This window comes from Geothrix fermentans DSM 14018 (assembly GCF_000428885.1).
Lineage (GTDB): Bacteria > Acidobacteriota > Holophagae > Holophagales > Holophagaceae > Geothrix > Geothrix fermentans.
In genome coordinates, this window is the sequence record NZ_AUAU01000019.1 from 1 (window position 1) to 57671 (window position 57671).

General features: G+C 70.1%; 45 protein-coding genes (1 of these 45 running past the window's edge). 25 read left to right on the top strand and 20 right to left on the bottom strand.

Translation table 11 applies throughout. From position 1 onward, the window contains the following. Positions 1–241: 241 nt before the first annotated feature. Positions 242–2242 carry a nucleoside-diphosphate sugar epimerase/dehydratase gene (locus G398_RS17075; RefSeq protein WP_169720630.1) on the top strand — a complete coding sequence of 667 codons (2001 nt, stop codon included), beginning with the start codon at positions 242–244 and terminating at the stop codon, positions 2240–2242. A gap of 6 nt (positions 2243–2248) precedes the next feature. Here the strand turns inward: G398_RS17075 and G398_RS0107835 are convergent, their stop codons facing one another. The 3 genes from G398_RS0107835 to G398_RS17085 form a co-directional block, all read right to left on the bottom strand. Continuing rightward, positions 2249–3010, bottom strand: a complete 762-nt coding sequence (locus G398_RS0107835; RefSeq protein ID WP_026853189.1) for a formyl transferase — start codon at positions 3008–3010, stop codon at positions 2249–2251. A 49-nt stretch (positions 3011–3059) separates the two neighbouring features. Continuing rightward, entirely contained in the window at positions 3060–5618 is a 2559-nt protein-coding gene (locus tag G398_RS19525; RefSeq protein WP_052571670.1) for a right-handed parallel beta-helix repeat-containing protein, read from the bottom strand. 415 nt (positions 5619–6033) lie between these two features. Continuing rightward, positions 6034–7200 (bottom strand): right-handed parallel beta-helix repeat-containing protein, encoded by a 1167-nt coding sequence (locus G398_RS17085; protein ID WP_043484307.1) that lies wholly within the window; start codon positions 7198–7200, stop codon positions 6034–6036. Between the two features lie 123 nt (positions 7201–7323). Here G398_RS17085 and G398_RS0107850 point away from each other — a divergent pair, with 123 nt between their 5' ends. Then, entirely contained in the window at positions 7324–8481 is a 1158-nt protein-coding gene (locus G398_RS0107850) for a DegT/DnrJ/EryC1/StrS family aminotransferase (protein WP_043484310.1), read from the top strand. 1 nt (position 8482) lies between these two features. After that, entirely contained in the window at positions 8483–9079 is a 597-nt protein-coding gene (locus G398_RS0107855) for a sugar transferase (protein ID WP_026853191.1), read from the top strand. Here G398_RS0107855 and G398_RS0107860 read toward each other — a convergent pair. From G398_RS0107860 to G398_RS0107885, 5 genes are all read right to left on the bottom strand, one after another. Further along, complete coding sequence (locus G398_RS0107860) at positions 9076–10098, bottom strand: ATP-grasp domain-containing protein (protein ID WP_026853192.1); 1023 nt, start codon at positions 10096–10098, stop codon at positions 9076–9078. The two genes, G398_RS0107855 and G398_RS0107860, sit on opposite strands and share 4 nt — an antisense overlap. Further along, positions 10095–11438 (bottom strand): O-antigen ligase family protein, encoded by a 1344-nt coding sequence (locus tag G398_RS0107865; RefSeq protein WP_026853193.1) that lies wholly within the window; start codon positions 11436–11438, stop codon positions 10095–10097. The genes G398_RS0107860 and G398_RS0107865 overlap by 4 nt, the downstream gene beginning before the upstream one ends. Beyond that, positions 11435–12607, bottom strand: a complete 1173-nt coding sequence (locus G398_RS19530; RefSeq protein ID WP_052571671.1) for a CapA family protein — start codon at positions 12605–12607, stop codon at positions 11435–11437. The genes G398_RS0107865 and G398_RS19530 overlap by 4 nt, the downstream gene beginning before the upstream one ends. Continuing rightward, entirely contained in the window at positions 12600–13976 is a 1377-nt protein-coding gene (gene murJ / locus G398_RS17095) for a murein biosynthesis integral membrane protein MurJ (RefSeq protein ID WP_052571672.1), read from the bottom strand. The genes G398_RS19530 and murJ overlap by 8 nt, the downstream gene beginning before the upstream one ends. A 110-nt stretch (positions 13977–14086) precedes the next feature. Beyond that, positions 14087–15802, bottom strand: a complete 1716-nt coding sequence (locus tag G398_RS0107885) for an asparagine synthetase B family protein (protein WP_026853195.1) — start codon at positions 15800–15802, stop codon at positions 14087–14089. Between the two features lie 366 nt (positions 15803–16168). Between G398_RS0107885 and G398_RS19535 the strand changes: the two genes are divergently transcribed. From G398_RS19535 to G398_RS0107955, 13 genes are all read left to right on the top strand, one after another. Continuing rightward, entirely contained in the window at positions 16169–16957 is a 789-nt protein-coding gene (locus tag G398_RS19535; RefSeq protein WP_052571673.1) for a DUF2334 domain-containing protein, read from the top strand. Continuing rightward, positions 16954–18906: a DUF2334 domain-containing protein gene (locus G398_RS19540; protein WP_052571674.1), complete on the top strand. Its 1953-nt coding sequence runs from the start codon at positions 16954–16956 to the stop codon at positions 18904–18906. The genes G398_RS19535 and G398_RS19540 overlap by 4 nt, the downstream gene beginning before the upstream one ends. A gap of 59 nt (positions 18907–18965) precedes the next feature. After that, the gene (locus tag G398_RS20290; protein ID WP_084512244.1) at positions 18966–21125 is read left to right on the top strand and encodes a glycosyltransferase; all 2160 of its coding nucleotides are present in this window, start codon (positions 18966–18968) and stop codon (positions 21123–21125) included. Next, complete coding sequence (locus tag G398_RS0107910) at positions 21125–22855, top strand: alpha/beta hydrolase family protein (RefSeq protein WP_026853196.1); 1731 nt, start codon at positions 21125–21127, stop codon at positions 22853–22855. The genes G398_RS20290 and G398_RS0107910 overlap by 1 nt, the downstream gene beginning before the upstream one ends. A gap of 132 nt (positions 22856–22987) precedes the next feature. Continuing rightward, positions 22988–23230: an acyl carrier protein gene (locus tag G398_RS0107915; RefSeq protein WP_026853197.1), complete on the top strand. Its 243-nt coding sequence runs from the start codon at positions 22988–22990 to the stop codon at positions 23228–23230. A gap of 32 nt (positions 23231–23262) precedes the next feature. Then, positions 23263–24453 carry an acyl-CoA dehydrogenase family protein gene (locus G398_RS0107920; RefSeq protein WP_043484317.1) on the top strand — a complete coding sequence of 397 codons (1191 nt, stop codon included), beginning with the start codon at positions 23263–23265 and terminating at the stop codon, positions 24451–24453. Further along, the gene (locus tag G398_RS0107925; RefSeq protein WP_052571675.1) at positions 24450–25379 is read left to right on the top strand and encodes an amino acid--[acyl-carrier-protein] ligase; all 930 of its coding nucleotides are present in this window, start codon (positions 24450–24452) and stop codon (positions 25377–25379) included. Before G398_RS0107920 ends, G398_RS0107925 begins: the two co-directional genes overlap by 4 nt. Before the next feature lie 29 nt (positions 25380–25408). Then, complete coding sequence (locus G398_RS0107930) at positions 25409–26392, top strand: DUF1839 family protein (RefSeq protein WP_026853200.1); 984 nt, start codon at positions 25409–25411, stop codon at positions 26390–26392. Then, positions 26389–28920 carry a glycoside hydrolase family 2 protein gene (locus tag G398_RS17120; RefSeq protein ID WP_052571676.1) on the top strand — a complete coding sequence of 844 codons (2532 nt, stop codon included), beginning with the start codon at positions 26389–26391 and terminating at the stop codon, positions 28918–28920. The genes G398_RS0107930 and G398_RS17120 overlap by 4 nt, the downstream gene beginning before the upstream one ends. Before the next feature lie 148 nt (positions 28921–29068). Continuing rightward, positions 29069–30343 (top strand): nucleotide sugar dehydrogenase, encoded by a 1275-nt coding sequence (locus tag G398_RS0107940; protein WP_026853201.1) that lies wholly within the window; start codon positions 29069–29071, stop codon positions 30341–30343. Beyond that, positions 30343–31374 carry an SDR family oxidoreductase gene (locus tag G398_RS0107945; protein WP_026853202.1) on the top strand — a complete coding sequence of 344 codons (1032 nt, stop codon included), beginning with the start codon at positions 30343–30345 and terminating at the stop codon, positions 31372–31374. The genes G398_RS0107940 and G398_RS0107945 overlap by 1 nt, the downstream gene beginning before the upstream one ends. After that, positions 31374–32543, top strand: coding sequence for a glycosyltransferase family 4 protein (locus G398_RS17125; protein ID WP_043484321.1), 1170 nt, complete (start codon positions 31374–31376; stop codon positions 32541–32543). Before G398_RS0107945 ends, G398_RS17125 begins: the two co-directional genes overlap by 1 nt. Positions 32544–32551: 8 nt before the next feature. Then, positions 32552–33232, top strand: a complete 681-nt coding sequence (locus G398_RS0107955) for a methyltransferase domain-containing protein (protein ID WP_026853203.1) — start codon at positions 32552–32554, stop codon at positions 33230–33232. Between the two features lie 22 nt (positions 33233–33254). On the opposite strand, the gene G398_RS0107960 is transcribed toward G398_RS0107955, so the two are convergent. Genes G398_RS0107960 through G398_RS17130 form a run of 3 tightly spaced genes read right to left on the bottom strand, consistent with a single transcriptional unit; the run spans position 33255 to position 37146 of the window. Then, a complete protein-coding gene (locus G398_RS0107960) occupies positions 33255–35471 on the bottom strand; it encodes a polysaccharide biosynthesis tyrosine autokinase (protein WP_084512247.1) in 2217 nt (738 codons plus the stop codon). Beyond that, positions 35468–35947 (bottom strand): low molecular weight protein-tyrosine-phosphatase, encoded by a 480-nt coding sequence (locus G398_RS0107965; RefSeq protein WP_043484324.1) that lies wholly within the window; start codon positions 35945–35947, stop codon positions 35468–35470. Before G398_RS0107965 ends, G398_RS0107960 begins: the two co-directional genes overlap by 4 nt. Beyond that, positions 35944–37146, bottom strand: a complete 1203-nt coding sequence (locus G398_RS17130; RefSeq protein ID WP_169720631.1) for a polysaccharide biosynthesis/export family protein — start codon at positions 37144–37146, stop codon at positions 35944–35946. The genes G398_RS0107965 and G398_RS17130 overlap by 4 nt, the downstream gene beginning before the upstream one ends. Positions 37147–37263: 117 nt before the next feature. Between G398_RS17130 and G398_RS0107975 the strand changes: the two genes are divergently transcribed. From G398_RS0107975 to G398_RS0107990, 4 genes are all read left to right on the top strand, one after another. Then, positions 37264–38412 (top strand): right-handed parallel beta-helix repeat-containing protein, encoded by a 1149-nt coding sequence (locus G398_RS0107975; RefSeq protein ID WP_084512252.1) that lies wholly within the window; start codon positions 37264–37266, stop codon positions 38410–38412. 10 nt (positions 38413–38422) lie between these two features. Then, on the top strand, positions 38423–39367 hold the full coding sequence (locus tag G398_RS0107980; protein WP_026853207.1) for a GNAT family N-acetyltransferase: 945 nt from the start codon (positions 38423–38425) through the stop codon (positions 39365–39367). A 102-nt stretch (positions 39368–39469) separates the two neighbouring features. Continuing rightward, entirely contained in the window at positions 39470–41404 is a 1935-nt protein-coding gene (locus tag G398_RS0107985; RefSeq protein WP_026853208.1) for a CocE/NonD family hydrolase, read from the top strand. A 60-nt stretch (positions 41405–41464) separates the two neighbouring features. Continuing rightward, a complete protein-coding gene (locus G398_RS0107990) occupies positions 41465–41956 on the top strand; it encodes a hypothetical protein (RefSeq protein WP_026853209.1) in 492 nt (163 codons plus the stop codon). A 6-nt stretch (positions 41957–41962) separates the two neighbouring features. On the opposite strand, the gene cobB is transcribed toward G398_RS0107990, so the two are convergent. Genes cobB through G398_RS0108015 form a run of 5 tightly spaced genes read right to left on the bottom strand, consistent with a single transcriptional unit; the run spans position 41963 to position 46058 of the window. Beyond that, positions 41963–42673, bottom strand: coding sequence for a Sir2 family NAD+-dependent deacetylase (gene cobB / locus G398_RS0107995; protein ID WP_026853210.1), 711 nt, complete (start codon positions 42671–42673; stop codon positions 41963–41965). Between the two features lie 17 nt (positions 42674–42690). Then, positions 42691–44325, bottom strand: a complete 1635-nt coding sequence (locus G398_RS0108000) for an alkaline phosphatase family protein (RefSeq protein WP_026853211.1) — start codon at positions 44323–44325, stop codon at positions 42691–42693. After that, positions 44325–44969 (bottom strand): hypothetical protein, encoded by a 645-nt coding sequence (locus G398_RS0108005; protein ID WP_026853212.1) that lies wholly within the window; start codon positions 44967–44969, stop codon positions 44325–44327. Before G398_RS0108005 ends, G398_RS0108000 begins: the two co-directional genes overlap by 1 nt. Positions 44970–44991: 22 nt before the next feature. Then, on the bottom strand, positions 44992–45525 hold the full coding sequence (gene thpR, locus G398_RS17135) for an RNA 2',3'-cyclic phosphodiesterase (protein WP_052571678.1): 534 nt from the start codon (positions 45523–45525) through the stop codon (positions 44992–44994). Then, complete coding sequence (locus tag G398_RS0108015) at positions 45507–46058, bottom strand: thioredoxin family protein (protein ID WP_026853213.1); 552 nt, start codon at positions 46056–46058, stop codon at positions 45507–45509. The genes thpR and G398_RS0108015 overlap by 19 nt, the downstream gene beginning before the upstream one ends. Positions 46059–46177: 119 nt before the next feature. Between G398_RS0108015 and G398_RS17140 the strand changes: the two genes are divergently transcribed. The 4 genes from G398_RS17140 to G398_RS0108035 all read left to right on the top strand — a co-directional run bounded on the left by G398_RS17140 (position 46178) and on the right by G398_RS0108035 (position 50003). After that, on the top strand, positions 46178–47647 hold the full coding sequence (locus tag G398_RS17140) for a sigma-54 interaction domain-containing protein (protein WP_052571679.1): 1470 nt from the start codon (positions 46178–46180) through the stop codon (positions 47645–47647). Between the two features lie 22 nt (positions 47648–47669). Next, positions 47670–48539: a 50S ribosomal protein L11 methyltransferase gene (locus G398_RS19545; protein WP_052571680.1), complete on the top strand. Its 870-nt coding sequence runs from the start codon at positions 47670–47672 to the stop codon at positions 48537–48539. Positions 48540–48657: 118 nt separating this feature from the next. Then, positions 48658–49449, top strand: coding sequence for a glutamate racemase (gene murI, locus G398_RS0108030; RefSeq protein ID WP_043484328.1), 792 nt, complete (start codon positions 48658–48660; stop codon positions 49447–49449). A gap of 23 nt (positions 49450–49472) precedes the next feature. Then, a complete protein-coding gene (locus G398_RS0108035; RefSeq protein ID WP_026853215.1) occupies positions 49473–50003 on the top strand; it encodes a GNAT family N-acetyltransferase in 531 nt (176 codons plus the stop codon). Here the strand turns inward: G398_RS0108035 and G398_RS0108040 are convergent. Together G398_RS0108040 and G398_RS0108045 are read right to left on the bottom strand one after the other, a co-directional pair. Then, positions 50000–51619 carry a sensor histidine kinase gene (locus tag G398_RS0108040; RefSeq protein ID WP_026853216.1) on the bottom strand — a complete coding sequence of 540 codons (1620 nt, stop codon included), beginning with the start codon at positions 51617–51619 and terminating at the stop codon, positions 50000–50002. The genes G398_RS0108035 and G398_RS0108040 overlap by 4 nt on opposite strands. After that, positions 51616–52527, bottom strand: coding sequence for a CHAD domain-containing protein (locus G398_RS0108045; RefSeq protein ID WP_026853217.1), 912 nt, complete (start codon positions 52525–52527; stop codon positions 51616–51618). Before G398_RS0108045 ends, G398_RS0108040 begins: the two co-directional genes overlap by 4 nt. Before the next feature lie 160 nt (positions 52528–52687). Between G398_RS0108045 and uvrA the strand changes: the two genes are divergently transcribed. After that, complete coding sequence (gene uvrA, locus G398_RS0108050; RefSeq protein WP_026853218.1) at positions 52688–55519, top strand: excinuclease ABC subunit UvrA; 2832 nt, start codon at positions 52688–52690, stop codon at positions 55517–55519. A gap of 64 nt (positions 55520–55583) precedes the next feature. Here the strand turns inward: uvrA and G398_RS0108055 are convergent, their stop codons facing one another. Together G398_RS0108055 and G398_RS0108060 are read right to left on the bottom strand one after the other, a co-directional pair. Continuing rightward, complete coding sequence (locus G398_RS0108055; protein WP_026853219.1) at positions 55584–56654, bottom strand: type I restriction endonuclease; 1071 nt, start codon at positions 56652–56654, stop codon at positions 55584–55586. Positions 56655–56785: 131 nt separating this feature from the next. Beyond that, on the bottom strand, positions 56786–57671 hold the 3' portion of the coding sequence (locus G398_RS0108060) for a ribonuclease D (RefSeq protein ID WP_084512257.1). 86 nt of this gene lie beyond the right edge of the window; the window shows 886 of its 972 coding nt (coding positions 87–972); the start codon falls outside the window, past its right edge; its stop codon occupies positions 56786–56788.

Below are 57671 nucleotides of genomic sequence, written 5' to 3' on the forward strand. Positions count from 1 at the left end.
AGGCCCTCCGGGGGAGGGCCGGGAGCGGGACCGGCAGACCGCGAAGCGGGATGCGGTTCGAGTCTGCTCAGGTGGGTCGGAGCCCCCGGCAGGGCTGCTGATGGGGCTGGAACCCACCCCCGCGTGCGTGCCGAGGCTCAGTGCCGAGAGGCCTTGTCTGGAACTCCATAAACATTTTTTTAAACCTATTGCTTATCTTTCCAGAAGCTGTATTGTTAAATTCCTTCATTCTGAGTACACCATGCATGAGAATACTCAGCCATCTCCTGACATCGAGCCTTTGGGGTCGTCGGAGCTCCTGAAGCGACCGGCAATACGTCAGGCCTGCAAGCTGATCCTGGATGCCGGCGTGGCGGCCCTGGCCTGGGTCGTGGCGGCCAGCCTGGTGCGCCAGAACCTGCCCACGCTCTACGGGACCTTCTCCTGGATGGCCTTCGCCATGGTGGTGAACCTGGCCTTCCGCTACACGGGCCAGCACTTCCGCCTGCTGGCCATCGAGGAGGCCGAGTCCTTCATCTTCGGCACCGTGGTCATGGTGGCGGGGCTCACCCTGGCCTCGGCCTTCGGAGACCGGCTGGGGCTCGACCTCGAGTCGCACAACCTGCTCCTGGTGGCGGGGCTCATCACCTGTCCCCTGTGGCTCACGCTGCGCCTCGTCTTCGTGGCCTACTACCAGCGCCTCTCCCGGCGCCGCTACGCCATGGCCCAGGCCGCGGGCACCGTGGATCCAGGCCGGATGGTGCAGCGGACCCTCATCGTGGGCGCCGGCCGCGCCGGCGCGGCGCTCTGCCAGGAGCTGCGGGCGAACCCCCAGCTCCTCTGCGAGGTGGTGGGCTTCGTGGATGACGCCCTGGAGAAGCAGGGAGTCCGGATCCACGGCATCCCGGTCCTCGGCCACAGCCACCTCCTGCCCGTCTTCCTCAAGGAGCGCCAGGCCACCCAGGTGATCCTGGCCATGCCCCGGGCCCCCGGCACCAAGCTGAAGGAGCTGAGTGACCTCCTCCAGACCGAAGGCGTGCGGGTCAAGACCGTACCGGGCATCTTCAACCTCATCGGGGACCGCCCCTGGAAGCCCGAGCTCCGCGACATCGCCATCGAGGACCTCCTGCGGCGGGAGCCCGTCTCCCTCGACCTCGGCGCCATCAGCCAGGAGGTGGAGGGCTCCGTGGTGCTCATCACCGGCGCGGGCGGCTCCATCGGCAGCGAGCTGGCCCGGCAGGTGGCCCCCTTCCGGCCCGGCCGCCTGGTCCTCCTGGGCCGGGGGGAGAACAGCCTGTGGGAGGTGGAGCGGGAGCTCCACCAGCGCTTCCCGGGACTGAACCTCGCCGTGGAGCTCTGCGACATCCGCAACACACTCCGGCTCCAGCGGGCCTTCGAGGCCTGCAACCCCCAGATCGTCTTCCACGCCGCGGCCCACAAGCACGTGCCCTTCCTGGAACGGAACCCCGAGGAGGCCATCGAGAACAACATCTTCGGCACCCTCAATGTCCTGAGGGCCGCCCTGGCAGCGGACACGCGGATCTTCGTCAACATCTCCACGGACAAGGCCGTGAATCCCACGAACGTGCTGGGCGTGTCCAAGCGGATCGCGGAGTCCCTGGTCCTCCAGGCCGCGGACGAGGCCCCGGAGGGCCGCCGCTTCGTGAGCGTCCGCTTCGGGAATGTGCTCGGCAGCCGCGGCAGCGTCATCCCCCTGTTCCGGGACCAGATCAAGACCGGCGGGCCCATCACGGTGACCCACCCGGACATGACCCGCTACTTCATGACCATCCCCGAGGCCAGCCAGCTCGTGCTCCAGGCCGGCGTCCTCGGCCAGACGGGGAAGACCTTCGTCCTCAACATGGGCGAGCCCGTCAAGATCGTGGACATGGCCATGGACATGGCCCGCCTCTCGGGCCTCTCCCCGGGCATCGACATCGACATCCGCTTCACGGGCGTGCGGCCCGGGGAGAAGCTCTACGAGGAGCTCTTCATGGACGGGGAGCAGGGTGCTTCGGACGCCCAGGCGAAGGTCTTCGAGGCGGTGCAGTACCCCCACGACCCCACGCTCCTGGACCTCTCCCTGCGGCGCCTCCGGGAGGCCATCCACCTTCCGGAGGGCCAGCGCCAGCAGGAGATGCTCCGCTGCTTCAAGGGACTCGTGCCGAGCTACCAGCCCTCCTCCCTGGGCCTGGGCCGCTACGCCGTCGGGGATTCCAGCGCCTCGCCTCCGGTGTCCGTGGAGGTTCCCCTCTTCAACTAGCAGGGGCTACCAGACCCCGGAGGAGAGGCCGGTCCAGAGGTAGCCCCAGAGCGTGGGGTGGTGGTAGAGCTGCGAGGGGAGTCCGGGCTGGAAGGGCCTGAGCGTCCCTTCCAGGGCGTCCCGGATGGCCCGCAGGGCCAGGGGCCGGAAGGCCGCGGCTTGGAGGTAGAAGTAGGTGGAGAAGTTGTCCCGGCGGCTCGGCCTGATGGGGGCCTGGTAGAGCACGTCCCCGGTATCCACGCCCGCATCCACCAGGTGGACCGTCACGCCCGCGTGGCCGGCATCGCCCTGGGCCAGGGCCCAGTAGCCGCCGGCCTGTCCCCGGTACTTGGGGGTGATGCCCCCATGGAGGTTCAGCAGGGGGGCCTGGATGGCCTCCAGGGTCGCGGCCCGGATGATCCGCGTGCCGATGACGAACACCACGTCGGGGCGCAGTCGCGCCAGGAGCTCCCGGCAGGCCGGATCGTTGACGGATCCCACAGGGAGGACCTCGCAACGCGGATTGGGCGCGGGATCGAGTCCGTGCTCCCGGATGATCTCGGCGACCCGGGCCCGGCTCCGCCTCGCGATGGCCCGCTGGAGGAACACGAAGGCGATCTGTCCGGCCCATGTGAATGGCCCGTGCCGCTTGAGGCGGCGACGGGCCAGTTTCCATCGGTGTTCCCTGCCCTCCGTGAGGACGGTGATCGGGCCGAAGTGTTCCACGACGGCGTTGATGACGATCCAGGCGTGGGGTGAACCGTTGGTGAGCGCGACGATCGAAGGCATGTACCGTTCAAGCTAGCACGACGGTCCACCCCGGCCCGGCGGCCGGTTCTCAGGGAGCGATGCCGTTCCCGGAGAGGGTGTTGTTGCTGATGGTGATGCTGGTGTTGTCCACGGAGTAGATCCCGTAGCGGGCGTTGTTCTTGGCGGTGTTGCCCGTGATGACGTTGCCGCCGGTGCTGTAGACCTGGATGCCGTCGGAGCTGTTCTGGGCCACGGTGTTGCCGGAGACGGTGAAGTTGTTGGCCGCGTTCCGGAGCAGGATGCCGAGCCCATTGCTCGAGCTGATGTTGTTGGTGATCGTGTGTCCGGGGGTGTTGGAGGCCTCGATGCCGGCCCGCGGCGAGGTGCTGAGGGTGTTGACGCCGTTCCCCGTGCAGGTGTTGCCGTCCACCACCACGCCCGTGATCCAGGCCTGGCCCGTGTAGGAGAGCGGCACGCCGATCTCGATGCCGAACCCGGAGTTGCCCGTGACGCTGCAGCCGGTGATGAGGACGTTGTTCACGGTCTCGCCGGGGTTGGGCTCGATGTCGATCCCGTCTTCAGGCAGGGTTCCGCTTGTGTTCTTGAAGGTGCTGTTCCTCACCACCATGCCGTTCACGCTGGTGATGGTCAGGCCCTGCCGGCGGTTGTGGTCGGCCGTGACGTTGCAGATGGTGATGGAGGAGCTGCCGGACACGTAGAACCCGTCCCCCCAGCAGTCCCTGGACAGGACGCCGTCCACGACGACCTGGCTGGACCCCTTGATGGAGAGGCCGTGGCCCCATTCGCCGGTGGTGCCGGTGTGGGTGCTGCGCTCCCCGAGGATGGTACCGCCGAGGATGTTCACCTGGCTCACATTGGATACGAGGACGATGGCGTAGTTGGACGCGCCGTTGGTGATGGCCTTCAGGACGGCTCCGGAGGACATGGAGAGCGTCATGTTGCTCTTCAGGTAGACGGAGCTGAGGGCGTTCACCATGTAGGTGCCGTCCGGCACGTAGAGGGTGCCTCCGGTCCCGGCCACGGCATTCACGGCCTTCTGGAGGGCGGCGGTGTCGTCGGTGACGCCATCGCCCTTGGCGCCGTAGAGCGGGTCCTTGGCGTTGACCACCAGGGACGACGCGGGGGCCGGGGCGCAGCTGGCGCTGATGGTCACCGAGGCCGAGGAGCTCTTGGTGGGATCCGCCTGGCTGGTGGCCGCCACGCTGTGGTTGCCGATGACTGCGGGGGCCGTGTAGGTGACGGTGTTCCCCGAGCCGCTGATGAGGCCCACAGTGCTGTTGCCGTTGGCGATGCCGTCCACGGCCCAGGTCACGGCGGTGTTCGTGGCGCCGGACACCGTGGCGGAGAAGGACCGGGAGGCGCCCGGGGCCAGGGTGGCGGTGCCGGGGGTCACGGAGACGCCGACCACGGCTGGAGCCATGACCGTCACCGTGCCGGAACCGCTCTTGGTCGGGTCGGCCTGGCTGGTAGCCGCCACCTTGTGGGTGCCGGAGGTGGCGGGGGCCGTGTAGGTGACAGTGTTCCCAGTGCCGCTGAGGGTGCCCACGGTGCCGTTGCCGCCGGCGATGCCGTCCACGGTCCAGGTCACGGCGGTGTTCGTGGAACCGGACACCGTGGCGGAGAAGGACTGGGAGGCGCCGGTGGCCAGGCTGGCGGTGCCGGGGGTGACGGAGACGCTCACGGTGGGCGTGCTGGTGACCGTCACCGCGGCGCTGGCGCCCTTGGAGGGATCCAATTGGCTGGTGGCCACCACGCTGTGGTTGCCGGATGCGCCGGGGGCCGTGTAGGTGACGGTGTTGCCCGAGCCGCTGATGGTGCCGACGGTGCTGTTGCCGTTGGCGATGCCGTCCACGGTCCAGGTCACGGCGGTGTTCGTGGAGCCGGATACCGTGGCGGAGAAGGACTGGGAAGCGCCGGTGGCCAGGCTGGTGGTGGTCGGGTCCAAGGCCACGCTGACCGGGGCCGGGGCCGTGCTGCCCTGGACCGTGATGGTGGAGGAGTCGCTCTTCGCGCTGTTGGCCTGGCTGGTGGCGGTCAGGGTATGGGTGCCCGAGGTGACTGGAGCGGCGTAGATGATGGTGGTTCCGCTGCCCGTGACGGTGCCCACGGTGTCATTCCCGTTGACCACGCCGTCCACGGTCCAGGTCACGGCGGTGTTCGTGGTGCCGGACACGGTGGCCGTGAAGGACTGGGTGGCCCCGGCGGCGAGGGTGGCCGTGGAGGGGGACAGGACGAGGCTGACCTGCCCGTTCCGGACCCGGATCCGGGTGGAGCCGCTGCCCACCGTCTTGCTGTCGGTGGTCGTGGAGGAGGCCACCAGGAGGTGGGTGCCTTCGGTGGTGGGCGCCGAGTAGGTGACGGTGCTCCCGCTCCCGCTGATGGTGCCGACGGTGGCATTCCCGTTCACCACGTTGTCCACGCTCCAGACCAGGGTGCCGGTGGAGGTGCCGGATCCCTGGGCGGTGATGGTCTGGCTGCCGCCGGGATCCATGTCCGTGGAGGCGGGCGTCACGGTGATGGCCGCCGTGGGGGGTGCGGAGCTGGCCGACGATCCGCCGCCGGACCCGCTGCCGCCGCATGCGATGAAGGAAAGGATGAGTACAGCTACCGCCGCCTGTCGAAACATGGCCACTCCTGCATGGGGTCACGCCCGGGGGAGTCCTCGGGAGTGAAGCCCGGCTTTTTGGTTTCACCGGAATTTCGAGCTTCTGCACACGGTCCGGGCAAACCGGACCTGGCAACGCTGGAACAAGTATCAGGTGGATCCCGACACTTGTAAGGATCCTTGTTTAGACGTTCTTTTCCTGCCCGCACGAGGCTGATGGGCCCTTTGACACGGCTTCGGAAGCCTTAGTCCTTTTGGAAAGGCGCCGGCATTGCTTTAATTTTTTTCACATCGTTTTTATCTAAGACCATGTGAATGGATGTGGTCTTTTTCGGGATTGAATGGGTCATTCAATCCCGGTTTTGGTCGCTTTCCGAGATCGAGTCGCGGGCCTTCCAAGGCCTGGATGCCTCCGCGACCCCTTCCGGCCGGCGCCTCAGCGCCCCGGTCCGTTCCCCGATAGGGTGTTCCGCGAGATGCCCGTCTCATCCGAATCCGGGGAATGGATGCCCCGCCCGCCGTTCCCGGTCACGGTATTGCCGCTGATGACATTGCCCTTGCAGAGGTACTGGACGATGCCGTCCCCGGCGTTGCCCGTGATCGAATTGCCCCGCAGGGTGCTGCGGTCGGCTCCGTTCCGCAGCAGGATGCCCAGGCCGTTCCCGGACACGCGGGTGTCGGTGATCCGCACACCGGCGCAATTGGAGACGGCGATGCCGGCCCTCGGCGAGGGGCTGAGGGTGCGGGCTCCGTTGTCCGTGCTGGCGCAGCGCTCCACCACCACCCGGGAGATCCAGGCCCGGCCCGTGTGGGCCTGGGGCACGCCGATCTCCAGGCCGTAGCCGGCATTGCCCTCGAAGCGGCAGCCCGTGATGAGGACATCCTCCACCAGGTCGCCGGGGTTGGGTTCGATGTCCAGCCCGTCCTCGGGCAGCGTGCCCGCCGTGTTCCGGAAGACGGAGTCCCGCACCACCACGCGCTTTCCGCTGGTGATGGACATGCCCTGCCGCCGGTTGTGGTCCGCCACCACCCCGCAGAAGGTCACGTCCTCGCTGCCGGACACGTAGAAGCCGTCGCCCCAGCAGTCCCGGACGGTCACCCCGGCCACCACCACGCTCCGGGCCTGCGAGAGGGTGAGCCCGTGCCCCCACTCGCCGCCCCGGCCCGTGTGCCCGGCCCGCTCGCCCTGGAGGACGCCGCCGGTGATGGCCACTCGCTCCACCTGCGCGACGCGGAGGATGCTGGAGTGGGCCGAGCCGTTGGGGATGGCTTTCAGGACGGCCCCGGGGGCCAGGGCCAGGGTCATGTCGCTCTTCAGGCGCAGGGAGACCAGGGCGTTCACCAGGTAGACCCCCTTCGGGACGCTCACGGTCCCCCCGGAGCCGGCCACGGCATCCACGGCCCGCTGGAGGGCGAGGGTGTCGTCCGCGAGGCCGTCCCCCCGGGCCCCGATCCTCGGGCTCCGCACATCCACCACCAGGGCGGAGCGGGGGGCCGGCACGCAGGTCCGGGCGGGCGGATCCGGAGGGCGGGCGCCGCCCGGGGCGGCCATGGCCAGGAGGGCCGCGGCCAGCAGCCGGAGCGGGGGCCTGGGGGGTGTCATGGGAGGCCAGGATAGCCCGGCTGTCCCGAAACAACCATGGCCATCGTGATGGTTTTCTGTCCTTGTGCCACAATCATGCCGACAGAATAAATCGATACCATTCTGCGATCAGAAAGGAAATTCATGAGGGAGACCTTCCTGCCTTTCAGCCCGCCCGCCATCGGTGACGAGGAGCGCGCGGAGGTGATGGACACCCTGCGCTCCGACTGGATCACCACGGGCCCCAAGACCAAGGCCTTCGAGGCGAAGCTGAGGGACTACTTCGGCGCGCCCGCGGTGGTGGGGCTCAACTCCTGCACGGCGGGCCTGCATGTGGGTCTCCTGGCCCTGGGCGTGGGGCCCGGGGACGAGGTGCTGGTCCCCTCCATGACCTTCTGCGCCACCGCCAACGTGGTGGAGCATGTGGGGGCGAAGCCAGTCCTGGTGGACGTGTGCCCCGACACGCTGAACCTGGATCCCGAGGCCGCCGCCCGCGCCATCACGCCCCGGACCAGGGCCATCCTCCCGGTCCACTATGCCGGCCATCCCGTGGACCTGGACGCCCTCTTCGCGCTGGCGGAGCGCCACGGCCTCCAGGTGATGGAGGACGCCGCCCACGCCATCTCCGCCCGGTACCGCGGCGCCCTCGTGGGCTCCCGGTCCAACCTGGCGGCCTTCAGCTTCTACGCCACCAAGAACATCACCACCTCCGAGGGCGGCTGCCTCACCGGCGATCCTGAGCTGGTGGAGCGGGCCCGCGTCTTCGGCCACCACGGCATGAACCGGGACGCCTGGAAGCGCTTCGACCGGAGCGGCTCCTGGTACTACGAGGTGGTCCTCCCGGGCTTCAAGTACAACATGACGGACATCCAGGCGGCTCTGGGCCTCCACCAGCTGGACCGGCTGGAGGCCTTCCAGCGGCGGCGGCGGGAGGTGGTGGCGGCCTACGGCGCGCGGCTGGGACGCCTGGGCTGCCTCGAGCTGCCGGTGGAGCGCCCGGAGGTGGAATCCAGCTGGCACCTCTACGTGCTCCGCCTGCGGCCGGACCAGCTCCGCATCGACCGGGGCGCCGTCATCGAGGAGCTCAAGGCCCGCCAGATCGGCACCTCCGTGCACTACCTCCCCGTGCACATGCACCCCTACTACCGGGAGAAGTACGGCTACCAGCCCGGGGACTGCCCCGTGGCCGCGGACGCCTTCGGACGCATGCTGAGCCTCCCCCTCCACCCCGGCCTCACGGACCGCGATGTCGCGGATGTCTGCGGGGCCCTCGAGGACATCCTCCACGCGAACCGCGCCTGACATGATCCGCCTCTTCGACCTCCTGGCCGCAAGCCTCGGCCTGCTGCTGCTGTCCCCGGCGCTGCTCCTCATCGCCGCGGCCATCCGCCTGGCGGACGGCGCCCCCGTCTTCTACCGCCAGGTGCGCGTGGGCCGGCAGGGGCGGCCGTTCCGGATCTGGAAGTTCCGGACCATGGTGGTGGATGCGGATCGCACCGGGAGGTCGCTCACGGTGGGCGGCGACCCGCGGGTGACGCGGACCGGGGCCTGGCTGCGGCGCTGGAAGCTCGACGAGCTGCCCCAGCTGCTGAACGTCATGGCCGGCGACATGGGCCTCGTGGGGCCGCGCCCCGAGGTGCCGCGCTACGTGGACCTCTACACCGAGGCCCAGCGGAGGGTGCTGGAGCTCCGCCCGGGCATCACGGACCTGGCCTCCATCGCCTACCGCAACGAGAGCGACCTGCTGGAGGGCCGCGAGGATCCAGAGGCCCACTACATCGGGACCATCCTCCCGGACAAGATCCGCATCAACCTCGACTACGCAGCCCGGGCGGGCCTCCTGCGGAACCTCAAGGTGATCCTGGCCACGCTGGGATTGTGGCCGGTGGACCGGATCTAGGCCATGGGCCAGCGGGGAATGGCCGTGCCGGCCTCCCGGGCTTCCAGCAGGGCCGAGAGGTGCATGACGCCGATGGGGACGGGCGCCTCCTTCACGTACCCGCCCGGGGTCCGGCGGAAGAGGGTCCGGGTGTAGACCTCGTTCAGCACGAAGGTCATGGAGATCTCCCCGATGACCCAGCCCTTCGGCCCCTTCATGAAGTCGTAGGCCATGGAGGTGAACCCGTGCCGGCGGCTGATCTCCAGGGCGAGGTCGCAGGCCTCCGCGGGCAGGTCCGCGGGCTCCACCATCTCCCACAGCCCGCTGCCGCTGGCGCGGAAGTCGTGGGGCCGGTTCCGCCGGACGAAGACGGAGACGAGGTCCGTCCCCAGGGTCGTGATGCGCCAGTCCGAATCGGTGCGGATGAACTCCTGGAGGTAGGAATACCGGGGGCAGGCGTTCTGGTACCGGTACTTCCGGGCCAGCAGGAAGTCGCCCTTCGCCAGGCGGGGCAGGTAGTGGAACCGCCCCAGGGCCCGCTCCCAGAGGCTCTCCCTCCGGAAGACCCCCTCCAGGAGGCGCAGGGCCTGGGCCCGGCCATCCAGCCGGACCACGCCGGAGGCGGAGGCTCCCATGTGCGTCTTGGCGATGAGCGGGTAGGCGGCGCCCTCCAGGTAGCTCCGCGACTCCTCCTCGCTGAAGCTGACGAAGGTCTCCGGCACGGGATGGCCATGGGCCTTCAGGAAGAAGGTCTCCCGGATCTTGTCGTCGTAGAGCCAGAGCATGAGGGAGTTGGGGAAGCAGGGGATCCCCATGGCCTCGATGAGGGGGATCTTGGTGCGGATCTCGGCCATCTCGCTCGGGTCGCCCATGGTGGGGCGCCACACGAAGGCATCCACGGCCCGGACCGCTTCCATCCACCCCTGGTGGTCCACGGGTACGCTCCGGGCCTCCAGGCCCAGGGCCCCGCAGGCCCGCTCGAACTCCCCCCGCCAGTCCGCGGGCTTCCGCCGCATGCGGTCGCTCAGGCCGATGATCATGCCTCCTCCCCCTCGAAGGGGAGATCCCTGGCCTGGCGTAGCCGGAAGGCGCTGTAGGCCCCCGCCACGAATCCCACGATGAAGTGGAAGTGCCAGTGGAAGGCGATGTTCGCGGTGGTGGTGGCCGTGACGACGCAGGCCAGCGCCAGGGCGAAGGGGAGGCCCCCCTCGGCTTCCCTGATGCGCCAGGACTGGAAGAGGAGGAGGCCGCAGATGGCCAGGAAGGGGACGATGCCGAAGAGGCCCATCTCCACCGCGAACATGGCCAGCTGGTTGTGGGCCACGATGCCGCTCTCCGAATGCGACGTTCCGGAGCGGTGGCCGAGCTCCACCCGGTAGTTCTCGGGCCCCAGGCCGTAGATCGGGGACCGCAGGAACTGGTCCACGAGCACCGGGGCCATGCGCGCGCGGTCCTCGCTGCCGACCCCCTCGACCGACTGGACCGACACGCGCTCGGACCGCTTTCCGAGCACCGACTGGATCAGGCCCCCGCCCAGGAGCGTGCCCACGAGGAGGACCGCCGCCAGGGTGGCGGGCGCGGACCAGCGGGCCCGCCTCGCCTCGATGGCCACCAGGGCCACGACCCCGAAGGCCGCGAAGAGGGCCGCCGTGCGCGATCCGGTCAGGAGGAGGCCCGCCGCGACGAGGCCCCCCTGCCCCACGTAGAGCGTCCGCCGGAACCAGCCGCGTTCCGGCCCGGGCTGGATCACTCCCGCCACGGCGATGACGAAGGCCGTGGCGTAGATGACGCCGAGCACGTTGGCATTCTGCTCGAAGGCGGAGATGCGCTGGGAGCCCAGGGCCTCGACGATGGGGGTGTCCGTTCCGATGCCCGCCAGGTGGAGGAGGCCCGCCAGGGCGCTGCCCGCCAGGAACACGTCGCAGGCCCGGCGCCTGAGCCGGTCCTCCCGCAGGATGGCGGCCAGGATCCAGGCCCAGAACATGGGCCGGATCATGCTCGCCGTGGAATTGGCCATCTGCTCCGGAAGCGTGGAGAGCAGCGATCCGTAGACGTAGCGGGTGCCGAAGAGGACCGTCATCCAGACCAGGATGGGCGTGAAGCCCCGCTTCAGGACCCGTGGCGAGAGCAGGAGGCAGGCCCAGAAGAACAGCCAGGTCACGCTCATGACGGAGTACTGCTGGTTCGTCCTGGGCAGGAACACGTTGGTGAAGGGGACGAGGGCGACGGTGAGCATGGAGCCCCAGGTCACGAAGGCCCAGGTCCCCCGCAGCTCGTAGCTGGAACCACCAACCTTGTGGGGGACCTCATCCAGAACCACCTCCGGCGCCCAGGGCCGGGGCGCCCGCCCGGGGAGATCGGTCGCGCGGGATTCGCTCATCCTCGCCCTCCCTCCCGCGGGTCCGCCCGGTCGATCATACCGTCCAGCGAGGTCCGGAGGGCCTCTCGGTGGCTTTCGCAGCTGACCAGGTTGTGGATCCGCAGCAGGTCGGCCCTGGTCAGGTGCCGGAACAGCCAGCCGCGCCGGTTCAGGCGCTGGAGCCAGCGGCCGAAGCCGAAGAGCCGCGTGAGGAACCCGGCGCGGCGCTCCGCGCAGTAGCTCCGCCACACTTGCCGGTAGCGCGTCAGATCCGCCAGCACCTCCGACTGCTCCCGCAGCAGGGCCAGGGTGGCCTCCGCGCCGGCGCCGGAGGACCGGCGGACGCCGCTTCCGCCAGGCACCTGCTCGATGGGATGCAGGGCCACCTCGGCGGGCTGTCCGGGGCGGAAGGTCAGGACCAGCCCCAGGCCCCGGCTGCCCAGGGGCCCGTGGCCTGCGTAGTCGAAGATGAAGTTGCCCTGCCCGTAGAGGATGGTCCCGCCCTGGTGGACCTCCATGGACCCCACGCAGTGGGAGTGCTGGCAGGCCACCACGTCCGCCCCCTGCTCCACCAGGAAGCGGCAGGCCTCCCGCAGCCAGGGCGCCGGGTATTGGAAGCCCTCCGTGCCCCCGTGCAGGAGGACCACCAGCCGGTCGAAGCGCCCCCGGTGCTCCGCCAGGGTGCGGACCACCCAGATGGGATCCGCCGGGCTGGCCCCGGGGCGCGAGGCTGCGGCCAGGCAGCCCTCGTCCTCGGCCAGGGCCAGGAAGGCCACGCGGAGGCCCTTCAGCTCCACGATGAGGGGCCGGCGGGCCTCCACCAGGGAGGCGCCGGCCCCGAAGGTGGAAAGGCCCGCGGCAGCGCAGGCGGCCAGGGTGCTCTCCAGGCCCGGGACCCCGAAATCCATGATGTGGTTGTTGGCGAGGCCCACGGCCCCGAACCCGCTCCGGCGCAGGGTCTCTGCAGCCCTGGTTACGGACCGGAGGTTGGGGCCGGATTTCGCGGCCGGGACCGGGTGCCCGTCCACCAGCGGGCACTCCAGGTTCGCCACCGCGAAGTCGCAGCTCCGCACCAGGTCCAGCACGTCCCCGAAGATGGGCTCGCCCTGCCCCGCGGCGAAGGGGGCCTCCATGCGGCCGATGGGGCAGATGTCCCCGCCGACGAAGATGCGGACCTCCGGCTCACCCATGGCTGGCCACCCCCTGGCATCGCTTGCGCAGCAGCCACCAGACAGACAGGGACACACAGGTGAACGCGACCATGGACACGCCCAGGGAGGCCGCGGCGATTCCCGGGGCTCCCATGCGCTGCATGAAGACCCAGTCGAGGATGGCGTTGAGGATGGCCTGGAGGACCGCGATGGCCGCCAGCACCTGGTTGGCCCGCATGGCGTTGAGGGCCCGGACCAGCAGGGTGGCGGTGATGGGGATGGGCAGGCGCAGCAGGTAGAACATCTGGATCCGCGACACCAGGCCCGTGTCCTGGGACGAAAAGCGGCCGCGCTCGTAGAGCAGGGTCGTGATGAACGTGGAGCCCAATGCCAGGAGGCAGGCCAGCAGGATGCTCAGGGCCCCCACGAGGAGCAGGTACTTCCAGAGCGTCCGCCGGAACTCCACCCAGTTCTCATCGCTCACGAGCTGGGAGAAGCGGGGCAGCACCGCCGTGCCCAGGGCCCCCATGCCCAGGCCCGCGAAGGCCGTGGGGATCTTCATGCCGTAGCTCAAGGCGCTGTTGCTCCCGGGCCCCAGCATGGAGGCCATGCCCTGGTCCACCAGGGACATGGAGGTGATGAGGAAGGCCCCGCTGATGGTGGCCCCGTACTGGGCCAGGACCGCGCGGACGGACTCTGTGAGGCCGTGCCAGTGGGGCAGGAGCGAGTGGCCCCGGCGGAACAGGGTGTAGCCGATGAGCCCGGCCTCCAGGGCGGCGCCCAGCAGGGTGCCGGCCACCAGGGCCCCCACGCCCCAGAACCGGAAGACGGCCAGCAGGGCTAGGAGGATCGCCAGAGGCTGCAGGGCCGGGGCCAGGGCCACCACCCCGAACTTCTCCTGGGCATTGAGGATGGCGCCCCAGGTCGTGGAGAGCCCTGTCGCCACCACCAGGGGCATGGACCAGTAGACGAGGCGCTGGGCCAGGGCCAGCTTCTCCGGCGCGTAGCCCGAGGCGATGAGGGGCAGCCACCGGGGCGTGCTCAGGGCGATGAGGAGGGCCAGGCTCGCCAGCAGCGCCAGGTTGAGCAGCAGGACCGTGGCGTAGAGGCGCTTCGCGGCCTCGGGGCCCTCCTTGGTCCGGGTGCCGATGTAGGTGGGGATGAGCGCCGCGTTGAGCGAGTTGGAGATGAGGCTCACCACCACCGAGGGTGCCAGGGCGGCCACCACGAAGGCGTCATAGGCGTCGGAGGTCCCGAAGGCCGCGGCGATGGCCGACTCCTTGACCACCGAGATCAGCTTGACGCCGACCGTGAAGACGCCGACGGTGATCACCGCCTTGAGCACTTCCCGGTTGGCCACCGCGAGGGGGAGCCGGGACCAGACACGTCGAAGGGCGACCACCACCATGTCCAGATCGACCCCCTAGAATTGCCATGATGACATCAATGGTGCGTTGGTCGAATGACGGCGTCCATCCCGAATGGAATCCACTTTATTCCCAAGGCCACCGGCACGCCTCACGCCGATTCCCCGCGCAGGCTCCGCGCATCGGCCTGGAGCAGGCGCAGGGTCCGGCCCGCGAGCGCCGCGCGGAGGGCCAGCAGGCGGGCCGGCGTGGGAGGGGCCCCCAGGCGGGCCCGGGCGGCGGACACCCAGGCTCCCGGGAGGATCCGCTTGAGCAGGGCCTTGACGGAGCGGGAGGACTGGGCCGGGAAGGAGCCGGCCTGGAGCCCCCCGACCAGCCGGTCCCGCCAGGATGCGGGCAGCAGGGCGTCCAGGACCGGGCTCTCCAGCTCCTCCCGGAGCCAGCGCACATAGGGCTCCGAGTGGAGGTAGCCGTCCCGGTCGTCGTCGGCGCCCATGGTGGCGTAGGGCAGGGGCGGGCCTTCGGTTTTGGCGATCTCCCGGAAGACGGCCTTGCCGGTGCGGAGGGCGTCGGGCATGCGGCGGACGAAGCTGAGCACCTCGCGGGCCAGGAGGGGGCTGGCGATCTCCACGAAGGGCGCCTTGACGTCGTTGAGGGCGGCGAGGCCCACGGGGATCCGGTAGGCGTGGTAGAGGCGGTCCCGGTAGGCGGCGATGGACTCCCCGGGCCGTGGGGCCAGGGCCTCGGGGAGCGCCTGGCGCCCGTCCGAGAGGGCCTCGGCCTCGGCCTCCCCCAGGAAGTCCCGCAGGAGGACGAGGCCCACGGACCGCCGGGCGTGCTCCATCGTGCGCACGGGGATCCACCCGAAGCCCTCGTCGCCCCGGATCACGCCGTCCAGACCCCGCTCCGCGAAGGAGGCCCACATGGCCAGGCCGTCCAGGTAGGGGAAGAGCTGGTCCGTGGTCCCGCCGCAGGCGGCCAGGAAGCGGTCCGCCACCTCCGCCGGGGGGAGTTCAGCCCGCTCGGTGAGCAGGTACTCATGGGGCAGGCCGAAGTGGGCGGCCAGGCGCTGGGCGATGTAGGCGTCATTCCCGGGCTGGTGCAGGGAGGCCGCCAGGCCCCAGGTCATGGTCTGCGGCCGGAGGCCGGCCTTCACCAGGGTGGCGAGGAGGAAGCGGCAGTCGTAGCCGCCGGACAGGGGGAAGCCCCAGCGGGCCGAAGTGAAGTCGAAGCGGCCGAGCTCGGCGCGCAGGATCTCGCGCAGGGCACCCCTGGCCCCGTCGGGCGTCATGGCCTCCGGGTGGAAGGCCGCGGGTTCCGTGCGCAGATCCAGATGCCACCGCGCGCGATCCAGGACGAGCCGGCTGGCGGGCGGCAGGCGGTGGAGCCGCCGGTCCCAGGCCTCCGAGGGTCCCAGGTTGCCCGAGGAGAGGAACCAGGCGAAGGCCGCCCGGTTGAAGTCCAGGTCCCCCAGCAGGGCCACCAGGGCGCGCTGGGAGGTGGAAGCCAGGAGGTGGGTGTCCGAGAAGGCGTACCAGAGGGTCCTGGAGCCGGCGAAGTCGCTGCAGAGCTCCACCGTGGCGGGCCCGCAACGGACGAGGGCGAAGGTGCCGTCGGGCACGGGGGTGCCCGGCAGGTTCCAGTCGGTCCAGGTGCCCGCGAAGGCTCCGAGGTGGGCGGAGGTCCCGGCCATCGCCGCCGCCGCCGTGGGCCCGGCGAGGCAGACGGCCTCCCGCGCCCCCATCCCCACCCGCGGGGCCCGGTCCGGCAGCCCCGGAGGCGTGATGCGAGCGGCCACGCGGCGCAAGGCGGATTCGGCGAAGGCGTCCTCGGGCCCGCGCCAGCAGGCGAGGATCAGGTGCGACATGGTCCGCTCCTGGGAACGATCCGGGGGCCCGGCGTGGGTGGAGGCGCGGTCATGGGTTCCTGTGGCTGCCGGAGGCGGGTTGGGGCGGGGATGTCGATCCGGGATAGTCCCGATGAATGGCCATCATTCTATCGATTTTTGACATCAGGATGTATGGTAGATGAACCTTGGGAGCGAGTCTCGATTTTGCAGAGGCCGATGCCCGCTTCCCCCACTCCCAGCCCTGGCCAGGCCCCTGCGGACGCGCAAAAGGATCCCTTCCATGCCCACCCGGTGTTCGCCACGCAGAAGGTCGAAGCACCCCATCCGCCCGTGCCTCCGGAGTCCCGGACCGGCCCATCCGCGTCCTTGGTGAGGGCGAAGGCCATGGCCGACAGCCGCTACCTCCTGCGCTTCGACGACATCTGCCCCACCATGAACTGGGCCGTGTGGGAGGCCATCGAAGCCCATCTTGCCGCGTCCCGGGTGAAGCCCATCCTGGCGGTGGTGCCCGACAACCGCGATCCCAAGCTGATGGTGGATCCACCCCGGGCGGACTTCTGGGAACGGGTGCGCCGGTGGCAGGCGCAGGGCTACTGCATCGCGATCCACGGGTACCAGCACCGCTACGTCAACCGGGAGGCGGGGATGCTCGGGCTGAACCCCCAGAGCGAGTTCGCGGGCCTGCCGAGGGAGGAGCAGGAGGACAAGCTGCGGAAGGGCCTCGCCATCTTCGCCGAGCAGGGGGTGCGGGCGGACGCCTGGGTGGCGCCCTCCCACTCCTTCGACCGCGTCACGGTGGAGCTTCTCGCGGGGCTGGGCGTGACGGTGATCAGCGACGGCCTCTGGCCCCGTCCCTTCACCGAGGCCGGCGGCATCACATGGGTGCCCCAGCAGCTCTGGGACTTCCAGCCGAAGCCGGCGGGGGTCTGGACCGTGTGCAACCACCACAACCACTGGACTCCGGAGCGCCTGGAGCGGTTCGCGGCCTCCCTCCGCGCCTACGCCCCCCGCCTGACGGACGTGCCCGCGGTACTCCGCGAGTACACCGGGCGACGGCTCACCTTGGCGGACCGCTGGCGGGGCTTCTCGGAGTTCGTCTGGACCCACCGCATCCTGGGGCCCATCTGGTCGGCCCGGCGCCGCATGCGGGAACGGAGGGCGGTGGCCGGATGAATCGGAAACCCTGCGTCTTCTTCCTGATCAACTCCCTGGCGGCCGGTGGGGCCGAGCGCCAGCTCTCCCAGCTCGTGCGGGGCATGAGCCGGGATCATTTCGACGTCCACCTGGCCGTGTTCTACGACCCTGGGTACCGGAACCGTGGCGAGCTGTGGCCGGAGGTGGAGGCGATGCCGGGAGTGACCCTCCACAGCCTCCACAAGCGGCAGGGGGTCCTGGGCTACCTCACGGCCCTCCCCCGCCTCTTCAACCTGATCTGGCGGATCCAGCCGGACGTCCTCCACGGCTACCTCCAGGGCAACCTCACGCTCCTCCTGCTGGGGTGGCTCCTGCGGAAACCCGTCGTGTGGGGGATCCGCCGGACCAGCCGGGATCTCTCCACGGTCGATCCCACCTCCCGGGCCCTCATGCGGGTGGAGGCGCTGGTCTCCCACTTCACCGATCTGATCATCTTCAACTCCGAGGCGGGCGCCCGGAACTACCGGGCCATGGGCATGCGGGCCCGGCGCATGCAGGTCATCCCCAACGGGTTCGATGTCTCCGTGTTCAGGCCCGACGTGGACCGGGGCCTGGCCCAGCGGCGGGCCTGGGGCGTTCCGGAGGATGTTCCCCTCATCGGCATCGCGGGGCGGCTCGTCCCCGTGAAGGACCACCGGACCTTCCTCCGCATGGCCGCCCGGCTGGCCGGGACCTGGCCCGACGCCCGCTTCGTCTGCATCGGGGGAGGGCCCACGGCCCATGCGGAGAGCCTCCGGGCAGAGGCCCGGTCCCTGGGCCTCGCCGACCGCGTCCTCTGGCCCGGGGGCTGCGGGGACATGCCCGCCGCCTACAACGCCCTTTCCGTGATCGTCCTCTCCTCCACCGACGAGGGCTTCCCCAACGTGCTGGGCGAGGCCATGGCCTGCGGCGTCCCCTGCGTCACCACGCCCGCGGGGGATGCGCCCCTCCTGGTGGGGGACCTGGGGATCGTGTGCCCCTTCGGAGATGACGGGGCCCTGGCCTCGGCGGTGTCCAGCCTCCTGCGAGAGCCGGCGGAGGCCCGGGCGGCCCGGTCCGCCGCGGGCCGGGCCCGCATCGCCGAGCAGTTCAGCCTCCGGGCCCTGGCCCGGAACACCGAAGAGGCCCTGTGCCGCCTCGTGGTCCCCGAGATCCTCCCGGCGGCGCCCGGGGGCCTGGACCCCTGGGAGACCTTCCGGCGGGGGCCCCGCTACCTGATCCGCTTCGACGACATCTGCCCCACCATGGACTGGTCCCTCTGGAACCCCATCGAGGAGGCCCTGGTCGCCCAGGGCGTGAAGCCCATCCTGGCGGTGGTTCCCGACAACCGGGACCCGGCCCTGGTGGCGGGTCCGGCCGCCTCCGATTTCTGGGACCGCGTCCGGGCCTGGCAGGCCCGCGGGTGGGCCATCGGCCTCCACGGCTTCCAGCACCTGGCCGTGAACGCCGAGCCCGGCATCATGGGGTTCCCCACCAAGAGCGAGTTCGCCGGCCTGCCCTACGAGGAGCAGTACCGGAAGCTGAAGCTGGGCATGGAGATCTTCGCCCGGGAGGGGGTGCGGCCGGACGTGTGGGTCGCACCGTCCCATTCCTTCGACCTGGTCACGGTGGTGGCCCTGCGGGATCTGGGCCTCCGGGTCATCAGCGACGGCATGGCCCTGGCGCCCTACATGGACGGGCAGGGGACCCTCTGGATCCCCCAGCAGGTGGCCCTGATGCGGCCCCTGCCCGCGGGAGTGTGGACGTTCTGCTATCACCCCACCTACTTCGCGGAGGGCGGCCTGCCCACCTTCCTGAGGCGGCTGGCGGAGCTGCGGCCCCGGATGATCTCCCTCGAGGAGGCCGTGGCCCTGGGCGATCACCCCCGCTCCATCATGGACGGCCTCCTGGGCCTCTCCCGCCGGGCCATCACCCTCGCCCGCCGGCAGCGCCCGAGGTGGGCGTCGTGATCCGGGCCCTGCTTCCCCGCCCCGTGCGGCCGGTCCCCTCCGCGTCCACCGGAGCCTGAATGTACGACGTCGTGTTCCTCACGGATCAGCTGGGCCGGGGCGGGGCCGAGACCCAGCTGGTCCGGATCGCGACCTCCCTGCGCCAGCGGGGCTGGCGGGTGGCGATCCTCTCCCTCTTCCCCGGGAGCGACTTCGAGCCTGAGCTCCAGGCGGCCGGCATCCCCCACCACTACTGCGAGACCGTCCGCCTCCCCAAGGACCGGCCCCTGATCCCCGTGGCGATCACCTTCCGCCTCATCCGCTACCTGCGGGCCTGGCGGCCCACGACCCTGATCTGCTTCAGCTACCACTCGGACCTGGCCGGCCGCTTCTGCGGGCGGCTGGCGGGGGTCCCGGTCATCCTCGGTTCCCTCCGCACCGCCTTCGCCAAGACTCCGTTCCGGGAGAAGGTCTACCGCTACACGGAGCCCCTGGTCGACCTCACCGTCTCGAACTCCCAGGCCGGCATCGACTACATGGTCTCCCGCCACGCACTCACCTTGAGGAAGACGCACGTGATCCCCAACGGCATGTTCATCTCCGACTTCCCCTCACCCGCCCCCCGCGAGGAGGTGCGGGACGAGCTCGGCGTCTCCCCGGAGGCCTTCCTCTGGATTGCCGTGGGCACCCTGAATCCGGCGAAGGACTACCCCACCCTCCTCGAGGCCGCGGCCCGCTGCGCCCGGGCCGAGCCCCGCTTCCGGCTGCGGATCGCGGGCGGCGGCGAGGCCCTGGAGGATCTCCAGGCCGACGCCGATGGCCGGGGCCTGGCGGGGACCGTGCAGTTCCTCGGGAAGCGCACGGACGTGGCGCGGATCCTGAAGGCGGCGGATGCCTACGTGCTCTCCTCCGCCTGGGAGGGCCTGCCCAATGCGGTGATGGAGGCCATGGCCTCGGGCGTTCCCGTGGTGGCCACGGACGTCGGCGGCGTGGAGGACCTCGTCGAGTCCGGCCGCTCCGGATGGATCGTCCCGCCCCGGGACCCCGCCGCCCTGGCGGAACGGATGCTGAAGGTGATGGCCCTGGATCCGGACTCGCGCACCCGCGTGGGCGCCCTGGGACGGGAGCGCGTGGCCAGCCGCTTCGATCAGGAGCGCATCGCGGACCGCTGGGAGGGGCTGATCCAGCGGACCTCCGCGGCCACGCGGCACTTCCTTCCGAGGCAGGCCCCGGCCTTCATCGTCTCGCTGGATTTCGAGCTGCTTTGGGGCATGTGCGACAAGCAGACCATCGCCTCCTACGGTGACCACGTCCTGGGCGAGCGCGAGGCCATTCCCGCCATGCTCAAGCTCTTCCGCCAGTACGGGATCCGGGCCACCTGGGCCGCGGTGGGCATGTCCCTCTTCGACAACCGTGAGGATCTCCTCCGCCACCTGCCGGACCTGCTCCCCACCTACGAGCGGGAGGACCTGAACCCCTACCGGATCCTGGGCGACATCGGCGACGACGAGCGATCCGACCCCTACCACTACGGGCTCTCCATGGCGCGGCAGATCCTCGACTGCGAAGGCCAGGAGCTCGGCAGCCACACCTTCTCGCACTACTTCTGCCTGGAGAAGGGCCAGACGGAGGCCCAGTTCCGGGCGGACCTCCAGGCCTCCATCGCCTCCATCCAGCGCCTCACGAAGCGCCCTGTGAGCTTCGTGTTCCCGAGGAACCAGTACAACCCCAGTTACCTGCCCGCCTGCGCCGAAGCGGGCTTCACCTGCTTCCGCGGCAACGAGAAGGCCTGGATGTACCGCGAGACCCCGGACGGGGACCAGTCCCTCCCCCTGCGCATGACGCGCCTGCTGGACCACTACGTGAACCTCTCCGGTTCCAACGGCTTCCTGCCGGGCGAGGAGGCGGGCCTGGTCAACTGCCCGTCCAGCCGCTTCCTGCGCCCGGTCCAGCCCTACCTGGAGCGCCTGGAGGGCCTGCGCCTCCGGCGGATCAAGAGCGCCATGGCCGCCGCGGCCCGGGCCGGCGAGAGCTTCCACCTCTGGTGGCATCCCCACAACTTCGGGACCCGCCTCCAGGAGAACCTGGCGAACCTGGAGGAGCTGCTGCGGTTCCACGTGGGGCTCCGGGACCGCTACGGCGTCGTGCCCCTCACCATGGGCGAGGTGGCGGCCCGGACCCGCGCCGGCCTGGCCCCATCGGCCCTCGCCGGAGTTGGGGTCGGGGTGGAGGAACGCTGATGCCGCAGGCCTCCGCAGGGCAGGAGCCCCCGGCCGGGGCCGGAGAGGCGGGGCGGCGGGTCCGCCGGTCCCGCTACTACCTCGGCCCCGCCTTCGTGGTGGAGCACGGTCCCGACCCCGTCGAAGGTCCCGTGCGGGGGATGGGGGTCGTCCTCCTGCCGCCCCTGGGCTACGAGGACACCTGCGCCTACCGTCCCCTCCGCGTCCTTGCGGACGCCCTGGCGCGGGAGGGGCACGTGGTCCTGCGCCTCGACTGGCCCTCGCTGGGTGACAGCGCTTTCGACTCCTTCCAGGTGGACCTCGTGGCGGATGGCGCCGCCCTGGGGGGGGCCGCGGTCCGGTCTCTGCGCGAGCGGGGCTTCGGGCGCATCGCCGGCATCGGCGTGCGGGGCGGGGGCCTCCTCGCCCTGGGCGTCCCGGGCCTGGACGACCTGGCCCTTCTGGGCGTCCCCGCCAGCGGGAAAGCCTTCCTCCGGGAGGAGCGCGCCTTCCACCAGACCGCGGCCAAGGCCTACGGCCAGCGGCCCGGCGATGCCGAACCCCTCCCCGAGGGCGCCGTGGAGGCCGGCGGCTTCATCTACGGCCCCCGCACCGTGGCCGCCCTCCAGCAGCTCGTCGCGGAAGCGAGGGTGCTGGATGGTGGAGCGCGGCGGGTCCTCGTGATCTACCGGGACGGCATCGCCGCCCCGCCCAGCCTCCTGGGGGCCTTCGAGCGGGCCGGAGCCGAGGTCACCGTGTCGTCGGCCCCGGGCCTCGGCGCCATGCTCGAGACCTCGTACCACTCGGAGCTGCGCCCCGAGATCGAGGCGGCCGTGCGGTCCTGGCTGGCCACGGCGGAGTCGGGCTGGGTGGAACCGGCCCCCGCCGCGGGGCGGGAGCAGCTCGAGCTGACGGGCGGAGTCGCCGAGCGCCCCGTGGTGCTCCCCGGCGAGGTGGGGGAGCTGTCGGGGATCCTCTGCGAGCCGCGGGGCGGGGTGGCGCCCGGGGCGGCCTGGACGCTCTTCCTGAATGCCGGGGGCGTCCGGAGGTCCGGCCCGAACCGCCTCTGGACCCGGGCGGCCCGCGCCTTGGCGGCCGCGGGAACGCCCTCCCTGCGCTTCGACGTCCGCGATGTGGGCGACAGCGACGGGACCAGCACCCCCCACCGGGACCTGGAGGCGATGTACAGCGAATCCGCCATCCAGGACGTGGTCCAGGCCTACGACTGGGCCCGGGCCCGGGGGGCGGGGGAGATCGACGCGGTGGGCCTCTGCTCCGGCTCGTTCCTGGGGATCCAGCTCGCCGCGCGCCGCCCGGTGCGGCGGGCCCTGCTCTTCAACGGCCTGGCCTTCGTGTGGAACGACGACGCCCGGGCCTCGGGGGTCACCAGCCACATCGGCGAGTCCCTCTTCGACCTGCGCCGCTGGCGCCGCCTCCTCACGGGCCGCATCAACCCCATGGGCGTGCTCCGGGCCATCGCCGCCAAGGGCTGGATGACCGCCGCCGCCGCGGTCTCGCGCCTCCACCGCCGTCCCCCCGCGGACGAGGTGGATGCCCTGTTCCAGGCCGTCGCAGGGAAGGGAACGCGGCTGCGCCTCGTGTCCAGCGAGGGGGACCCGAGCCTCCCCTACCTGGAGCGCCACCTGCCGCCGGACCACCGCCCCCCCCTGACCGTCCTGCCTGGCGTGGACCACACCATCCGTCCCGTGTGGGCCCATGACCGCGTGGTGGAACTGATCATGGAAAAATAAGTCATTGAATCAAAGATTGAATCGGAAGAATCCCACTAGCCAGAGTCCCCTCACGCGCCTAGACTTCTAACCAAGTCCGTGGATTCGGTATCAATGCATGATTTTTCCACTTCGATCTCATGTGAGTCCTGCATGGTTCAGAACGAAATTCGAGACCTCGTCATCAAGCACGCCCGGCTCTCCGCGGACGTGAGCGTCCTGACCGACCGTTCGGACCTCTACGCGGCCGGGCTCACCTCCCTGACCACGGTGAACCTCATGCTGGCCCTGGAGGATCACTTCGACATCGAATTCCCGGACCGGATGCTGGTCCGGAGGACCTTCGGAAGCATTCAATCCCTCGCCGAGGCGGTCGAGGCCTTGAAGGCGTCGTGATCAGGACCCCCGCCGGACGACAGGAGTGTGGCATGCGCGAACCCGCGTTGCAGCCGGAGCGAGAGAGCCTTTCGACCCTCCTCGGGCGGGTCCATGACCTGGGCCGCGAAGCCATCGCCCCCCACGCGGAGGCAGTGGACCGCGAGGGCCGCTTCCCCGAGGAGGCCTTCCGGGCCCTGAAGGAGGCCCGCCTGCTGAGCTGCTACGTCCCCACGGAGCTGGGGGGCATGGGCCTGAACATCGCGGATCTCTCGAAGCTCTGCGAGGTCCTGGCGGGCTACTGCGGCTCCACCGCCATGATCTTCGCCATGCACCAGATCCAGGTCGCCTGCATCGTGCACCATGCCCTGGGCTCGGCCACCTTCCGGGACTACCTGCGGGACCTGGTGCGCCACCAGTACCTGCTGGCCTCGGCCACCACGGAGCTGGGCATCGGCGGCGACGTCCGGTCCAGCCTCTGTGCCGTGGCCGTGGCGGACGGCCGCTTCACCCTCGAGAAGCAGGCGCCGGTCATCTCCTACGGCGAGGCCGCCGACGCCATCCTCGTCACCTGCCGCAGCTCGCCCGAGGCCGGCCGCAGCGACCAGTCCCACGTCCTGGTCCGCAAGGAGGGCTGCGTGCTCAAGCCCCTCTCCGGCTGGGATACGCTGGGCTTCCGGGGCACCTGCAGCTCGGGCTTCACGCTCACCGCCGAGGGGGCCGCCGGGCAGATCCTGCCGGTGCCCTACGCCGAGATCCACGCGAAGACCATGCATCCTTTCTCCCACATCGTGTGGAGCTCGCTCTGGACGGGCATCGCGGCGGACGCCGTGGCCAGGGCGCGGAGCTTCGTGCGGGCCGAGGCCCGCAAGACTCCGGGCACCCTCCCCCCCTCAGCGCTGCGCCTGGCGGAGGTGGACACGGCCCTCTTCTCCATGCGGGCCGGTGTCCAGCAGGCGGTGGCGGAGTACCTGCAGCTGCTGACTGGGGAGGACCCGGAGGCCTTCGAGTCCAACTACGGGTTCGCCCTGCGCATCAACAACCTCAAGGTGGTCTCGTCCCAGCTCATCATCGACATCGTGGGCCGGGCCATGCTCATCTGCGGCATCAGCGGGTACCGCAACGACTCCAAGTTCTCCCTGTGCCGGCAGCTGCGGGACGCCTACGGCGCCGCGCTGATGGTCAACAACGACCGCATCCTCGGCCAGAGCTCCACCATGCAGATCCTGCAAAGGGAGGGATGACCATGTGCGCTCCCGTCGCCACCGACGCGTACAAGACCTACCTCGACGAGCTGACCCGCGCCGGGCTCCTCATCCCCTCCGGCGTGAAGGGCGTGTACGGCCGGAGCGGCACCTTCGAGCACGTCATCAACCAGTTCGAGGTCTTCGTCACCCGCATGGGCGCGCACCTGGACCCGGAAGTCATGCGCTTCCCCCCCGTCTTCAACCGGGAGCACTACGCCCGGATCAACCACATCCACAACTTCCCGGACCTCATGGGCTCCGTCCACAGCTTCCTGGGCGGGGACCTGGAGCACACGGAGCTGGTGCGGAAGTTCGAGGGCGGCGAGGACTGGAGCCGGGACCTGGACGCCAGCGAGGTCATGCTCATCCCCGCGGCCTGCTATCCGCTGTACCCCACGGCCACGGGCACCCTGCCCCCGCAGGGACGCATCGTGGACCTGAAGTCCTTCGTGTTCCGCCACGAACCCTCGGACGACCCGGCCCGCATGCAGATCTTCCGGCAGCGCGAGTACGTGCGGCTGGGCTCGGCGGACGAGGCCCTGTCCCACCGGGACGCCTGGCTGGAGCGCGGCGCGGAGATGCTGCGCTCCGCGGGCCTGGACGTGGAGCCCGTCGTGGCCAACGACCCCTTCTTCGGCCGGGGCGGGCGCATGATGAAGGCCACCCAGCGGGAGCAGACCCTCAAGTTCGAGCTGGTGGTGCCCATCTGCTCCGAAGAGAAGCCCACGGCCATCACCTCCTGCAACTACCACCTGGACTACTTCGGCCAGGCCTTCGATATCCGCACGGCCGACGGCCAATCCGCCCACTCCGCCTGCATCGGGTTCGGCCTGGAGCGCATCGCGCTGGCCCTCTTCAAGACGCACGGCCTCCGGGTCGACGCCTGGCCCGCCTCGGTGCGCCAGGTCCTGGAGCTCGGCTGAGCGCCGGGTCCGGCCTCCACCCTCCCACCATGGCCCAGATCCTCCCCCTCGATCCCGCCACCTACCGGCGCCACCCCATCCACGGCGAGAACCGCACCTGGGCGGAGACCAACTGCTATTCGGACGTGATCATCGAGCTGCTCCACGGGCTCGGCCACGAGCCCATGGCGGCCCTCCCCTTCACGCTGGCCATCGACTTCGAGGGGGACCAGTGGACCTTCTTCAAGTTCCCGCCTGCGGATCTCTTGGAGCTCTACGGCTTCGACATCCAGGAGCTGGCCCCCTGGCGGCCCCTGGTGGAGCACATCGAGGAGCAGGTGGGCGCCGGCCGGCCGGTGCTGGTGGAACTGGACTCCTACTTCCTGCCTGACACCGCCGGCACCGCCTACCGGCTGGCCCACGTGAAGTCCACGGTGGCCGTCAACGAGATCGACCTCGGGAACCGGCGGCTGGGCTACTTCCACAACCAGGGCTACCACACGCTCGAGGACCGGGATTTCATCGACGTCTTCCAAACGGAGGGGCTGGTCCACGAGCGCATGCTCCCGCCCTACATCGAGTACGTGAAGCGGGCCCCGCGCTTCACCCCGCCCGCGGGCGCCGCCCTGGTCGAAGCCTCCCTGGGCCTGCTCCGGCGGCACCTGGGCCGCATCCCCGAACGGAACCCCTTCCCCGCCTTCAAGGCCAAGTTCCAGCAGGACCTGGATTGGCTGCTGACCGAAGACATCGAGGCCTTTCACGCCTACTCCTTCGTCACCCTCCGCCAGTACGGCGCCTGCTTCGAGCTGGCGGGCACTTGTCTGGGCTGGCTCGCGGCCCAGGGCGTGGATCACCTGGCCCCGGCGCAGGCGGCCTTCGACCAGATCTCGCAGGCCACCAAGGCCTTCCAGTTCCAGCTGGCCCGCTCCATGAGCCGCCGGAAGCCCTTCGACCTTGCCCCCCTGGACGGCATGGCCGAGTCCTGGGCCGGCGCCATGGACCACCTGGATCGCCACTTCGGGGGGACCCGATGATGGAGTCCCACCCAGGGAGGCCGGCGGACCTCCTTCGGATCGAGCCCCTCCGGGCAGGGTGGGAGCTGGCCTCCTGCGCGCCAGGGGCCTGCGGAACACCGGCGGAGGCGCGGGACGCGGGCCTCACCTGGCACCAGGCCTCCGTCCCGGGGACCGTGGCCGGGAGCCTCGGCCTGGACCTGGACACAGGTCTGGACTTGGACGGGCTGGACTGGTGGTACCGCTGCACCTTCCCCGCGCCGCCCCGGGCGGACGGCGAGGTGGTCCGGCTCCGTTTCGAGGGTCTGGCCACCCTGGCAGAGGTCTGGCTGAACGGCACACGACTCCTCGAGTCCCGCAACATGTTCGTGCCCCGGTCCTGCGACGTGCCGGACCTCCTCCGGGAGGGCAACGAGCTGGCGATCCACTTCCGGGCCCTGGAGCCCGAGCTTGCCCTCCGCCGGCCGCGGCCCCGCTGGAAGACGGCCCTGGTGGCCCACCAGGGCCTCCGCTGGTTCCGCACGACGCTCCTGGGGCGCATTCCGGGCTGGACGCCGCCCCTTCCGCCCGTGGGACCCTGGCGCCCCGTCAGCCTGGAGCGGATCCGCCGGGCGGACCTCCTGCGTCTCGACCTCCGGACCCAGGCCGCGGGAACCGAGGGCCGCGCCGCCCTGGAGGCTGAGGTGCGGGTCCTGGACGGGTCCCGGATCACCGGGGCCAGCCTCCGGATCGGCCCCCATGCCTTTCCCCTGGCCGTGGAGGCGGGCCCTGAGAGCTTCCGCATCGCCGGGGAGGCCATCCTGGCCGGGGCCCCCCTCTGGTGGCCGCACACCCACGGCGACCCTGCACGCCTCGAAGGTGTCCTCCACCTGGAGGCGGAGGCCGGTCCCATCGCCTTCGGCTGCGGTCTTCTCGGCTTCAAGTCCGTGGCCGTGGACCGCCGGGAGGGCCGGGTGCAGCTGGTGGTGAACGGCCGGCCCGTGTTCGCCCGGGGCGCCTGCTGGACCCCGATCGATGTCCGCTCACTGGATGGGGCTCCCGGGGAGCTGCGGCGCACCCTGAGCCTGGCCCGCGACGCTGGCATCAACCTGCTGCGGGTGGGCGGCACCATGGCCTATGAGTCGGACGCCTTCTACGGCCTCTGCGACGAGCTCGGGATCCTGGTGTGGCAGGACTTCATGTTCGCCAACATGGACTACCCCTTCGGCGACCCGGACTTCCACGGGGCGGCCGTGGAGGAGGTGGACCACCTGCTGGGCCGCCTCCAGCGCCACCCCTGCCTGGCAGTCTACTGCGGAGGCAGCGAGATCGAGCAGCAGGCGGCCATGCTGGGCTTGCCGGAATCCGAGTGGTCGGGCCCCTTCTTCGCCGAGGAGCTGCCGCGCCTCTGTGCAGAGCGCCACCCCGGCATCCCGTACTTCCCGTCCACGCCCACGGAGGGGGCGCTGCCCTTCCATCCATCTGCGGGCCTCGCCCACTACTACGGCGTGGGCGCCTACCGCCGCCCCCTCACGGACGCGCGGCTGGCCAGGGTCCGCTTCACCCCCGAATGCCTGGGCTTCTCCAACGTGCCCGAGGAGGAGGGTGTGGAGGACGTCTTCGATGGGGCCCGGCCCGTGACCCACCACCCCCGCTGGAAGGCCGGCGTTCCCCGGGACGGTGGCGCCGGCTGGGATTTCGAGGACATCCGCGACCACTACCTGTGGGCCCTCTTCGGCCTCGACCCCGTGGGGCTCCGCAGCCAGGATCCGGAGCGCTACCTGGCGGTCTCCCGCGAGGTCAGCGGCGAGGTCATGAAGGCCGTCTTCGCAGAGTGGCGCCGGCCCGGCAGCGGCTGCGGCGGCGGCCTCGTGTGGTTCCTCAGGGATCTCCGCCCCGGCGCGGGCTGGGGCCTCCTGGACAGCGCCGGCCGGCCCAAGGCCGCCTTGTGGCACCTCCGCCGGGCCTGGGCCCGGCAGGCCCTCCTGCTCACGGACGAGGGCCTGGAGGGCCTGCACGCCCACCTCTTCAACGAGACGGACGCGGTGCTGGAGGCCCGCCTCGATGTGGACCTGTTCCAGGGGGGGCGGATCCCCGTGGGCCATGCGGAGCAGGCGGTGTCGGTTCCCGCCCACGGCGCCCGCAGCCTCTCCGCGGACGCCCTGCTCGGCGGGTTCTCGGACCTGACCTACGCCTACCGCTTCGGCCCGCCCCGGCACGACGTGGTGATCGCCCGGCTGGTGTCCGGGGACGGCGGGACCGTGCTGGCCGAGGACGTCCACTTCCCCCTGGGCTGGAACCTCCCCTTCCAGGACTCCGGTGGGGTCACGGCCGCCCTGGAGCCGGGGACGAAGGGCACCTTCACCCTCCTGCTCCAGTCCCCGGTGTTCCTCCAGTCCGTGGCACTTGCCTCCCGCAGCCACGGACCCGGCGACAACCACTTCCACCTGGCGCCGGGACGGCCGAGGCGGATCCGCTTCACACCCCGGGGGGATCCCTCCGCCCCCTTCCGGGCCGAGCTCACCGCCCTCAACCTCCGCGAGGCCCTGCCGCTCCGTGGGGACCCTTGAGCCGGCGGATACAGGAGACCTGCCCATCCGCATGCTTCTCGAAATTCCCTTAGCTGCAAGCAACTGATTGAGAAATAATCGCCTCGTCGCATCAACCACGGGACGGGCCGTTCGGTCAACCAACGCAAGTCACTGGGAGTGGAACCTCATGCGCATCGCAGTCGTGGGCCTCGGATACGTCGGACTTCCCCTCGCGCTGGAGCTTGCCAAGCAGTTCCCCGGCACGGTGGGCTTCGACATCCACGCGGAGAAGGTCGCAGAGCTGCGCGGCGGCGTGGACCGCACCAAGGAGGTGGACCTTGCGGCCCTGCGCGACACCTCGCTGAAGATGACCTCGAACCCCGAGGACATGCGGGGCTGCGACTTCATCATCGTGGCCGTGCCCACGCCCATCGACGGCTGGAACCGCCCGGACCTCACGCCCATGCTCAAGGCCAGCGAGACCGTGGGCAAGGTGCTGGGCAAGGGCGCCATCGTCGTGTACGAATCGACGGTCTTCCCCGGCGTCACCGAGGAGATCTGCGGGCCCGTCCTCGAGAAGCACTCCGGCCTCCGGAGCGGCGTGGACTTCAAGCTGGGCTACTCGCCGGAGCGCATCAACCCCGGCGACAAGGTCCACACCGTGGATCAGATCGTGAAGGTGGTCTCCGGCCAGGACGAAGCGTCGCTCAAGGTCATCGCCGGAGTCTACGGCGCCGTCATCCGTGCGGGCATCCATGAGGCCAGTTCCATCAAGGTGGCGGAGACGGCCAAGGTCATCGAGAACACCCAGCGCGACATCAACATCGCCCTCATGAACGAGCTGGCCATCATCTGCGAGAAGGTGGGGATCCGCACGGCGGAGGTGCTGGCCGCGGCCCGCACCAAGTGGAACTTCCTCCCCTTCAGCCCGGGCCTGGTGGGCGGACACTGCATCGGTGTCGATCCCTATTACCTCACCACCAAGGCCGAGGAGATGGGCTACCAGCCCCAGGTCATCCTGTCCGGGCGGCGCATCAACGACAGCATGGGCGCCTACGTGGCCCAGAAGCTGGTGAAGCTGCTCATCCAGCAGCAGATCCCCGTGAAGCCCGCGAAGATCGGCATCCTCGGCCTCACGTTCAAGGAGAACGTCCACGACATCCGGAACAGCAAGGTGCCGGACATCGTGGAGGAGCTGCGCCAGTTCGGGGTGGATCCCCTGGTCCACGATCCCCTGGCGGATCCCGAGGGAACCCACGAGGAGTACGGGATCCGCCTCTCCCCCTTCGAAGCCTTCCACGACCTCGACGCCCTGGTCCTCGCCGTGAACCACAAGGCCTTCCTGGCCTCCGGCCCCGGTCCCCTCCGCGCCTGCATGAAGCCTGCCTCCGTCTTCGTGGACGTGAAGTCCTGCTTCAAGCCCGGGGACTTTCCGGAACCCACCGCCTACTGGAGTCTGTGATGAGCCTCTACCAGGCGCTCTGCCAGGACCTCCAGGCCAGCCCGAAACGCTGGCTCGTCACCGGCGTGGCGGGCTTCATCGGCTCGAACCTCCTCCAGAAGCTGCTGGAGCTGGACCAGACCGTGGTGGGCCTGGACAACTTCTCCACGGGGAACCCCGCGAATCTGGAGAGCGTGCGGGAGTGCGTTCCCGCCTCGGCCTGGGAGCGCTTCACCTTCATCGAGGGCGACACCCGGGACCTGGCCACCTGCCAGAGGGCCTGCGCCGGCGCCGAGGTGGTGCTGCACCAGGCCGCCCTGGGCTCCGTGCCCCGCTCCATCAAGGATCCCATCGCCAGCCATCAGTCCAACGTGGACGGCCTGCTCAACATGCTGGTGGCCGCCCGGGATGCGGGCGTGCGGCGCATGGCCTATGCCTCCTCCAGCTCCGTCTACGGGGACGACGCGGGACTCCCCAAGGTCGAAGCCCGCACGGGCCGGCCCCTCTCGCCCTACGCCCTCACCAAGGTCATCGGGGAGCAGTACGCGGCCATCTTCGCGCGCACCTACGGCTTCCGCACCATCGGACTCCGCTACTTCAATGTCTTCGGCCCCCGCCAGAACCCCAACGGACCCTACGCCGCCGTCATGCCCAGGTGGCTCCAGGCCCTGGTGGACGGCGAAACCTGCGCCATCCATGGCGACGGCGAGACCAGCCGGGACTTCTGCTTCGTCGCCAACGCCGTCCAGGCCAACCTCCTGGTGTCCGTGGCCCCGGACTCGGCCCTGGGCGAGGTCTTCAACGTCTCCTACGGCGGCACCACCTCCCTGACCCGCCTCTACTGGATGATCGCGGACCGCTTGGCCCTCGCCCACCCCGGCTTCCAGCGGAAGGACCCCGTCTACGGCCCGCCGCGGGAGGGCGACATCCAGCACTCCCAGGCGGACCTCTCCAAGATCAAGGCCCACTTGGGCTACGCGCCCACCCACTCCGTGGCCCAGGGGCTGGACGAGCTGGTGCCCTGGTTCGCGGCCCGCGCGGTCCGGCTCTGATGCGCGTCGCGGTGCTCGGCGGCGCCGCCAGGGACCTGGTGAACTTCCGGGGCCACCTCATCGGCGAGCTGGTCCGAACGGGACACACGGTCTACGGCATCGCCCCCGGGGGCACGCCCGCCATCCGCGCGGACCTGGAGGCCCTGGGCGCCACCTACGTGCCCATCGCCCTCGACCGCACGGGCCTGAACCCCCTCCGCGACGCCCTCAGCCTGCTTCGGCTCTGGCGCCTGTTCCGCGGGCTCCGCCTCGAGGCCCTCCTGGCCTACGAGGCCAAGGCCGTGACCTTCGGCACCCTGGCGGCCCAGCTCGCGGGGGTGTCCCACCGCTTCGCCATGATCACGGGGCGGGGCACCACCCTTCAGGGCGAGGCCTCGGGCCTGCGCCCCCGCGTGGTCCGGGCGGTGGTCAAGGCCCTCTACCGCCGGGCCCTGCGGCGCTGCCGGGGAGTGCTCTTCCAGAACGAGGATGACCTCGCCTTCTTCCGCGCCGAGAGGCTCCTGGCCATCCGTACGGCCGCGCGGATCGTCAACGGCTCCGGCGTGGACCTGGGCCACTTCGCGCTGGCGCCCCTGCCCGCGGGACCCGCCACCTTCCTCTTCGTGGGCCGCCTCCTGCGTGACAAGGGGCTGTTCGAGTTCGCGGAGGCGAGCCGCCGCCTGGGGGGCCCCGGGGCGCGGTTCCGCATCCTGGGCCCCCTGGACAGCAATCCCAACGCCATCCGGGCGGACCAGGTGGAGGCCTGGGTCCGCGAGGGGGCCGTGGAATACCTGGGCGAGGCCGAGGACGTGCGCCCCAGGCTGGCCGAGGCCCACGTGCTGGTGCTGCCCTCCTACGGCGAGGGGACTCCGCGATCGGTGCTGGAGGCCATGTCCATGGGCAGGGCCGTGGTGACCACCGATGCCCCGGGCTGCCGGGCCACGGTACGGGACGGCCTCAACGGCCTCCTGGTGCCCGTGCGCGACAGCGCCGCCCTCGCCGCCGCCATGGGCCGGCTGGCGGCGGACCGTGACCTGGTGGCCCGCATGGGCGAGGCGGGGCGCCGGATCGCTGAGGAGACCTACGACGTGCGCAAGGTGACGGCGGACATCCTGGCCTTCATGGACCTGCCTCCCGGGCCGCCCGAGGCCCACCGGTCCCCTGCCGCCCTGCCCCTCCCGCATCCCTGAGCCCGTCCATGACGTACCTGGCGTACATCCTCCGGAAGATCGCCCAGAACCCGGGACGGGCGGCGCGGTCCGGCTTGAAGTACGTCACCGAGTACCTCATGGACCGGCGGATCGGAGTCTCCACCTTCCGCCGGGACTTCGTCTCTCCGGCCTCTTCCGGCGGCGACAGCCGGCCCTGCCAGCCCGCCCCCTACGAGGTGCTCAGCGACATTGCCGGCCACCTGCGGGCCACGGGCTTCCCCCTCCGGACCTTCCTGGACGTGGGCTGCGGCGCGGGCCGCCCCCTGGCCTTCTTCTCGAGCCTGGGCTTCGAGCGCATGACGGGTATCGAGATCAATCCCGAGGTCGCGGAGCGGGCGCGGCGGAACATGGCGCGCATCAGGCCGGCCTGGAACCGCGCGGGGCGCATCGAGATCCTCTGCGCCGACGTCCTCACGGCGGACGTGGATTTCACGGGAGCCGTGGTCTACCTGGCCAATCCCTTCGGGCGGGCCACCATGCAGGCCTTCGCCGCGAAGCTCAAGGCCCAGCTCCAGGCGCAGCCGGACCGGGAGATCCTCCTCTACTACGTGCTTCCGCTGCAGGCCGAGGCCCTCGCGGAGGCGTTCCCTCGGGCCCAGCGGCTCCTCGCGGGGGGGCCGCTGGAGGCTTGGCAGTTCTTCCGCCTGGACGCCGCCTCGGGCGGCTAGGATCGCCCGAGGTTGGGATGCCTCACTCGTACCGGTAGTGGTAGGCGTAGCGGTAGTGCGTGTGGTTGCCCCCCATGCGCAGCGGCTGCACGTCATTGAAGACGCAGCCCAGGACGGGGAGCCCCTGGCGGTCCAGGCGCTTCAGGCAGGCCCGCAGCTCCTCCATGGGGTGGAGTCCGTACTTGGCCACCACGAGCACGCCGTCCACCCGCGACCCGACGATGAGCGCGTCCGTGACGGCCAGCACGGGCGGGGCGTCGAGGATCACGTAATCGTAGGCCTTGGCGACCTGGGCGAGGAACGACTCGAAGGCATCCGTCATGAGGAGCTCCGACGGGTTCATGGGGATGGAGCCCGACATCATCAGGTCCAGGCGGGGCACCGCCGTCTTGTGCACCACGCTCTCCCATTCCGCCGTCCGGGCCAGCACGTCGGACAGCCCGCCCGCGCGGTCCCGGGACCAGAACTGCCGGTGCAGGGAGCCTTTGCGGAGGTCCGCATCCACGGCCAGCACCCGGCTTCCGGCCCGCGCCAGCACGGCGGCCAGGTTCCCGCTGACGAAGGACTTGCCGATGCCGGGGGAGGGGCCCGTCACCATGATCGTCTGGCAGGCGGAGCGGCCCTTGGCGAAGTGGAGGCTGGTGCGGAGGCTGCGGAGGCTCTCGGTGGCCAGGTCATCGGGATTGAGGGCCGCCAGCAGGTGGAGGCCGTCCTCCCCGTTCTGGATGGCCTGCCAGTGCGCTTCCTGGGCCTTGCTGTGGGGGATGGTCACCAGCACGGGGATGCCGAGCCGGGCTTCGATGAGGCGGTGGTCCTCCACTCCCGGGCTGAAGGCCTTGCGGAGGATGGCCAGGCCCACGCCCACCAGCACGCCCAGGAAGGTGAAGAGACCCATGAGCAGGGTGCGCCGGGGCGCCACGGGGATGGGATCGGGCGTGGCGGGGTCCACCACGCTGATACCGCCCACCTCGCCCGCGCTGCTGATGCCCAGCTGCTGGATGTTGTTGAGGAGGGCTGTATAGAGCTCCGTGTTGATGGCCACCTCGCGGCTCAGGCGCACCACCTCCTGCTGGGCGCCCGGCAGGGTGCGCACCTTCGCGTCAATGCGGCCGCCCTCCGCCCGGAGCTGCTCGATCTGGCGGTTGAGGGTGGCGACGACGTCCGAGTCCTCGCGGTAGGTGCGGAGGAGGTCCTGCTTCTTCTGCTCCAGGGCCGAGATCTGGGTCCTCAGGTTGGAGCCCTGCTGCAGGTAGGCGTCCGCCTCCCGGGCCACATCCACGGAGCCCGTGCGGCTCCGGAAGCGGTTGAGGCGGTTCTCCGCGTCATCGAGCTTGGCCTTCACCTGGGGGAGCTGCTCCTTGAGGATGGCCAGGGTCTGCGAGGCGCCGGCGTTCTTCCGCTCGATCTTGTGCTGGATGTACTGCTTGATGACCTCGTTGAGGATCGCGGCGCCGGTGGTGGGGCTGGCGCACTTGAGGGTGAGCCCCAGCACGTTGGTGAGCTTGCCCTTCTCGGCCACGTCCAGGCTCCGGCGCAGGCTCTCCAGGGCCTCCGCCTCGACCTGCCGCTCCAGGGTGAACACCTGGCCGGGCTTCGCATGAAGGCTCCGCACCGTCAGCTTCAGGTCGGCGCCGCCGTAGGTCGCGCTCAGCGGCTGGCCCACCTCGCCCGAGCCCAGGGGCGCGCCCTTGGGGGAGTCCAGGCGGAAGGCGTTCCCGGAGAGGGCCGTCAGGCGGAAGACCTGGCCCTTCAGGTGCTCCGGGAGGCTGAAGGCCTCCACCTCGATGCGGGGCGCCTCCGGGTCCTTGCGGGCCAGGGCCTCGCCCACGATGGGGGCCAGCTTGGGCTCTGCCTTGAGATCGAGATTGAGGGCCTCCACGGTCCGGCCGAGCACCAGGCTGCTCTGGAGGATCTCCACCTCGCTTTGCGCCTCGGTGGGCCCCGAGAAGAGGCCCTCCATCTTGGCGAAGGCCGGGTCGGAGGTGGCCGTCCGCTTGGGCTGGACCTGCAGCAGGGCCTGGACCTGGTAGACGGGGGCCATGCGCCAGACGTAAAGGCCGCCCACGCAGAGGAAGAGGATCAGGGAGGCGAAGATGAAGCGCCTTCCCTCCCAGAGGTTGGCGAACCACTCCATGAGCCCCAGCTCCTCGGACTCGTCGGGGCGGCGCAGGGGCCTGAACGGGGGCTCGGTGGAATCCAGCCGGGCGGGGGGGGTTCCGGGGGCAAGCGGAGCGTTCATGCCGACCTTTGCTTGGGCGTCAGATGAGGCGGCCAGTCTGACACGGATTGACGGATGTGCTCGAAGGTGGCGCGGAAGGCCTCGGGGCCCCGCCGGAAGGGATCCTGGATCTCCCGGAGGGCGGGCGGTTGCCAGTGCCCCAGGAGGAAGATCCGGCCGAGCGCGCTGGGACACATCAGCCCGCACCAGGTCTTCTGGGATTCCTCCATGACCAGGATCAGGTCCGCGGCCGTGGCCATGTCGCAGGTCAGCTGGCGGCCGAGGTGGGCGGAGATGTCCAGCCCGGCGCCGGCCATGAGCCGCTGGGCCTCCGGATCCGCCGGCAGGCCCACCAGGGCACTGAGTCCCGCGGATTCCACCTGGATGTCCCGGGGCAGGAGGGCCCGGAGCAGGCCTTCGGCCATGGGCGCCCGGCAGTGGTTCCCCTCGCACAGGACCAGAATGTGGCGGATGGCGCCCGGGGTGCCGTCATTCATGGTTTGGAATTCAGCGAGGATCCCAGGTACTTGACGCTGGTGGCGGTGTTCAGGAGGCCCGTGTAGGTGGGCAGCACCAGGTTCAGCACCTGGGCCCAGCGCACGACGGAGCCCTTGTCCACGTAGACGATGTCGCGGGCCTGGAGGGGGAACCGGTCCGCCAGGATCATGGCGGTGGGGTTCTGGGCGTCCAGGTGGAAGACGTCCACGGCGTTGGTGGCGGCTCCCTGGCGGATCACGTAGATGGAGCGGGCGTCCGCGGTCTGGCCCTGGATGCCGCCCACGTCCTGGATGGCCTTGGCCAGGGAGAGGTTGCCGTGGAGGAGGGGGGTGGTCCCCGGCCTCACGAACTCGCCCATCATGTAGACGGGGGAATCCTGGAGGTTGGGCACGTGCAGGGAGTCCCCGTCCTGCAGGAGGATCTGGCCCACCCGGTTGCCCCGGGCCAGGAGGGCCTGGAAGTTCAGCCGCCAGGTCTGGTCGCCCCGGGAGAGGAGGATGCGGCTGTCATCGGCCGTGGGGAGGAAGCCCCCGGCGCGGTTCACGGCCTCGGTCAGGGTGAAGGGCACGTCCGTGACCGTGTAGACGCCGGCGTTGCGGACCTCGCCTCCCACGTAGACCTTCTGGGAGCGGTAGGCGATCACCTTCACGTCCACCTGGGGGTTCTGGAGCACCTTGGCCAGGAGGGAGGTGAGCTTGTCCCGGACCTGGGTGGCCGTGAGGCCCGCCACATGGAACTTGCCCACGTAGGGGAAGAAGAGGTCGCCCGCCTCGTCCACCACGTTGCCCGCGGCCGTGTCCTGCCGGTACTGCCCGAGGGGGAGGGTGATCTCCGGGTGGTCCCAGACCGTGACGAGGAGGATGTCCTGGGGCCCCACGCGGTAGGGCGAGACGGCCTTCTCCAGGACGCCGGGGGCGGGACCGGCCTCGGGGGCCCGCCGCTCCTGCTCCTGGATGGCGGCAGTGTTCAGGGGCCGGAGGGTGACGTTGAGCCCGTCCATGTGGGTGGACCGGGTGTCGGAGGGATGGACGTTCATCTTCATGCCGGGCGCCCGGCAGGCCGCCAGGAGCAGGGTCGCGGCCAGGGCGAGCCAGCGCTTCGCTTGGGTGGCACGGTGTCCCGCGGGCGCCGTGTCCGGGCCGGTTCGAGGGCGGCTCCAGGCTGGAAACCGGGTCCCGCACGCGTCGGATGGGCACATGGTACTCTCCGTGATGAAGGGACTAGATGTATCGCTATTTCCCACGAGCATGCAAGCAAAATAAGCATTATTTTGACTATAACCAGATGCTAGCATTCGCCAGCCCCAGGACGCCGCATGATCCGGTCACCCCTTCGCCCCAGTCCGCCCCGGGCCCCGCTCGGGTGGGCGGCGGCCGGGCTGGTCCTCCTGCAGGCCTGCGGGTCCGGCGGCTCCCCTGCGCCCTCCGCCCCCCCGCCGCCGGGACCCCCCGTGGCGAACTGCGCCCCCGCCCCCACCTCCACCCGGACCGTCAGCGTGAAGGACGCGCCCTACGGCGCCAAGGGCGACGGCCTCACCGATGACACCGCCGCCCTCCAGAAGGCCCTGGACGCCATGGTCGGCACCGGCGGCACGGTCTCGGTGCCCGCGGGGACCTACCTGGTGGACGCTGTCACCTCGCTGCATCTCAGAAGCGGCCAGACCCTCTCCCTGGCCTCAGGCGCGGTCCTGAAGGCCATCCCCAATGGCTCCTCCAACTACACCATCCTCCGCATCTCCGGTGTCTCGAACGTGAACGTGGTGGGAGGCACGCTGCTGGGCGACCGCGCCGCCCACACGGGCACCAGCGGCGAGCAGGGGATGGGGATGCGGATCACGGGAAGCGCCCAGCGCATCGCCGTGGTGGGCGTCACCGCCCGGGAGTGCTGGGGGGACGGCTTCACCATCGGCGGGGCCAGCGACGTCACCCTCTGCAGCGTCACCGCGGACCACAACCGCCGCCAGGGCCTGTCCATCACCAGCGGGAGCCGCATCGTCGTCAAGGACTCCACCTTCACCAACAGCCGGGGGACGATCCCCGAGGACGGCCTCGACATCGAGCCCAACAGCGGCGAGACGGTGGACACCGTCCTCGTCACGGGCTGTGTCTTCTCGAACAATGCCGGGGACGGCGTCGAGAACGGCGTGCCCACCGCCTACACGGGCCTGGCCTTCATCCGCAACGTGGTGATCGAGGGCAACACCATGAGCGGCAACGGCGTGAACACGCTCCACTCGGGCCCCCGCAGCGGCATCGAGGTGTCGAACACCAGCGGCCACATCCTCCGGAACAACGTCATCCAGGGCAACGCGGGCTATGGCATCTACCTGCGGGATGGGGTCACGGGCACCACCGTAACCCGCAACACGGTGACCCAGAACACCCTGAACGGCATCCTCGAGTACCGCTCCTCGGGCAACACCATCACGGACAACACGCTCTCCGGCAACGGAGTCCCGCCATGAGGAGGTCCCCTTGATCCAGGAGCTGGCCCACGAGGTGCCGCACCGTGCCGTCTCCGGGGCCTCGGCCGTCCTGGGGGGCGGGGGGAACCTCGTGCGGTTCTGGGAGCTGCGGGGCCGGCCCGTGTTCGAGGCGCAGGGCGTGTGGTGGGGCCATCACCGGGGCCCCTTCTACACGAGCCTCCCCTTCCAGCTGCAGGTGGACATCGGTCCCGAGGAGGCCCGGGAGGTCCTCCAGGGGGCGCGGGTCTGGGGCCTGAGCTTCCCCTCCCCCCGGTCCGGTCTGCCGGGCGGACATTACGTCATCCGCCCCCAGGGCTACGACCTGGGCACCATATCCCGCAAGCAGCGCGGCCACGTGACCCGCGGGCTGGAGGACTGTGAGCTGCGGCTCCTCGACGCGGACGAGCTGCTGCGCCTGGGCCTGCCCCTGAACCGGGAGACCCTCACCCGGCAGATGCGGGAGGACGACACCTTCGAGGACCCGGCCAAGTGGAAGGCCTTCGTGAAGGCGGTGGCCCAGTGCCCCGGCATGGTCATCCACGGCGCCTTCGTGGACGGCCGGCTCGCCACCTACCTGATCTCCTGCAGGGACGGCCAGTGGCTGCACCTCATCTACAAGATGTCCACCCGGGCGGAGCAGGACCACTACCCCAACCATGCCCTGGACTTCTCCATCATCCGGGACGCCGCGGCGGATCCGGGCATCCGGTTCATCGGGAACGGGATGACCTCCATCCTGCCCAACGAGGGGCTGGACCGGTACAAGCGCCAGCTCGGCTACCAGCTGGAGCCCCACAACTTGAGCATCCACATCCACCCCTGGCTGGGCCCCCTGCTGAACACCGGGACGGCGCTGGCCTGGGCCCGGAAAGCCCAGGATCTGTTCCCGGACAACGCGCGCCTCGGCTACTACTCGAGGATCCTCGAAGGGGCCCGCCTAAGCCGGCTGCCCTGAGGCCGGTTGCCGCTAGACTGGGGCCCATCCACCCCGCCGCCCCTGCCCCGCCCGCGCCTCTGCGCCGAGGCTTCCGCGTCCCCGGGGCGGCGGGAGGGGCGCATGGCATTCCGATGGATCCTGGGTGTGGTGGCGGCGCTGCTGGCGGCCGGGGGCGGCCTCCGGGCCCAGGGGACCCTCCCGGACGAGCGGCCCGCGGACTTCAAGGTGGCCTCCGGGAGCTGGGACCACGTGCGCCGCGAGGTGATGATCCCCATGCGGGACGGGGTGAAGCTGAAGACCATCATCCTCGTGCCGAAGGGCGCCAGGGACGCCCCGATCCTGCTGACGCGGACGCCCTACAACGCCGCCGAGCAGACGGGCCATGCGGCCAGTCCCCGCCTGGGCGCCGTGCTCCAGGGCTACGACAATGTGGCCGACCTCATCGTCGAGGGCGGCTACATCCGCGTGATCCAGGACATCCGCGGGAAGTACGGCTCCGAGGGCGGCTACGTCATGAACCGGCCCCTGCGGGGCCCCCTCAACCCCAGCGCCGTGGACCACAGCACGGACACCTGGGACACCCTCGACTGGCTGGTGAAGCATGTGCCCGAGAGCAACGGCCGCGTGGGCATCCTGGGCATCTCCTACGACGGCTTCCTGCCCCTCATGGCCCTGGCGGATCCGCACCCGGCCCTGAAGGCGGCGGTGCCCATGAACCCCATGGTGGACGGCTGGCGGGGGGACGACTGGTTCCACCACGGGGCCTTCCGGGCCCAGAACCTGAGCTACATCTACGAGCAGCAGGCCACCCGGGCCAACGAGGCCAAGTGGTGGACGGGCTTCCACGACGACTACGACCTGTTCCTCAAGGCGGGCTCCACCGGGACCCTGGCGGCCAGCCGGGGCATGGAGCAGCTGGGCTTCTGGCGCAAGATCACCGAACACCCCGCCTACGACGCCTTTTGGCGGGAGCAGGCCATGGACAAGATCCTCGCCGGCCGGGCCGGGAAGGGGCCGCTGAAGGTGCCCACGCTGCTGGTGCACAGCCTCTACGACGCCGAGGACATCTACGGCGCCCTGGCGGTGTGGAGGGCCCTGAAGCCCAAGGACACCGGGGGCGACCGCCTGTTCCTGGCCATGGGCCCCTGGAGCCACGGCGGCGAGATCGGCGAGGGCAGCTCCCTCGGGCCCCTGCGCTTCGGCCAGGACACGGCCCTGCAGTTCCGCCGCGAGATCCTGAAGCCCTTCCTCGACCAGCACCTGAAGGGGGCCGCCAAGGCCGACCTGCCACCGGTGAGCGCCTTCGAGACGGGCACCAACACCTGGAAGAGGCTCCCGGCCTGGCCCCTGGCCGGGGAGGGTTCGGCCGTCCGCGCCACACCCTTCTACCTGGGGGCGGGACTGACGGTGTCCACCGCCGCTCCCATGGCCGGAGGAGCGCCCTTCGAGGAGTACGTCTCGGATCCGGCCAAGCCCGTGCCCTTCCGCGCCCGGCCCATCCAGGCCGTGGGCTACGACGCCGCCCACACCTGGCCCCAGTGGCTCACGGACGACCAGCGCGAGGCCTCGGGCCGCACGGACGTGCTGGCCTTCGTCTCCGAGCCCCTGAAGGAGCCCCTGCGCATCGCCGGCGAGCCCGTGGCGAACCTGGTGGCCTCCACCTCGGGCACGGACTCGGACTGGGTGGTGAAGGTCATCGATGTCTACCCCGACGAGGTGTCGGCCCAGCCCGCCATGGGCGGTTACCAGCTCATGGTCTCCGCGGACATCTTCCGGGGCCGCTACCGCGAGAGCGTGGAGACGCCCCGGGCGCTCAAGCCCGGCGAGCCCCTGGTCTACCGCTTCGCCCTGCCCGCCGCCAACCACGTCTTCCTGCCGGGCCACCGCGTGATGGTGCAGGTGCAGTCCACCTGGTTCCCCCTCTACGAGCGCAACCCCCAGACCTTCGTGCCCAACATCTTCTTCGCGCGGCCCGGGGACTACCGGAAGGCCACCCAGCGCATCTACCATGCGCCGGGGCAGGCCAGCTTCGTGGAGCTGCCGGTGGTGCCCTAGAGAGCGCCGCCGAGGTCTCGCAGATGGTAGGTTGATGGCCATCCCTCCCGGAGATCAGAGATGAGACCCACCTTCGCACCCGTCCTCTCCGCGGCCGCCCTGGTCCTGTCCATGGGCTGCACGGAGCCCGCCTTCACCCCTGCGAAGGCGCGGGTGGGCATGACCGAGGAGCAGGTGGTCGCGGTCCTGGGCCGGCCGACGGCCACCGTCGTCCAGGGGGGCGTCACCTTCCTGGAATACGAGACCTACGACCAGGACCGCTGGTTCAGCTCCGGCCGCAAGGAGAACGTGCAGGTCTTCGTGGTGCGGCTCACCGGCGGCAAGGTCGATGCGGTGGGGAAGAAGGGGGACCTCGAGGACCCCAAGGCGCCCGCGACCCGGATCGAGGGCTACCGGAAGCCCGGCGCCGAGACGGCTGCGGCGGGCGGGGCGCCCTTCGATCTGCGGGCCGAGCTGGAGAAGCTCGAGAAGATGAAGCGGGACGGCCTGATCAGCGAGGCCGAGTTCAGGGACCTCCGGCAGCACGCCCTGGACAAGGCGAAGTCCCAGTAGGGACGCCTAGCGCAGGGCTCGAAGCAGCTCCTCCACGAAGGCCGGCACCAGGTCCGTGGCGCGGCCGGCGCGGTGCTCCTGGAAGGCGTCCACCACGCGGCTGGGCTCGAGGTTGAGCTCCACCGTGCGGGCCTCCGGCCCCACGGCCCCCACGAAGCCGGCGGCGGGGTACACGTGGCCGCTGGTGCCGATGGCGGCGAAGAGCGCGCAGCGCTCCAGCGCGTCGAAGATGCGGTCCATGCCGAGGGGTACCTCGCCGAACCAGACGATGTGGGGCCGGATCCGGCCCCGCCCGCAAACCGGGCAGCGGCTGTCGGCATCCATGTCGCCAGGCCATGGCAGCACGGTGCGGCAGCCCAGGCAGCGGGCCTTCAGCAGCTCGCCGTGCATGTGCAGCAGGTTTTGCGAGCCGGCCCGGTCGTGGAGGTCGTCCACGTTCTGGGTCACCAGCAGCACCTGGCCGGGCCACTCCCGCTCCAGCCGGGCGAGGGCCAGGTGGGCGGCATTGGGCTGGACGGCCGGAAGGCCCCGCCGCCGCTCGTTGTAGAAGCGGTAGACCAGGGCAGGGTTGCGCTGGAAGGCCTCGGGTGTGGCCACGTCCTCCACCCGGTGGTTCTCCCAGAGCCCGTCCGCGTCGCGGAAGGTGCGCACCCCGCTTTCCGCGGAGATCCCCGCGCCGGTGAGGATCACGATGGAGGCATCGCGGGGGAGGGCCATCGGGGACTCCGGATCTCCTATCGTGCGAGATCCAGCACCCGGCCGTCCACGGCGCCCGGTGTCAGGCCCAGTTCGCGGGCCAGGGTGGGGGCCAGGTCCACGGTGCGGACGGGATCGGGGCGCTCGCCGGCCTTCCAGGGGCCCCAGAAGATGAGGGGCACGCGCCGGTCGTAGGCGTAGGGGGTGCCGTGGCCCGTGGGCCAGTCCGTGGGCGGCACGCCGAAGACCACCCAGGGCTTGAAGGCCACGAGGACATCGCCGCTGCGCTCCGCCCGGAAGCTGCGGCGCAGGAGGACGCGCAGGCTGCTGTCCCGGGGGCTGCCCGTGGCGGTGGGGTCCGTGGCCGCCAGTTCCTCGGCGGTGAAGGCGTCGGCCACCTCGGGCCGGGCCCGCAGCCAAGCCTGGATGCGCGCCACCACGGCTTTCCGGTCGAGACCCGCGGCCTTCACGGCCGCCTCGCGCAGGTAGAGGTCGTTGGGCTCCGGGGCCTCCTGGACGAGGTCCGCCTCCACCTTGAAGGCGGTCTTCAGTTCGGCCCGCAGCTCCGCGAGGAACGCCGCCGGGCTCAGGCGCCGGGCCGGGAAGCCGTTCTCGGCCAGGGCCTCGGGCAGGTCCATGCCGCCGTGGTCCGCGCTGAGGACCACCCAGGCGCCGGGGTCGCGGCGGCGGGCGGCCTCCAGCAGCCTTCCCAGGGTGCGGTCCAGGCGGTGGATCTGGTCGCGCATCTCCGTGCCCAGGGTGCCGTAGCCATGGCCGATGTAGTCCGTGGCGGAGAAGCTCACGGCCAGCAGGTCCGTGGCGGGCCCCCGGCCCAGCTGCTCGCCCTCCAGCAGGGCCTCGGCGGCCTCCAGGGTGACCTCGTCCAGGAAGGGCGACTTGCGGAAGCGGGCCTCGAAGCCCTTGTCCAGGGGCATGCCCGCCCCCTGGATGAGGCGCGGCAGGGCGCCGTTGCGGATGACCTGGCCCGGGAAGGTCCAGCTGGCCGTGCGGCCCTCGGGCGTCGAAGGCTCCTTCGTCCACAGCCAGCTCCGCGTGGCGAAGCGTTCCGTCAGGCCCGCGTCGAAGCGGACCAGCCACTCGGGGAGGCGGGCCGCGTAGGCGGAGGAGCTGGTGAAGCCCGCCGCGCCCGTGAACCAGAAGGCGCCCGTGGGCTTGCGTCCGGCCATGAGGATGGCCGCCCGGTCCTTGCCCGAGACCGTGAAGGCCCGGCTTCCGGGCACCTGGGCCTGGAGCCAGTCGCCGAGGCCGTCGCCCAGGAAGCGGGCATTGGAGGCGCTGGCCTGGTCCCGGGCGTGCAGGGCCTTGGCGCCGGGGTCCTCCACGCAATAGACGAAGCGGTCCGCGGCGCGGTCGAACCAGCGGTTCTCCACGATGCCCGTGTGGGCGGGGAAGCGGCCCGAGAGCAGCACGGAATGGCCCGGACCGGTCTCCGTGAACCCGTGGTCGTGGTAGGCCTCGGTGAAGGAGGCGCCCTCCCGGCGCAGGCGGGCCAGGCCGCCCGTCAGCTCGGGGCCGTAAGTCTGCATCAGCTCCGCCGAGAGCTGGTCCACGGAGACCACCACCACCAGCCGGGGCCGGGGCGGGGCCGCCGCGAGGCCGAGGGCCGCCAGGAGCAGGGCGGGGAGGAGGGGCCGCAGGGCGGGGCGGGCCATCAGAAGGTCACGCCCACGCCGAAGGTCCAGAGGCGCTCGAACTCCTGGCCGCTGCCCTGGGCGTTGAAGTAGGCGGCCAGGTCCGAGGCGCTGCGGAGCTCCACGGGCCGGTCCTTGCTGGTGGGCTGCTGGTAGCTGGCGGCCAGGTAGGGGTGGACCGCCACGCTGGGGATGCGCCAGCGGGCGCCCACCCGCAGCCAGGTGCGGCTCAGGTCCTTGGCGCTCGAAGCGCCCGCCGTGTCCACGGTGTAGCGCTGGAGGCGCTGGATGAGGCCGATCTCGCCGGCGATCCCCACGAAGGGCACCCAGACCTGGGCGTTGAGCCCCAGACCCAGACCCTGCTGCTTCAGCCTCGTGCCCTGGGTGGTGGCGCCGTTGGCCAGGCTGCCATCCGCCGTGAACTGGGAGTATTCGAGGCCGGTCTCCAGCTTCAGGAGGGGGCCCACCTGGAAGATCTGGCGGTTCACGGTGGCGATGAAGCCCTTCCCCGTGTCGAAGTCCCCGGCCGCCAGCTGACCCGTGCCGCTGATCAGGGTCTGGGGCAGGTTCTGGCCCGTGGGCCGGGGCACTTCCAGGCGCAGGTCCCACTGCGCGGAGAGCGGCAGGGCGGCGGCGAGCAGGGCGGGCAGGACGGCAAGGCGCATCGGGGCTCCGGTGAAACCCCGATCATACCGGCCGCAGGCGCCAGGCCCCCAGCGGCGTGTAACTTCCATGGGGCCCGCTCTCGAAGAGCACCAGGCGATCCGCCGCGAAAGCCGCGGGGGCGGGATCCGCCAGGCCCGCCAGGGAAAGGGGCTGGCGCAGCCGGGCCAGGGTGAGGTGGGCGCGGAAGGGCCTGGCGTCGAAGACCTCGCCCGCGGCGGCCAGGGCCCGGCGGAGGTCTCCGGCGAGAGCCTCGAGGGCCGGAGAGGGTTCAAGGCCCAGCCAGAGCACCCGGGCCCTGCCGCGCTCCGGGAATCCACCCAGCCTCGCGGTCCTCAGGGTGAAGGTCCGGTGCCGGTCCGCAACGGCGGCGGCGATGCCTTCCAGGACGGGCAGGGCCTCCGCCGGCCGCTCGCCCAGGAAGGCCAGCGTCACGTGCAGCCCCTCGGGCCTCGCCCAGCGCGCCGGGGGCAGGGCCGGCCGCCAGAGGCCCAGGGCCTCCCGCAGCTCCGGCGGCAGGGGGAGGGCGAAGAAGAGCCTCAGCGCCCGTTCCGCCACTTGATGGAGCAGCCCATGCTCGGGTGCTGGACCTCCAGGGGATCCTCGCCCGCCAGCACGCGCTCGATGGCGATCCGCAGGTCCCGCCGGGTGACGTGGGCAGCGTCCTTCCAGTTGTCGTCCAGGCGGCCCCGGTACACCAGGCGGCGGTGCTGGTCGAAGAGGAAGAAGTCCGGCGTGCAGACGGCGCCGAAGCTCCGGGCCACGGACTGCTCCTCGTCCCAGAGGTAGGGGAAGACGTAGCCCTTGGCCGCGGCCCGGGCCCGCATGGCCTCGAAGCTGTCATCCGGGTAGGTCTCCGCGTCGTTGGCATTGAGGCCCACCACGGCGCAGCGCCCCTGGTAGGCCCTGGCCAGCGCGTTGATGCGGTCGTCCACGGCCTGCACATAGGGGCAGTGGTTGCACATGACCACCACCAGCAGGGCCGGGCAGTGGAAGTCGCGCAGGGACCAGAGGCGCCCGTCCACCCCCGGCAGCGTGAAGTCCGGACAGGCCGTGCCGAGCGGGACCATGGTGGATTCCGTCAGGGCCATGGGGACCTCCGGGTTGGCCCCTCCATCGTACGCCCGCAGGCAAGCAGACCATGCCGAGGTCATTTTTTTGACTTGACCCCCCTGCCCCTGCCTCTAGGCTGAATCCAACCAAGGAGCCCATGTCCCAGCTGCCGCGCCTTCACTGGTCCACCCTCGGGGACGACACCGGGGGATTGGAGCATCGGTGGGCGGGGCTGTGGGACGTGACCGTGGACCGGGGAGCCTCCCCGGCCCTGCCGCCCAAGGACACGGACCTGTGGGTGGTCAACGCGCGAGGCGCCTGGCCGCCGCCGGAGATGATCCGCATGATGGCCGAGGTGGCGGCCCTGCCCATCCTCCTGGGCCTGAAGGCCGACGCCCCTCCCATGGATCCCAAGGCCCTGACCGAGTGGGGCGCCCTGGGCAGCGTGCGCTGGGGCATCCTGGGCCCTGAGCCCCCCATGCCCGGCCTGCGTCCCCGCTCGGGCAACACCACGCAGCTGAGCGCCTCCCAAGCCCTGGCCTTCGGCCTCATCGGCACCAGCCCCGCCATGCAGGAAGTGCTGGCCCGGGCCCGGGCCGCCTCCGCCACCCGGGCCACGGTGCTGCTGCTGGGCGAGAGCGGCACGGGCAAGGAGGTCATCGCCCGGGCCATCCACCGCATGAGCGCGGATGCGGCCGAGCCCTTCGTGGCCGTCCACTGCGGCGCCATCCCCGAGAACCTGCTGGAGTCCGAGCTCTTCGGCTACAACAAGGGCGCCTTCACGGACGCCCGCAAGGACACGCCGGGCAAGTTCCGCGAGGCCCAGGGCGGCACCATCTTCCTGGATGAGGTCGGCACCATGCCCCTGGGCGCCCAGGTGCGCCTGCTGCGCGTGCTCCAGGAGCGCGAAGTGCAGCCCCTGGGCGGCGGTGCGCCCGTGAAGGTCGACGTGCGGGTTGTGACGGCCTCCAACGTGGACCTCTGGTCCAAGGTGCAAGACGGCAGCTTCCGCGAGGACCTGTTCTACCGCCTGGAGGTGGTGCCCATCCTCATGCCGCCCCTGCGGACGAGGATCGAGGAGATCCCCTTCCTGGCCCAGCACTTCCTCAACCGGAAGGCGCGGGAGCACGGGCTGTATCCCAAGGCCCTGCATCCCAGCGTGGACCCGCTGCTCATGGCCCTGCCCTGGCCCGGCAACGTGCGCCAGCTGGAGAACGCCATTGAGCGGGCCATCGTGCTCTCAGGTACGCGCCCCGTGCTCACGCGGGAGGACTTCGCCTTCCTGGCGGAGCGCCTGGGCCTGGCGGAGCGGACGGGTGGAAGCCCCCCGGCCCCGAACGTGGTGCCCGCCGCCTTCGTCCCGCCGCCGCCCCCCGCCTTCCCGGCGGGGCCCCCGATCCCGTCGCCCACGCCGGCCTTCGGCCTCGACCTGCCCGCCGAGGGCCTGGACCTGAACCAGGTGGTGTCGGACATGGAGAAGACGCTCATGCTCCAGAGCCTCGCCATCACCCGCGGCAACAAGAAGCGGGCCGCCGACCTGCTGGGCCTCAAGCGCACGACCTTCCTGGAGAAGATGAAGCGGCTCGATCTGGAGGACGGGGAGCCCGCCGAGTCCGCGGAGGCCTGAAGCCCCCTGCTAACCTGAGGGCATGGCGAATGCGACGCATCTGAGGTGGAAGCTGGAGGTGCCCGACCCCCAGGAAGAGGCGCTCTGCGCCTGGCTGGAGGGCGAGGGATCCTCGGCCTTCTACCGCGAGGCCGATCCGCCGCGGGCCTGCTTCGCCTATTTCCCCCCGGACCAGGCGCCCCCGGAGGCCGCGGGGCTGGCGGCCTTCCCGGGTGTGCGGCTGCTGGAGGCCGAGGCCTTCGGCGACGAAGACTGGCTGGCCAAGAGCCGGGAGGGCTTCGGCGCCTTCGAGGTGGGCACGCGCTTCCATGTGCGGCCCCTCTGGGATGAGACCCCCGGCCCCGCGGATCGGCTCGACCTGGTGGTGAACCCGGGCCTGGCCTTCGGCACCGGCGGCCACGAAACCACGCGCCTCTGCATGGAGCTGCTGGAGGAACTGGCCGATGCCGGCCGCCTGGAGGGTCCCATCCTCGACATCGGCGCGGGCACGGGCATCCTCTCCCTGGCGGCTTTCCTGCTGGGCGGGCGCGGCCTCATGGCCTTCGACATCGACCCCGACTGCGGCCCGGCCATGGCGGAGCTCATGGAATTGAACGCCCACCTGCTGAAGGGCGCACGGCCCTACGACAGCTTCGTGGGCACCCTGGACCACCCGAAGGTGCAGGGTCCCTACGCCGGGCTCCTGGCCAACATCCTGCTGGAGACCATCCAGGACCTGCTGCCCCGCATGGCCGAGGTGGCCGCTCCCGGCGGCTGGCTGGTGGCCAGCGGCATCCTGGCGGAGCGCACGGACGAGGCCCTGGTGAGCCTCGTCTCGCACGGGTTCAAGCCGGAGAAGGTGCTGAAGGAGGGCGAGTGGATCGCCGTGCTGGCGGTGCGGGTGTCGGCATGAAGGGATTCACCACGGAGACACGGAGATCACCGAGAAGAGAGCACGGAGGTTCTCTGCAACCTCCAATCTTTCCTCCGTGTTTTTCCTCCGTGTCCTCCGTGTCTCTGTGGTGGCTCTCATGAGCCGCGCGGACCGTCCCATCGGCGTCTTCGACTCGGGCATCGGCGGCCTGACGGTCATCCACGCCCTGCGCCAGATGCTGCCCCAGGAGGAGCTGATCTACCTGGGCGACACGGCGCGGCTGCCCTATGGCACCAAGAGCCACCACACCATCGAGCGCTACACCCTGCAGATGGGCGAGCTGCTCCAGCGCCACGACCCCAAGCTCATCGTCATCGCCTGCAACACCGCCAGCGCCCATGGCCTGCCCGCCCTCCAGGCCGTGAGCCCCTGTCCGGTCATCGGCGTGATCGAACCGGGCGCCGAGGCCGCGGCGGAGGCGCCCGGCGCGGTCGGCGTCATCGGCACCCTGGCCACCGTGGGCAGCGGCGCCTACGAGGCCGCCATCCTCCGCCGCGATCCCGCCAAGGTCATCCACAGCGTGGCCTGTCCCCTCCTGGTGCCCCTGGCGGAGGAGGGCTGGTTCGACGACCCCGTCACCGACACCGTCTGCCGTCGCTACCTGGACCTGCTGCCCGCGGAGGTGCGGACCGTGGTGCTGGGCTGCACCCACTACCCCACCCTGCTGCCCAGCCTGGAGCGCTGCCGCCCCGGCACCCGCTGGATCGACAGCGGGCGGGTCACCGCCAGGGCCGTGGACCGCCTGCTCCAGGGCAGCCTGGGCTACCGGACGCGAAGCGCCCGCGGCGACCTCCGCGTCATGCTCACGGACGCCAGCAGCCGCCTCAAGGAGGTGGGCAGCCGCTTCCTGGAAGAGGCTGTGGGGGATGTGGAGGTCGTGGATATCTAGAACGGCGGGTGGGGGAGGGCGGCATGGCTGAGGATCTGGAGATCCGGGAGCTCCGGCCGGAGGAGTCCGAACGGCTGGGCCGGCTCATGGTCGAGGTCTACTCGGGACTGGAGGGCTTCCCCTCGCCCGAGGCTCAGCCCCAGTACTACGCGATGCTCGCCCGGATCGGCGCCTTCTCGGAGAAGAAGGACGCCAGGGTGCTCGTGGCCCTGACGGCGGCCGGGGAGCTGGCCGGAGGCGTCGTCTACTTCGCGGATATGGCCGAGTACGGCTCCGGTGGCACGGCCACGGCGGCCAGGAACGCCTCGGGCATCCGCCTCCTGGGTGTGGACCCCAGGTACCGGGGCCTGGGGGCGGGGAAGGCCCTGACGCAGGCCTGCATCCGCCTCGCGGAGGCCCGGGGCCACGCCCAGGTGATCCTGCACACCACCGCGGCCATGCGCGTGGCCTGGGAGCTGTACGAGCGCCTGGGGTTCCGGCGGTCGGAGGACCTCGACTTCATGCAGGGCGAGCTGCCGGTCTTCGGGTTCCGGCTCCGGCTGGCCGCCTCCTAGGCCGCGCCGGGGAGGGTGAACGCCACGCAGGTGCCCTTCCCCTCGATGCTCTCGATGCGGATGTCGCCCCCATGGCTGCGGACGATCTCGCGGCAGATGCTGAGGCCCAGGCCCGTACCCCGGCCTTCGGGCTTGGTGGTGAACATGGGGCGGAAGACCTGGCCCAGAAGGTCGGCGGGGATGCCCTGCCCCGAGTCCCGGAAGCGGATCTCCCACCAGAGGCCGCCCGGAGTGCTCTCCTCGGCGGGTCTCGCGGACAGCCGCACGGTGCCGCCGCCGGGCATGGCGTCCACGGCGTTCTTCATGAGGTTCAGGAAGAGCTGCTCCATCTGCTTGCGGTCCACATTCAGGCAGCACCCTGCGGGCACGTCCGTCTCCACGGCCACCCCGTGGGAGGTCAGGGTGGGGGCCCAGAGCTGGTGGAGGTCCGTCAGGAGGTCCAGGAAGGACTGGACCTCCTGGTGCAGCTGGGGCCGCCGGGTGAGGTCCAGCATGCGTCGGACGATGCCGCTCACCCGCTGGATCTGGGCCTGGATGACGCCGAGGCGCTCGCGCACCTTGTCCGGCAGGTCCGTCTGTCCCTCCATGAGCTGGAGGTGGCCGTTCACCAGGTTGAGGGGCGTGCCCACCTCGTGGGCGAAGGTGGCGGCCAGCTGGCCCGCCACCGCCAGCCGCTCCTGGGAGGCCAGCTCCTCCCGCAGGAGGGCGTTGCGCTCGGCCATGGCCGCCAGCTCCACGTTCTTGGCCTGGAGCTCCATCAGGGCGGCGTCGATGCGGTCCTGGAGGTTGGCATTGAGGCCCCGGATCTCGTGGATGAGGGCCTCACGCTCCTCTCCGGCCCGCTGGAGCTGCTCGGCCATGCCGTTGAACTGCGCCGCGATGAGGCCCAGCTCGTCGCTGCGCTTGATGGGGATGCGGGCCCCGGCCTCGCCCCGCTCCAGCTGCTCCATGGCCAGGACGGTGGCCTCGATGGGATCGCTGATGAGCACCCGGAGGATGAGCCAGAGGAGGATGAACTCGCCGAGGAGGACGCCCGGCAGCGTTCGCAGGGTGCGCTTCAGGTTGTTGTCCCAGACCACCTCCCAGCGCTCCAGGTCGCAGTAGACCCGGATGAGGCCCAGGGGCGGCACTCCCGGCTTGTGGAGCCGGATGGGCTGGTAGACCTTCCAGGCGCGCCCTCCGGTGTTCAGGTCCACGAGCTCGGCCTGGGGCTTCGTGATGGAGAGGTACGAGCCGATCTCCGGGCCCCACTCCACGGAGGCCTCGTCTCCGGAGGAGCGCACCAGCTCGACCTCGCTGCTCTTCCCCACCCGGCGGAAGACGTCGATCTGGAAGATGCTGCGGTCGGGCCCCGCGATGCTCTCCAGCAGCTGATCCAGCTTGTCGGCATCCTTGAAGTTGGGATCCCGCTCCACGATGTCGGTCTCCACGGTCCCGGCCGTCTCGATGGTGAGCTGCCGCGAATAGTTCTCCAGCTCGCGGCGGCTGTTGCGGGTGATGGAGTAGGCCACGGCCACGGTAAGCACGCTGGTGACCAGGCCCAGCAGGAGGAAGAGCTTGGCGTGCACGCTGCGCAGCCAGGCCAGGGGGCGGATCCGCACGCGCCAGAAGCTCATCGCGGCGCAGCTCCGGGGAGGGGCAGGCCCAGGGCGGGACGGAGGACCCGGGCGAAGGCGGCGGGGGACTGGTCCGCGGCCGCGGCCCTGAACCGGTCGAAGGCCGCCTGCCGGGCCTCGGCGACGTCGCCCAGGACCTCCAGCACGCCGCCGGCGAGGAGGCTGCGCCCGTGGTCGCGCAGCCGGCCCTCCGCGGCCCAGAGCAGGGCCTCCAGGGCCGCCAGGTCATGGTGGTCCCCGAGGGCGGTCTGGAGGGCGCGCAGGTCCCTGAGCACGGCCTCGGGCGCGGCGGCGAAGGCGCCTTCCAGGGCCTCCACGGCATAGCGTAGCTTCTTGATGCGCACCCGGGCCTTGTGGAGGGCCGGGGCGTCCTCCTGGGCCGCGAGGTCCGGCAGCCCGCCGAGGGCGGCCTCCGCGCGGGGCTCCAGGCAGACCCAGGCCGCCTCCTGGAGCGAGGCTGGCTGGAAGGGGTCCCGCAGGCTGGGCACCTCCAGGAGTTTGTCCAGGTCCGGCAGGCGGAGGTCCTCCAGCTCTTTGTGCATGGCGCGGCGGGCCTTGGCCCGGGCCCGATCCACCTCCTCCAGCAGATGCTCCAGCACGGCCTCCTGGGCAGGCTCTGCGGATTCCCGGCGGCGCGCCTCCAGATGGCGGGCATGGACGTCCAGCTCCCGCGGGAGGCCCAGGATGTCCACGAGGCCCTTCAGGGCCCGCCGCTGCCGCTTGTGGCTTGGGTAGGCCCCGGGGTCCACCAGGTCGAGGACCGCCCCCAGGCGCCGGGCCGACACGCGCACCTGGTGCAGGGGCTCCTCCTCCGCAGACCACCCCTCCGTGGCCAGCAGCGCCTGGAGTCCCGCCAGCCGCACCTCCAAGGCGCGGTGGAGCAGGATCGCCAGCTCGGCCGGATGCATCCCATGATTTTAGGGGCCGTTTCGAAACCACCAGCGCTTTTCTGGTGGCTTCGTTAGGGTCCCTTATGCCGCGCCAACCGCCCGGGATGGCCAACAAACTTCGAAGGCGCGGCTTAGACGTACTCCGCGAAGGCGAAAAATTGGCGTAAACTGAGAGTCTATGGAACACATCCACATCAAAGGGGCGAGGGAGCACAACCTCAAGAACCTGGATCTCAGCCTGCCGCGCAACCAGCTGGTGGTGATCACGGGGCTGTCGGGCTCCGGCAAGTCCAGCCTGGCCTTCGACACCCTGTACGCGGAAGGCCAGCGCCGCTACGTCGAGAGCCTGTCGGCCTATGCCCGCCAGTTCCTCGACCAGATGGAAAAGCCCGATGTGGACAGCATCGACGGTCTCTCCCCGGCCATCTCCATCGAGCAGAAGACCACCAGCAAGAACCCCCGCTCCACCGTGGCCACGGTGACGGAGATCTACGACTACCTGCGCCTGCTCTTCGCCCGCACGGGCAAGCCCACCTGCGTGGCCTGCGGCGAGCCCATCGCCAGCCAGACCATCCAGGAGATGGCGGACCAGATCCTGGCGAAGCCCGAGGGGACGAAGCTGCAGATCCTGGCGCCCGTGGTGCGGGGCCGCAAGGGCGAGTACAAGAAGCTGCTGCAGGACCTCATGAAGCGCGGCTACATCCGGGCCCGCGTCAACGGCCAGATGCTGGACCTCACCGAGGGCATCCCCGACCTGGACAAGCAGAAGAAGCACACGCTGGAGGTGGTCATCGACCGCCTCAAGGTGAGCCCCGCCATCCAGTCGCGGCTGGCGGACAGCCTGGAGATCGCCTGCAACCTCGCCGAGGGTTCCGCCCTCGTGGACCTGGATGGCACCGAGCGCCTCTTCTCCTCCAAGCTGGCCTGCAACAACGCCAAGTGCGCGAAGTTCGGTCTGGGCCTGCCGGACCTGGAGCCGCGCTCCTTCTCCTTCAACACGCCCTACGGCGCCTGCCCCACCTGCGACGGCCTGGGCTTCAAGCGCCAGTTCGCCGAGGAGCTCATCGTCCCCAACCCGGCCCTCTCCATCAACGAGGGCGCCATCCAGGCCAGCGGCTGGAAGAGCGTCAGCGACGACGGCTGGCGCTCCCAGATGCTGGACCAGCTGGCCCGCAAGGCGAAGTTCAGCCTCGACACCCCCTGGAAGAAGCTTCCGGCGGACATCCGCCGCCTGCTGCTGTACGGCACCGAGAAGGAGATGCGGTTCACCTACGAGGGCAAGAAGAGCCGCTACGACTTCGTCCACCACTTCGAGGGCATCATCGGCAACCTGGAGCGCCGCTACCGGGAGACCACCAGCGAGGAGATCCAGGCCGAGCTCGAGGAATCCATGCAGGTCATCCCCTGCGAGGCCTGCGAGGGGCGGCGCCTCCGGCCGGAGGTGCTGGCGGTCTATGTGAGCGGCCGGAACATCGCCCAGGTGGTGACCCAGAGCGTGCGCGAGGCCCGGACCTGGTTCGCCGGTCTGGCCCTGGAGGGCAAGGACGCCGTCATCGCCGAGAAGGTGCTGAAGGAGATCCGCGAGCGCCTCGGTTTCCTCGACGACGTCGGCCTCGGCTACCTCACCCTGGACCGCAGCGCGGCCACGCTGTCCGGCGGCGAGGGCCAGCGCATCCGCCTGGCCACCCAGATCGGCTCCAAGCTCCAGGGCGTGCTCTACGTGCTGGACGAGCCCAGCATCGGCCTCCACCAGCGGGACAACCTGCAGCTCATCCGCACCCTGAAGGAGATGCGGGACCTGGGCAACACCGTGCTGGTGGTGGAGCATGACCTGGAGACCATCCTGGCGGCGGACCACGTCGTGGACATGGGCCCCGGCGCTGGCGAGCATGGTGGCCTCGTGGTGGCCCAGGGCACGCCCGACGAGATCGGCCGCACGCCCGGTTCCATCACGGGCGACTTCCTCTCGGGCCGGGACGCCATCCCCGTGCCCCGCACCCGGCGGAAGGCCAAGCGCGGCCACCTCTCCGTGGTGGGCGCCGAGGAGAACAACCTCAAGCAGGTGGACGCGGACTTCCCCATCGGCCTCTTCACCTGCGTCACGGGCGTCTCGGGATCTGGCAAGAGCACGCTGGTGAACGAGATCCTCTACAAGGCCCTGGCCAACCAGCTCCACCAGGGCGTCCACATCGTGGGCAGGCACAAGGCCATCAAGGGCCTCGAGGCCGTGGACAAGGTCATCGACATCGACCAGGCCCCCATCGGGCGCACACCGCGCAGCAACCCCGCCACCTACACCGGGCTCTTCACGCCGCTGCGCGAGCTGTTCGCCCAACTGCCGGAGAGCAAGGCCCGCGGCTACGCGCCGGGCCGCTACAGCTTCAACGTGAAGGGCGGCCGCTGCGAGAAGTGCGAGGGCGCCGGCGTCCTCAAGATCGAGATGCACTTCCTCCCGGACGTCTACGTCACCTGCGAGCAGTGCAAGGGCAAGCGCTACAACCGCGAGACCCTGGAGATCCACTACAAGGGCAAGAGCATCTCCGAGGTGCTGGACATGACCGTGGAGGAGGCGCTGGAGCTGTTCGCGCCCATCCCCGTGCTGGCCAACAAGCTGCAGACCCTCGTGGACGTGGGCCTGGGCTACGTCCGCCTGGGCCAGAGCGCCACCACGCTGTCCGGCGGCGAGGCCCAGCGCGTGAAGCTGGCCAAGGAGCTGAGCAAGCGTCCCACGGGCCGCACGGTCTACATCCTGGACGAGCCCACCACGGGCCTGCACCTCAAGGACATCCAGAAGCTGCTGGAGGTCGTGAACCGCCTGGTGGAGACGGGCAACACCGTCATCGTCATCGAGCACAACCTGGACGTCATCAAGACCGCCGACTGGATCCTGGACCTGGGCCCCGAAGGCGGCGGCGAAGGCGGCCGCGTCATCGCCGTGGGCACCCCCGAGGACATCGCCAAGCGGAAGACGAGCGTGACGGGGAAGTACCTGGCGCCGTATCTGAAATAGAAGCAATAAATCGGAATCTCAGGTTGGTGAAACTCTGCTTATAGAGCCGCTGACAGATGCGTGTTTATTTCCCGTTGGCGTGAAATGAAGCCACGACCTTCAGGCCGTCTGCCAACTGGTATAGGTCTGTCAGGTCGCTGATCGACGTCTTGGTTTCGGCCTTCTGAATATCGAAAATTCCAACACTCTTGTTTTTGGAGTTGAAGTAGAAACGGCAGATCGGCTTGCGGTTGTTGTCATCACACAGCACCGCGCAGTAGCTCTGGGCATCTCGAATGGCGATTCGTTTCGGCTCCACGACTTCTCGGAGAATCGCCCTCACGATGTAGAAAGCTTCCCACTCCTCTGGGGTGGTGATGATTTTGTCTTCCGGCTCCTGAAGGGCCACGACAGGCTCAGGGAGTTCTTCAGGATTTGGCCCACTGCTAGTCATGGCGACCTTCAGTCGATCGTTGATCTTATCGTTGACCAATTGCTGGAACGCTCGTTTCGTCAGAGATGCGAACTGATCCTTTATGGCTTGAGTCATTCGGCCACTGTAGACCTTCCCTGCGAGTAGGCGCACGAACTCCTCGGAGGGAGCGTGAAGCTGCTCGTTGAGGACGCGCTGAATCTCTTTTGTGTATTTGAGATCTGTTGCGGTCGAAAGAATGTTGTTGATGTCGAAAGTTGCTTTAGTAAATTTCTTCAGCTCTTCCGCTTCCTGGTCCTTGAAATCAAGCAGGTTGAACTCCAGAAATGGCTTTGTGTCCATCATGTTGGGTTGATCGAGGTCGGTGTAGAAGAAGTAGTTGATACCATTTGTCAAGACACCAAAACGGGCCTCGGTAACGGTGAAGTAGCGAAAAAGCTGGGTCGCAGTGATTTTGCCCAGATCCGTCCCGTATTTTTTGCACTCCATGATGATGATGGGTTTGCCCTCCCGGAGGATGGCATAGTCCACCTTCTCTCCTTTTTTTACTCCTACATCGGCTGTAAGTTCGGGTCGAACTTCAAGTGGATCAAAGACATCGAATCCCAAGGCTTTGATGAAGGGCAAGACAAGAGCATTTTTAGTAGCCTCCTCTGTCTGAAGGTGCCCCGCTTGATTGGGTACGCGGGACGCAATCAGTCGAATCTGATCAAGAAAGTCCATAGGTGACTCCATGAATGTCGAGTCAAAATGAGATAATCAAGGTAATCACAAACGCATATCTGTATCAATTAATCACGTCATCTTATGAGCTGTGCAGCACGAGGTAGATGGCCAGACTCCGCCAGCGCCTCTCAGCGCCGCCCGCTCTCCCAGATGATCTCGTCGGTGGCCTCGCCGTTCTCCACCGTCTCGTGGGCGCCTTCCTCGAACACGGCCCAGAGGGCGTCCAGGCGCTTGCGGCGGAAGCGGGGGTTGGGGATGGTGCGCTCCAGGGCCTCCCTGGTGGCGGGCGGGTGGGCGAGGCGGGCCATGAGCCAGCGATTGCCCAGCTCCATGACGGCGGCCACGTCGCCCTCGTTCCCCCAGGCCCAGCGCAGGGCCGTGAGCTTCCTGGCGCGCTCCACGGCCAGGTCGCCCAGGTGCTTCACCTTCTCCACCACGGGGTCGTGCTTGGGGGGGGCGTAGGCGCGCACGCGCTTGAGCAGGTGGCGCATCTCCTTGGGCAGGGCGGCGAGGCGGGGGCCGATCTCAGGGTGGTCGCGCTTGGTGTCGGCTTCGTCGGCCAGGGTGCGCAGCAGGGGCAGCAGCAGGGCGGCGTCGCGGCTGGCGTAGCTGATCTGAGTGTCGCGCAGGGGGCGCAGCATCCAGTTGGAGTCCTGCTCCTCCTTGGGGATGTCGAGGCCCAGCTTGAGCTTGGCCATGGTCTTGAGGCCGGGCTGGGGATAGCCCAGGGTGCGCGAGAGGAGCATGGTGTCGAAGATGCTGGCGGGCACCACGTCGTAGAGGCGCTTGAACACGATGCCGTCGCCGGAGAAGTCATGGACGATCCAGGGGACCTGGGCCATGGCCTGGAGCGCTGGGCGCATGAGGTCGTCCAGGGCCAGGGGATCCACCAGCCAGGCCCGGTCGTGGGTAGCCACCTGCAGGAGGGCCAGCACGCAGTGGTGCACGCCGGTCAGGCTGCACTCGATGTCCACCGACAGCACGCCCGCCGCGTGCCACAGGGGCAGCGCCTCC

Bases quoted from the DNA above. Each gene is read 5' to 3' on its own strand.
- G398_RS17075 (WP_169720630.1), top strand. From the start codon at position 242: ATGCATGAGAATACTCAGCCATCTCCTGACATCGAGCCTTTGGGGTCG.
- G398_RS0107835 (WP_026853189.1), bottom strand. From the start codon at position 3,010: ATGCCTTCGATCGTCGCGCTCACCAACGGTTCACCCCACGCCTGGATC.
- G398_RS19525 (WP_052571670.1), bottom strand. From the start codon at position 5,618: ATGTTTCGACAGGCGGCGGTAGCTGTACTCATCCTTTCCTTCATCGCA.
- G398_RS17085 (WP_043484307.1), bottom strand. From the start codon at position 7,200: ATGACACCCCCCAGGCCCCCGCTCCGGCTGCTGGCCGCGGCCCTCCTG.
- G398_RS0107850 (WP_043484310.1), top strand. From the start codon at position 7,324: ATGAGGGAGACCTTCCTGCCTTTCAGCCCGCCCGCCATCGGTGACGAG.
- G398_RS0107855 (WP_026853191.1), top strand. From the start codon at position 8,483: ATGATCCGCCTCTTCGACCTCCTGGCCGCAAGCCTCGGCCTGCTGCTG.
- G398_RS0107860 (WP_026853192.1), bottom strand. From the start codon at position 10,098: ATGATCATCGGCCTGAGCGACCGCATGCGGCGGAAGCCCGCGGACTGG.
- G398_RS0107865 (WP_026853193.1), bottom strand. From the start codon at position 11,438: ATGAGCGAATCCCGCGCGACCGATCTCCCCGGGCGGGCGCCCCGGCCC.
- G398_RS19530 (WP_052571671.1), bottom strand. From the start codon at position 12,607: ATGGGTGAGCCGGAGGTCCGCATCTTCGTCGGCGGGGACATCTGCCCC.
- murJ (WP_052571672.1), bottom strand. From the start codon at position 13,976: ATGGTGGTGGTCGCCCTTCGACGTGTCTGGTCCCGGCTCCCCCTCGCG.
- G398_RS0107885 (WP_026853195.1), bottom strand. From the start codon at position 15,802: ATGTCGCACCTGATCCTCGCCTGCTGGCGCGGGCCCGAGGACGCCTTC.
- G398_RS19535 (WP_052571673.1), top strand. From the start codon at position 16,169: ATGGCCGACAGCCGCTACCTCCTGCGCTTCGACGACATCTGCCCCACC.
- G398_RS19540 (WP_052571674.1), top strand. From the start codon at position 16,954: ATGAATCGGAAACCCTGCGTCTTCTTCCTGATCAACTCCCTGGCGGCC.
- G398_RS20290 (WP_084512244.1), top strand. From the start codon at position 18,966: ATGTACGACGTCGTGTTCCTCACGGATCAGCTGGGCCGGGGCGGGGCC.
- G398_RS0107910 (WP_026853196.1), top strand. From the start codon at position 21,125: ATGCCGCAGGCCTCCGCAGGGCAGGAGCCCCCGGCCGGGGCCGGAGAG.
- G398_RS0107915 (WP_026853197.1), top strand. From the start codon at position 22,988: ATGGTTCAGAACGAAATTCGAGACCTCGTCATCAAGCACGCCCGGCTC.
- G398_RS0107920 (WP_043484317.1), top strand. From the start codon at position 23,263: ATGCGCGAACCCGCGTTGCAGCCGGAGCGAGAGAGCCTTTCGACCCTC.
- G398_RS0107925 (WP_052571675.1), top strand. From the start codon at position 24,450: ATGACCATGTGCGCTCCCGTCGCCACCGACGCGTACAAGACCTACCTC.
- G398_RS0107930 (WP_026853200.1), top strand. From the start codon at position 25,409: ATGGCCCAGATCCTCCCCCTCGATCCCGCCACCTACCGGCGCCACCCC.
- G398_RS17120 (WP_052571676.1), top strand. From the start codon at position 26,389: ATGATGGAGTCCCACCCAGGGAGGCCGGCGGACCTCCTTCGGATCGAG.
- G398_RS0107940 (WP_026853201.1), top strand. From the start codon at position 29,069: ATGCGCATCGCAGTCGTGGGCCTCGGATACGTCGGACTTCCCCTCGCG.
- G398_RS0107945 (WP_026853202.1), top strand. From the start codon at position 30,343: ATGAGCCTCTACCAGGCGCTCTGCCAGGACCTCCAGGCCAGCCCGAAA.
- G398_RS17125 (WP_043484321.1), top strand. From the start codon at position 31,374: ATGCGCGTCGCGGTGCTCGGCGGCGCCGCCAGGGACCTGGTGAACTTC.
- G398_RS0107955 (WP_026853203.1), top strand. From the start codon at position 32,552: ATGACGTACCTGGCGTACATCCTCCGGAAGATCGCCCAGAACCCGGGA.
- G398_RS0107960 (WP_084512247.1), bottom strand. From the start codon at position 35,471: ATGAACGCTCCGCTTGCCCCCGGAACCCCCCCCGCCCGGCTGGATTCC.
- G398_RS0107965 (WP_043484324.1), bottom strand. From the start codon at position 35,947: ATGAATGACGGCACCCCGGGCGCCATCCGCCACATTCTGGTCCTGTGC.
- G398_RS17130 (WP_169720631.1), bottom strand. From the start codon at position 37,146: ATGTGCCCATCCGACGCGTGCGGGACCCGGTTTCCAGCCTGGAGCCGC.
- G398_RS0107975 (WP_084512252.1), top strand. From the start codon at position 37,264: ATGATCCGGTCACCCCTTCGCCCCAGTCCGCCCCGGGCCCCGCTCGGG.
- G398_RS0107985 (WP_026853208.1), top strand. From the start codon at position 39,470: ATGGCATTCCGATGGATCCTGGGTGTGGTGGCGGCGCTGCTGGCGGCC.
- G398_RS0107990 (WP_026853209.1), top strand. From the start codon at position 41,465: ATGAGACCCACCTTCGCACCCGTCCTCTCCGCGGCCGCCCTGGTCCTG.
- cobB (WP_026853210.1), bottom strand. From the start codon at position 42,673: ATGGCCCTCCCCCGCGATGCCTCCATCGTGATCCTCACCGGCGCGGGG.
- G398_RS0108000 (WP_026853211.1), bottom strand. From the start codon at position 44,325: ATGGCCCGCCCCGCCCTGCGGCCCCTCCTCCCCGCCCTGCTCCTGGCG.
- G398_RS0108005 (WP_026853212.1), bottom strand. From the start codon at position 44,969: ATGCGCCTTGCCGTCCTGCCCGCCCTGCTCGCCGCCGCCCTGCCGCTC.
- G398_RS0108015 (WP_026853213.1), bottom strand. From the start codon at position 46,058: ATGGCCCTGACGGAATCCACCATGGTCCCGCTCGGCACGGCCTGTCCG.
- G398_RS17140 (WP_052571679.1), top strand. From the start codon at position 46,178: ATGTCCCAGCTGCCGCGCCTTCACTGGTCCACCCTCGGGGACGACACC.
- G398_RS19545 (WP_052571680.1), top strand. From the start codon at position 47,670: ATGGCGAATGCGACGCATCTGAGGTGGAAGCTGGAGGTGCCCGACCCC.
- murI (WP_043484328.1), top strand. From the start codon at position 48,658: ATGAGCCGCGCGGACCGTCCCATCGGCGTCTTCGACTCGGGCATCGGC.
- G398_RS0108035 (WP_026853215.1), top strand. From the start codon at position 49,473: ATGGCTGAGGATCTGGAGATCCGGGAGCTCCGGCCGGAGGAGTCCGAA.
- G398_RS0108040 (WP_026853216.1), bottom strand. From the start codon at position 51,619: ATGAGCTTCTGGCGCGTGCGGATCCGCCCCCTGGCCTGGCTGCGCAGC.
- G398_RS0108045 (WP_026853217.1), bottom strand. From the start codon at position 52,527: ATGCATCCGGCCGAGCTGGCGATCCTGCTCCACCGCGCCTTGGAGGTG.
- uvrA (WP_026853218.1), top strand. From the start codon at position 52,688: ATGGAACACATCCACATCAAAGGGGCGAGGGAGCACAACCTCAAGAAC.
- G398_RS0108055 (WP_026853219.1), bottom strand. From the start codon at position 56,654: ATGGACTTTCTTGATCAGATTCGACTGATTGCGTCCCGCGTACCCAAT.